The organism is Kitasatospora sp. NPDC034533, assembly GCF_055575155.1.
Genome location: NZ_JBVITE010000005.1, coordinates 1 through 56,174, shown reverse-complemented (window position 1 = coordinate 56,174; position 56,174 = coordinate 1). Strand labels below are relative to the sequence as shown.

Here is a 56,174-nt window from a genome sequence, read left to right as displayed (position 1 = left end):
GACGGGCGAGGCGAAGGCGGGCAGCACGCCCGCCACTCCGTTTCGAATCTACCCGCGAGCACGGACAACGCCTGACCGTCCTACCCGGCACGAACCGACGCCACGCGCACCGATATGGCAATTGACGTGAACGTTGGATGACCACTCGGAAATCCCGGACGACTTCCCGGCGCGGAATTCCCGCGGCCCGCGGAATCAGCTCTCCTCGTCGTCGTCCCCGCTGGTCAGAACGGGTGAACCATGATGCGACCAGAGCTTCCACCCGGCCGGAGTGCGACGGAACAGATTCGTCGACACGACCTTTCCGCCGACCAGCGGACCGAGTTCCCCCTCCTCCTCCGCCTCGCCGCCGGACAGGATGTTCTCGGTGCACGTGACAAGGGCCACATCACCGTGGACCTCGGCCTCGACATCCGTCAGGAAGAACTGGATGTACTCCGTGTTCATCATGATCAGCATGTAGGAACGGGTCACCTGCGCCCGGCCGCGCAGCACCGGCCAGCCCGGGTGCACGCACACCACGCCGCCCTTGTCGTCGGCGTACTCGGCGCCCAGCCAGGCCTCCTCGACCGCCTCGACGTCCCCCCGCTCCAGCGCCTCGTAGAACGCCCGGTTCGCCGCGAGCACCGCCTCCAGATCCGCCCCGCGGGCCTTTCCGGCCGTACCGCCGCTCAACCTGCCGTCACCCGTCACAGACCCTCCCTCAGCCCAGCCGCGCCGCGTGCTGCCAGGCCGCGACCACCCGGACGGCATCCGCCGTGCCGGACACGTCGTGCACCCGCACCGCCCAGGCTCCGGCCCGGGCCGACAGCACCGACACCGCGGCCGTCGCGTCGTCGCGTTCCCGGGCCGGGCGCAGTTCCCCGGTTGCCGGGTCGGCGAGCAGCGTACCCAGGAACCGCTTGCGCGAAGCCGCCACGAGCACGGGGCGGCCGAGCGCGGTGAGCGCGTCCAGCCGGCCGAGCAGCGCCCAGTTGTGCTCGGAGGTCTTGGCGAAGCCGAGCCCCGGGTCGAGGATCAGCTGGTCCTCCTTGACCCCGGCGGCCAGCAGCGCGTCCACCCGGTCGGTCAGCTCGGCGACCACGTCCCGCACCACGTCGCCGTAGACGGCCATCCGGTCCATGTCGACGGACTGCCCGCGCCAGTGCATCACCACGAAGGGCGCACCGGTCTCGGCGACCACCCGGGCCATCGCCGGGTCGGCGAGCCCGCCGGAGACGTCGTTGACGATCGCCGCGCCGGCCTCGACGGCCCGCTCGGCGACCGAGGCGCGCATGGTGTCCACCGAGACCAGCACCCCGGCGTCGGCGAGCTCGCGCACCACCGGGATCACCCGGCGCAGCTCCTCCTCCTCGGGCACCCGCTGCGAGCCCGGGCGGGTGGACTCGCCGCCGACGTCCACCAGGTCCGCGCCGCGGGCCCGCAGCGCGAGGCCGTGCGCGATCGCCTTCGCGGGGTCGTGCCACATCCCGCCGTCCGAGAAGGAGTCGGGCGTGACGTTGACCACGCCCATCACGGCGCAGCGGTCCAGCCGCGGCAGACCGGCCGGCAGGGAGAAGGACGGCGAATCGTTCATGTCTCCCATTATCGAACGGGGCCCCGGCCGACGGTCGTCGGCAGGGGCCCCGGGCGGTGTGGACGGGTCTCAGGCGGTGTGGACGGGCCTCAGGCGGCCTCGGTGACCTCGCGGGTCGAGGGAACGGGCATCAGCCCCTCGCGCTGGCGCTTGCGGCCGAAGCGCGGCATGCCGAGGGTGATGAAGGCCTCCGCCTGCATCGCCGCGAAGCCGATCCGCGGCAGGTCCCGGGTGTTCGGGAAGACCAGGAAGCGCGGCTCCCACTCCGGCTGGAACTTGGCGTTGAACTTGTACAGCGACTCGATCTGGAACCAGCGCGACAGGAACACCAGCAGTCCGCGCCAGGCGCGCAGCACCGGGCCGGCGCCGATCCGCTCGCCGCGGGCCAGCGCCGAGCGGAACATCGCGAAGTTGAGCGACACCCGCCGCACGCCCATCGCCGGCACCGCCTGGAGCGCGGCGACGATCAGCAGCTCGTTCAGGCCCGGGTCGGCGGCGCGGTCACGGCGCATCAGCTCCAGCGAGATGCCGTCCGGGCCCCAGGGCACGAAGTGCAGCACGGCCTTCAGGTCGTCGCCGCCCTCCTCGCCCTCCTCCGGGGCCTTGTGGGCGGTGACCACCACGCAGTCGTCGTCCAGCGGGTCGCCGAACCGGCCGAGGGCCATCGAGAAGCCGCGCTCGGTGTCGGTGCCGCGCCAGCGGGCGGCGGCGTCGGCGATCCGGTACTTCTCCTCCGTGCTGACCTCGGAGACCCGGCGCACCTTGCACGAGTAGCCGTTGCGCTCGATCCGCTTGACCATCTGGCGCACGTTGCGCATGGCCCGGCCGGACAGCGAGAAGGCGGCGGTGTCGACGATCGCCTCGTCGCCCAGCTCCAGCGCGTCCAGGCCCGCCTCCCGGGTCCAGACCTCGCCGCCGAGCTCGCTGCACCCCATCACGGCCGGCACCCAGGCGTGCTCACGGGCCTCGGCCATGAACACCTTGATCGCGCCCGGCCAGGCCTCGACGTCGCCGACCGGGTCGCCGGAGGCCAGCATCACGCCGGAGACCACCCGGTAGGAGATCGCGGCCTTGCCGGTGGGCGAGAACAGCACGCTCTTGTCGCGGCGCAGCGCGAAGTAGCCGAGCGAGTCGCGGTCCCCGTGCCGCGCCAGCAGCGCCCGCACCTTCTCCTCGTCCTCCGCGGTCAGCTCGGGCTTCGGCTTGCCCGGGCGCAGCGCCAGGTAGGCGGTGGTGAAGGCGGTCAGCAGGCCGAGCCCGCCGAGCAGGTAGGCGACGAGGTCGGACATCCGCTCGTTGCTGTACCGGATCGGGCCCTCGAAGCCGAACAGCCCGTACCCGACGTGCTGGAGGCGCTCGGTCAGGCCCGGGTGGCCGATCTCGTACTTGGTCCTGGTGCTCACGATCAGCAGGCCGAGCAGCACGCTGAGGGCGCCCATGACGACCAGGTTGGCCAGCGCCCGCCAGCGGGTGCGCGGGTCGGCCTTGGCGTAGAACTCGCGCTGGTGGACGAGCATCACGACGAGGACCACCAGCGAGACGACCGCCGGGCCGATCTGGTGCCAGCGCACCAGGTGCAGTCCGGCGCTGACCGGCAGCAGCACGCAGACCGCCCGCCAGGCCCGCCGCTTGCGCCGGCGCAGCGCGTGCGCCAGCGGCACCAGCAGGATGCCGACCATCAACGTGCCGACCGCCGCCAGGCTGGTGGTGCCGCCCGGCAGCTGCCCGGCGACGGTGTGCATCTTGGTGTGCCGGAGCTTGGGGAACACCGCGCCGGCGATGTCCACGAGCCCGATCAGCAGACAGACGTAGCCCACCGCTCCCGGGAGCCAGGCCCTCGGTACGGAGGCCGCCTGGTTGCGCAGCGTCTGCAGGCCGCGACGACGGCGCGGCGGCTGCTCGGGGCTCGGCTCAACGGACACGGGAACGCTCATGGAAGCTCAGCGTAAGGGCTGCGGTGCGGTGTCCCGTCACTCCGGGGGAGGACGCGTGATGGACCTTCATGCCTATTCCTTCATCAGGCAATGCGCATACCAAGGACCCGGAAACGGTCGGTAAACCGGGGCCGTGGCGGCGCTGCGGGTTGAGCCGGCGGTGGGAGCCGGGGGTCCGCCGCAGCGTGGCGCGGCCGGGCCCTCCGGGAGGCGTTACGTACGGTGGACGCCGCATTCTAGGGCGCCGGTTGCCTGTCACTCCCCCCGCCCTTCGCCGGCCCCCGGGCGTCCGGACAGCCTAGCCGCGGTGGCCGTGGCTGACGGACCGCCAGACGATGAAGCTCGCACCGACAGTGTCCCACCGGAAGGTCGACGGTATGGAACTGACCAGCGAAGCGCTGGTGGACTCGCTGCTCGCCCTCGGGGCCGCGGCACTCCTCACGACCCTGTGGGTCTGGCCCCGGCTGGCGTCGCAGCGCCCGCTGCCGGTGCTCGGCCGGATCGGACTGCTGACGGCGGTTCAAGTCACCGTCCTGGCCGTGCTCGCCCTGTCGGTGAACAACTCCTTCGGGTTCTACACCTCCTGGCACGACCTGCTCAGCCCGGGCGGCGCCAAGCTCTCGCTGACGAGCAACGAGAACCACAAGGGCAGCGCCCCGGTCGACGACGCGCTCGTCCAGCCCACCACCGAGGGCGGCCTGGAGACCATCACCAACCTGCCGAAGGGCCCGCCCGAGGAGGTCGGCAAGGTCGAGTCGGTCCGGGTCAGCGGCAAGGAGACGGGCTTCTCCGACCAGATGTTCGTCTACCTGCCGCCCGCGTACTTCGACGAGAAGTTCGCCCTGGTGCGCTTCCCCGTCCTGCTGGCCCTCGCCGGCTACCCGGGCACCACGCTGAACCTGCTCCACGAGCTCCCCCTCGCCCAGACCGCGATCGAGCTCCAGCGCACCGGCAAGATGCCGCCGACCGTCCTGGTGATGGCCCGCCCGGCGGTCGTGCCGTCCCGGGACACCGAGTGCGTGGACGTCCCCGGCGGCCCGCGCACCGAGACCTGGTTCGTCAAGGACGTGCCCGAGGCCATCCGCGGCAACTACCGGGTCGGCCGCACGGCCGGCTCCTGGGCCACCCTGGGCTACTCCACCGGCGGCAGCTGCGCGCTGCGCCTGGCGATGCGCTTCCCGGGAGTCTTCGGCAGCGCGGCGAGCCTGCACGGCGACTTCTCGGTGCGCCAGGACAACTACACCGGCGGCGACCTCTTCAACGGCGACAAGGCGCTGACCCAGCAGCACGACCTCGGCTGGCGGCTGCAGAACCTGCCGGTCCCGACGCTCAACCTGCTGGCGGTCTCCACCCGCACCGAGAGCGACTACCCCCAGACCGTCCAGTTCGTCGAGCAGGCCACCCAGGTCGCGGCGACCAATCCCCAGTTCAAGGTCGACTCGCTCTACCTGGACGACGGCGGGCACAACTTCGACAGCTGGACCAGGGAGCTGCCGGCCTCGCTCGAATGGCTGGGCTCCCACCTCGGCTAGCGCGGGTGGGTGATTACCCGCCGGTCGGTCCGGACGACGGGCGACTCGGGGGAACGTATCGCGACCGCCCGTCGACCCCCGACGGGCGCCGCCCCGGATCCGTGCAAGGAGGCACCGTGCTGAGCACCCGCTCGCTCTTCGACGAGATCTACCGGAACGACCAGGCGTACCAGCTCTTCTGCAGCATCGCGGCCGACGGCGAGGACCAGGGCGGCTGGGAGAACGAGCGGATCACCGCGCTCGTCCGGGATCCGGTCCTCGCCCCGAAGGTCGCCCGGCACGGTGCCGACGAGCGCAAGCACGGCCGGATCTTCGCCCAGCTGCTGAACAAGCGCGGCCTGCCCAAGGTGCCGGTGCCGGACGAGGCCGACTACTGCATGCTGCTGGAGCGCCAGGGCATCGGCCTCTCGCACGAGCGGCTGAAGGGCGAGGCCCCGCTGACCGACCGCGAGATCATCACCTACCTCGCGCACAGCCGGGTCACCGAACAGCGCGCCGCCGAGCAGATGCGCCAGCTGGTCCGGGTGTACGGGGACAACCCGGAACTCGGCCGGGCGATGCGGATGATCTCCGCCGACGAGGACGACCACCTCGCCTACTGCCACGAGGAGCTGCTGCGGCTGCACGCCGAGGGGCACGGCCCGTACATCCGGCACACCCTGGAGACCAGCGCCCGCGGCGAGATCCGCACCCACCGGGACGTCGGCCTCGCGGTCGCCTCCCGGATGGCCCGGATCCTGGGCTGGCCGCGCTGGCAGCTCGCCCTGGTCACCCTCGGGGTGCACGCGCTCTACCTGTACGACCGCGCCTACGGCTGGCGCCGGATGGTCGCCCTGCGGATGCCCGCGCGCCGCAACGCGCTGGGCACCCCGGCCCGGCCGCACGCGGAGCGCGAGGTGCTCTGAGCCGCGCCGCCGGGACGCGACCGGGCTACCGGCCGATGATGAGGCTCATCGCCTCGGCCCGGGTGGCCGGGTCGCGCAGCTGGCCGCGCACGCAGGAGGTGATGGTCTTGGCGCCCGGCTTGCGGATGCCGCGCATCGACATGCACATGTGCTCGCACTCGACCACGACGATCGCCCCGCGCGGCTCCAGGATCCGCATCAGCGCGTCGGCCACCTGGCTGGTCAGCCGCTCCTGCACCTGCGGCCGGCGGGCGTAGACGTCGACCAGCCGGGCGAGCTTGGACAGCCCGGTGATCTTGCCGCTGGTGGACGGGATGTACCCGACGTGCGCGACCCCGCGGAACGGCACCAGGTGGTGCTCGCAGACCGACGTCAGCTCGATGTCCTTGACCAGCACCATCTCGTCGTGACCGAGGTCGAAGGTGGTGGTCAGGACGTCCTCGGGCTCCTGCCACAGGCCCGCGAATATCTCCTTGTAGGCACGCGCGACCCGGGCCGGCGTCTCCAGCAGCCCCTCGCGGTCCGGGTCCTCCCCGACGGCCAGCAGCAGCTCGCGGATGGCGTTCTCGGCCCGCTTCTGGTCGAAGGTACCGACGGCGGGCGGACCGTCGAGCGTCACCGGGTCGATCATGCGGGCCTCGCTTAGATGTGGGAAGACTCTGGCTGAACAGCACGGATGCCGCGCCTCCAGGGTACAAACCCTGGTGACGCGGCATCCATTCCCTACGGAGGCGGGAGTCAGCCCTCGGCCGGCGGCTCGGTGGCGGGCCGCTGCGGGAGCTTCACGATGTCCACCGGAGCGCCGTCCACGGCGGCGGCGCCGTTGGTGAGCGCCAGCTCCTTCGGCGACTGCACCGGGGGACGGGTGGACGGCGTGCGGCGGGCGGAGCCCGTCCAGGCCGGCCGGGTCGGGCGCTTGACGATCGTCGAGAAGATCTCGGCGATCTGCTCCTTGTTCAGGGTCTCCTTCTCCAGGAGCTCCAGGACCAGGTTGTCGAGCACGTCGCGGTTCTCGACCAGGATCTCCCAGGCCTCGTTGTGCGCGGTGTCGATGAGCTTCTTGACCTCTTCGTCCACCAGCCCGGCGACCTCTTCCGAGTAGTCGCGCTGGTGGCCCATCTCACGGCCCAGGAACGGCTCCGAGTTGTCGCTGCCGAACTTGATCGCACCGAGGCGCTCGGTCATGCCGTACTGGGTGACCATGGCCCGGGCCGTCGCGGTGGCCTTCTCGATGTCGTTCGAGGCACCGGTGGTCGGGTCGTGGAAGACCAGCTCCTCCGCCGCGCGCCCGCCCATCATGTAGGCGAGCTGGTCGAGCATCTCGTTGCGGGTGGTGGAGTACTTGTCCTCGTCCGGCAGCACCATGGTGTAGCCGAGGGCCCGGCCGCGGGACAGGATGGTGATCTTGTGCACCGGGTCGCTGTACTGGCAGGCCGCCGCGACCAGGGCGTGGCCGCCCTCGTGGTACGCGGTGATCTTCTTCTCCTTGTCGGACATGATCCGCGTGCGCTTCTGCGGACCCGCCACGACGCGGTCGATCGCCTCGTCCAGGATGTTGTTGTCGATCAGCTTCTTGTCCGAGCGGGCGGTCAGCAGCGCCGCCTCGTTCAGGACGTTGGAGAGATCGGCACCGGTGAAGCCGGGGGTGCGCTTGGCGACGGCCGACAGGTCGACGTCGGGCGCGATCGGCTTGCCCTTCTGGTGCACCTTGAGGATGTCCAGCCGGCCCTGGAGGTCGGGGCGCTCCACCGCGATCTGGCGGTCGAAGCGGCCCGGGCGCAGCAGCGCCGGGTCCAGGATGTCGGGGCGGTTGGTCGCGGCGATCAGGATCACGCCGCCCTTGACGTCGAAGCCGTCCATCTCGACCAGCAGCTGGTTGAGGGTCTGCTCGCGCTCGTCGTGGCCGCCGCCGAGGCCCGCGCCGCGGTGCCGGCCGACGGCGTCGATCTCGTCGACGAAGACGATCGCCGGGGCGTTCGCCTTGGCCTGCTCGAAGAGGTCGCGGACGCGGCTGGCACCGACACCGACGAACATCTCGACGAAGTCGGAGCCGGAGATCGAGTAGAACGGCACCCCGGCCTCGCCCGCGACGGCGCGCGCCAGCAGGGTCTTGCCGGTACCGGGCGGGCCGTAGAGCAGCACGCCCTTGGGGATCTTGGCGCCGACGGCCTGGAACTTGGCCGGCTCCTGGAGGAACTCCTTGATCTCGTGGAGCTCCTCGACGGCCTCGTCCGCGCCGGCCACGTCGGCGAAGGTGGTCTTCGGGGTGTCCTTGGTCAGCAGCTTGGCCTTGGACTTGCCGAACTGCATGACCCGGGAGCCGCCGCCCTGCATCTGGTTCATCAGGAACAGGAAGACCAGGACGATGATCACGATCGGCAGCATCGACAGCAGCAGGCTGACGAAGGTGCTCTGCTTCTCCGGGCTGACGGTGTAGCCCTCGGCGAGCGTGCTCTGGTCCTTGTCGTTGACCTGGGCCTGGAGCTTGTCGGCGATGGCGACGCCCTGGTCGCCGATGTACGAGGCCTGGAACTTGGTGCCCGACGGGGTCTTGCCCGTGCCGGCACTGGGCAGCGTGGCGCCGTCCTTCAGCTGGATCTTGATGGTGTTCGAGTCACCGGTGGTGATCTGCGCCGACTTGACGTTGTGCGCGTCGATCGCCGCGACCACCTGACCGGTGTCCACCGTCTTGTAGCCGTTCGAGTCCGAAACGACCTGCATCAGTACGATGACGGCGAGGACGGCCAGCACGATCCACATGATCGGCGCACGGAAGTATCGCTTGACGTCCATCCATGCGGGGCGTTGCCGCCCCGTCCCTCCTGCCACTCAACGGCGCCGTGGGGCTCTGGGCCGCGGCGCATCCGGTCGGTGCTCATATGAAGAGCGGTCTATTGGACCGTACCGCAGTCGGACCCACCCATGGCGGGAGCACGGCGACACGGCTTTGGTTCTCTGTCCCCCGGAGCAACGGGCGGGAACGGCCTACTGTTCCCGCCCGTAGCCCGAACGGGCCTCAGCCGCCGTAGACGTGCGGCGCGAGGGTGCCGATGAAGGGCAGGTTGCGCAGCTTCTCCGCGTAGTCCAGGCCGTAGCCGACCACGAACTCGTTGGGGATGTCGAAGCCGACGTACTTCACGTCGATCTCGACCTTGGCCGCGTCCGGCTTGCGGAGCAGGGCACAGACCTCCAGCGACGCCGGGCCGCGCGAGCCCAGGTTGCCCAGCAGCCAGGACAGCGTCAGGCCGGAGTCGATGATGTCCTCGACGATCAGGACGTCACGGCCGGCGATGTCGGTGTCCAGGTCCTTCAGGATCCGCACGACGCCGGAGGACTTGGTGCCCATCCCGTACGAGGAGACGGCCATCCAGTCCATGGTGACCTGCGAGTGCAGGGCCCGGGCGAGGTCGGCCATGACCATCACGGCCCCCTTGAGGACGCCGACGATCAGCAGGTCCTTGCCTGCGTAGTCCCGGTCGATGCGCTCGGCCAGCTCAAGGAGCTTGGCGTCGATCTCGTCCTTGCTGATGAGCACCTTCGCGAGGTCAGCGCCCATGTCGTTCTGGTCCACCGGGGATACGTCCTCAAACGTTCGGGGTCTGTGTGGCCGGCGGCCGGCTGCCCCGGGGCATGCCTCGCCCGTCAGTCACCCTGCCGCCGAAAGACCAGCGTGCCACACCTGCGGGTGGCCTCGACGCCCCCGGGTAGGTGCAGCGGCCCCTGGCCGCGCCATCCGGTGACCAACAGGTCGATCGTCTCCAGGTGCCTGGCGAAGAGGTCCCCGGCCGGACACCCGGCCCGCAGCGCGGCCCGGCGCAGCACCCGGCGGCGCACCGCGGGCGGCAGTTCGGCCAGTTTCGCGGCGTCCAGGGCGCCGTCGCCCGTCCGGAGGTCGCGTTCGGCCAGGGAGGCCCACTGGTCGAGGGCGTCGGCGTCGTCCCGGAAGAGGCGGGCGGTGCGGGCCAGCGCCTCGACCACGCCGCCGCCCAGGTGCTTCTCCAGGACCGGCAGCACCTCGTGGCGGACCCGGGAGCGGGTGTAGGCGGGATCACAGTTGTGCGGGTCGTCCCAGACCGGGATCGACTGGGCGGTGCAGGCCTGCCGGGTGGCCGCCCGGTCCAGCTCCAGCAGCGGGCGGCGGTAGCGGCCCTTCTGGGCCGGCATCCCGGCCAGCGAGCGGGCGCCGGAGCCCCGGGCCAGGCCCAGCAGCACCGTCTCGGCCTGGTCGTCCCGGGTGTGGCCGAGCAGCACCGCGACCGCGCCGTGGCGCTCGGCGGCCTCGTCCAGGGCGGCGTAGCGGGCGTCCCGGGCGGCGGCCTCCGGGCCGCCGGTGCGGCCGACCTCCACGGGGACGGCCTCCACCGGGTCGAGGCCGAGCGAGCGCAGCCGGTCGGCCACCTGGGCGGCGCGCTCGGCGGAACCGGCCTGGAGGCCGTGGTCGACGGTGACGGCGCCGACCCGCAGGCCGACCTTGGGCGCCTCGAAGGCGGCGGCGATGGCCAGCGCCATCGAGTCCGCGCCGCCGCTGACGGCGACCAGGACCAGCGGCGAACCGGGCGCGGCCGGCGTGCGGGGCAGCCCGGAGGGGTGGCGCGCGGCGTTGCCGATCAGGGTGGTGCCGACCGCGGCACCCACCAGCGGCGCCCCGGCCGGGCGCTCCCGGGGCAGGCACTCCCGCTGCCGGCGCACGGGAGCGGTGAACGTGGAACCGGCCTCGGCGGCGAGGTCGGTGAGGGTACGGCGAACGGCCAGGCGTATCGCTGCGACGGCGGGGTGAGGGCCCACGGCGGACGACTCCTCGGCGGAGGGGGGACAGGACGTGCGGCGGACGCGGCGGGGACCGCGCACCCGCATGAGCACCCTGTTACCGGGCGCTCACAGATGGTGGCAGATAGTGGCCACCCGCTAGGCCACCCGCGCCCCCGGTACGAGCACCGTCCCACGTTCGGGTGAATGAAGAAACGCTTCTTCACTCGTCGTCCGGCTGATTGGACCACTCGTACGAGCGGGTGCGCCGGGCCCGCGCCGCCCACCGCCGGGCCTCGGGGCGCGCCCGCGCCACGGGCGCGCGGTCAGCGGGCCACCCGGGCCACCCAGGCGGCCGGGTCGTGGATCTCCTCCTTGGTCGGCAGGGTGTTCGGGGAGGTCCACACCCGGTTGAACCCCTCCATGCCGACCTGGTCCACCACGCCGCGCACGAAGACCGCGCCGTCCTGGTACTGGCGCAGCTTCGCGTCCATGCCGAGCAGCCGGCGCAGCAGCAGGTCCAGCCGGTTGGCGCCGCGGTCCCGGCGCTGCTGGAACTTCTCCCGGATCTCGGAGACCGTCGGCACCACGGCCGGCCCCACGCCGTCCATCACCACGTCCGCGTGGCCCTCCAGCAGCGACATCACGGCCGTCAGCCGGCCGAGGATCTCGCGCTGCGCGGGCGACTGGACGATCTCCAGCAGGTTCCCGGAGGAGCCGCTCTCCCGGCCGCCGCCCGGCAGACCGCCGAAGGCGCCCGCCGCGTCCCGCAGCCGCTCCAGCAGGGCGCCCGGGTCCACGTCCGTCTCGGCGAGGAAGGACTGCACCTCGGACTGGATGTGGTCGCGCAGCCACGGCACCGCGGTGAACTGCGTCCGGTGCGTCTCCTCGTGCAGGCAGACCCAGAGCCGGAAGTCGGACGGGTCGACGTCCAGCTCCCGCTCCACGTGCACGATGTTGGGCGCCACCAGCAGCAGCCGGCCCGGCCCGGGGCCGTCCGGCCCCAGCCGGGGCTTGTCGAACAGCGCGGCCGGGCTGTCCGGCGCCTCCAGCGGGGCCTCGGCGGGCGCGAAGGTCTCGTACTGGCCCAGCACCTTGGTGGCCAGGAACGCCAGCAGCGCCCCGACCTCGATGCCGGTGGCCTTCTCCCCCACCGCGCCGAACATCCCGGCCGTGGCGCTGTTGGCCCGCCGCGCCTGGAGCTTCTCCACCAGCGGCTGGACGACCGTCCGGAAGCCCGCCACGTTGGCCCGCACCCACCCCGGGCGGTCCACCACCAGCACCGGCGTCGCCGTGGCCCGGGACAGGCTCGACGAACGCATGCCGGTGAACTCCCGCACGTGCTCTTCCGCCGCCAGGGCGTGCCGGCGCAGCTCGGCGACCACCGCCGCCGCCTCCTCCCGGCTCACTTCCGGCCCCGGCCGCACCAGTCTGGTCGCGGTTGCGACCGCGAGGTTCCAGTCGACCATGTCAGCACCGCCACTCGCGCTCGTCATGCCCTCACCGTACGTGCTCCCCACCACCAACGGCAGCCACCCGCCGCGAACACCTCCCCGGCCGCCGGCGGCGGGGCCCTGCGGGGCGGCCCTGCGGGGCCGCGCCGGAGGGCGCCCGAGCGGATCGGCGGTGAGCCGGGCGGGTCGGCGGCAGCTGCGGACCGACGAGCGGGCACGGGCCGGGGCAGCCCCGCGCGGTCGCACGAAGCACCGGGCCACTGGACTACGGCAGGCCGGGTGGCTGCGCGAGATGCGGGACACCGGCGACGGCCGGGCCGCGGGGCGTCGGCCGACGGCCGGGCAGGGTGCGGGCGCGCCGGACGCCGGGCACCGACGAACCACACGACGACGGACCGGGCTCGAACAGGCCGACGGCGGGCCCACCCGGTCGCGCGGGCGCGGGGCGCCGGGCGGCGGCCGGGTGGGTCAGCGGCAGCCGCAGGTGGCCAGGCGGGCGGCGAGGCGGTCCATGGCGGCGCGGGCGGTGTCGGCGGGCGCGGTGGTGCGGGTCATGACGGCGAAGGCGAGGAGACGGCCGTCGGCGTCGACGACGGTGCCCGCGAGGGTGTTGACGCCGCTGAGGGTGCCGGTCTTGGCGCGTATCAGGCCGGCCGCGTCGGCCGAGCCGGAAGCGGAGCCGTAGCGCCTGTCGAGGGTGCCGGTGAAGCCGGCGACCGGGAGGCCGGTGAGCACCGGGCGCAGGGCGGGCTGCTGCTCGGCGTCGGCCAGGGCGAGGAGCCGGACCAGGACGGCGGGCGGTATCGCGTTGCCCGGGTGCAGGCCGCTGCCGTCGTTGAGGACCACGTCGCCCGTCGGCACGCCGAGCCGGGTGAGCTCCTGGGTGACGGCGGCCGCCGCCCCCTCGAAGCTCGCCGGCTGGTGGGCGGCGAGGGCGACCTGACGGGCGATCGCCTCGGCGAGCTGGTTGTCGGAGGTGGTCAGCAGGCGTTCCACCAGGCGGGCGACCGTCGGCGAGTCGACGCTGCCGAGGACGACCGTGCCGGGGGCGGTCGGGGCGGGGGCGGGCGAGGCGGCGGGCTTGGGCCTGCCCGTCACGGTGATGCCGCGGTCCCGGAGCAACGCGGCGAAGGCGTCGGCGGCGGCCGCCGCCGGATCGGCGACCCGGTCCGGCGCGTCCTCCCGGCTCTTCGGGTCCACCTTGCCCTCGTCCACCATCAGCGGCTGCACCAGGGCGATGTTCTGGCCGTCGTGGTTCCGGTGCTGCGGGCTGCCGGTGTACATCGACAGGTCGTAGTCCAGCTGCACCGCGGTGGTGCCGAGGTTGCCGAGGGCGGCGGCGGTCCGCTGGGCGAGGACGTCCAGGGAGGCCGGGGCGGTGTCGGCGTCGGCCGGCCGGCCGCCGATCCGCACCTGGTCGGCGGGCAGCGCGGTGAGCGTCGGGTCACCGCCGCCGACCAGGGTGATCGTGCCCGGGTCCGCGCCCCGGACCACCCGGGTGGTCAGCCGGGTGTCACCCGGTATCAGGGACAGCGCCGCGACCGAGGTGGCCAGCTTGGTCGTGGAGGCGGGGGTCGCCGGGGTGTTCTCGCCCGAGCCGTACAGGAGTCGGCCGGTGGCCGCGTCCCCGACGGCGAAGGTGACCTCGCCGAGGCTCTTGTCGGCCAGGGCGGCGGCGAGCGCCTGCTGGAGGCCCTGCGCGGTGGGGAGGACCGCGTCCGGGCCGCTCTCGACGGCCGCCAGGACGGCGCCCGGCGCGAGGGCCGGGCGTGCGACCGGCGAGCCGCTGCCACCGGCCGCCGAGGCGGAGGGGGACGCGGACGCGGAGGCCGCGGCGGGCGCTCCCCGGCGGGAGGGCGCGGCGCCCGGGCCGTCGTTCGACCGGGGCCTGGCGTCGCCCTTCCCGTGGTCGCCCTCGCGCCCGTGGTGCTCCCCGCCCTCGCCGTGCCCCGCGGTGTGCCCGCCCGTGGAGGGGGACGGCTGCGCGTGGGCTCCGCCCGTGGTCAGGACCGTGCTGACGACCAGTAGGGCCGCCCCGAACAGCCCCGCGGCCGTCTCCGTCGCCGTCCCCGCGCGGCGACGCGCCACCCCGCCCCCTGCTCCCACCGACCGGCCCCTTTCCCGAGCACTCACTCCCGTAGGAGACACTTGGATTCTGTCAGTCCCTACCTTGGAGGAACCGTTGGAGTTCGACGTCCTTATCGAAATCCCTAAGGGCTCTCGCAACAAGTACGAGGTCGACCACGAGACCGGCCGTCTGCGGCTCGACCGGATGCTCTTCACCTCGACCCGGTACCCGGCCGACTACGGCTACGTCGAGGGCACGCTCGGCGAGGACGGCGACCCGCTGGACGCCCTGGTCATCCTGGACGAGCCGACCTTCCCGGGCTGCCTGATCAAGTGCCGCGCCATCGGCATGTTCCAGATGACCGACGAGGCCGGCGGCGACGACAAGCTGCTCTGCGTCCCGGCGACGGACCCGCGCTGGGAGCACCTGCGCGACATCCACCACGTGTCGGAGTTCGACCGCCTGGAGATCCAGCACTTCTTCGAGGTCTACAAGGACCTGGAGCCGGGCAAGTCCGTCGAGGGCGCCAACTGGGTCGGCCGCGCCGAGGCCGAGGCCGAGGTCACCGCTTCGATCAAGCGTCTGGCGGAGCAGGGCGGCCACTGAGCCGTCGTTCCGATCTCGTTCGATCCAGGGCAGTTCGAGGTAGGTCGGGACAGCCCGGGCCGGGGTTCGCGGATTTCCGTCCGCGGGCCCCGGCCCCTGTCGTTTCCGGGGGCGGCGCGCCGGGCCGGCCGCCGGTAGCCGCCGAGTCGGGGCGGCGCGCCGGGCCGGGTCAGTCCTCCAGCCGGAAGCCCACCTTGATGCACACCTGGTAGTGCTTGATCCGGCCGTCCTCCAAGTGGCCCCGGACCTGCGAGACCTCGAACCAGTCGAGGTTGCGCAGCGTCCGGGAGGCCCGCTCCACCCCGTTGCGGATCGCGGCGTCGACGCTCTCGGTCGAGGACCCGACGATCTCGGTCACCCGGTACACGTGGTCGGTCATGGCGGACTCCCTGCGCTGTGCGACGGCCCCCGGTCCACCGTGCACCGGCCCGGGGCCGTCCGCACCCCGGCGGACGGCCCCCGGTGGACGGACCCGGGCTCCGGGCGGGCCCTCGGGCACGCCCTAGAAAACCGCCCGCACCTCGCCGACCGGGGCGCCGCCGCCGAGCAGCGGGGCCGCGCCGATCCGCGCGAGGGTCTCGTCCGCCCCGGTCACCCCCAGCCGGCGCAGCGCGGCCGCCAGCACCGGGCCGCGGGCCCGCTCGGCGCCGTCCTCGATCTTGAAGGCCAGCGCCCGCCCGTCCGGCAGCGCCACCACCTGGACGGCCTCGGCGCCCATCTTGGACAGCGCCCCCGGCACCGCCCGCATCAGCCAGGTGTCGGCCCGGCGGGTGCCGGCCACGTACTCGGGGTGGGCGCGCATCGCGTCGGCCACCCGGCGCCGCTCGGTGCCCTCGGCGGCCAGCACCAGGCCCCGGTAGCCGCGGGCCAGGCCGGTCAGCGTGACGGCCAGCAGCGGCGCGCCGCAGCCGTCCGTCCCGGCGTGCCCGGCCGCCTCGCCGGTGCCCTCCTCCAGCGCCTCGTGGGCCAGCCGCTGGATCGGGTGGGCCGGGTCGAGGTAGCTCGCGGTGTCCCAGCCGTTGGCCACGCAGGCGGCCAGCCAGCCGGCGTGCTTGCCGGAGCAGTCCATCAGGATCGGCGCGCGGCCGTCGCCGGAGGCGAGCCGCAGCTCCGCCTCGGTCTCGTCCAGCGGCAGTTCGGCCGGGGTGCGCAGGGCCGACTCGTCGAGCCCGGCGGAGCCGAGGATGGTCCGCACACCGTCCAGGTGAAACGATTCTGCGGAGTGGCTGGAGGCCGCCAGCGCCAGCAGCTCGCCCTCGATCGCCAGCCCCGCCCGCAGCGTGGCCACCGCCTGGAACGGCTTGGCCGTCGACCGGGGGAAGACCGGCGCGTCCGGGTCGCCGAGCGCGAACTCGACCGAACCGTCGGCCGCGAGCAGCACCAGGGAGCCGCGGTGGCGGCCCTCGACGAAACCGGAGCGCACGACCTCGGCGAGAACGGGCGCGGTGACGGGCAGGGACATGACTGATGAGCCTTCCGGGGGCGAGGGTGGGGCCGGGAGGAAGCCGGGCCCACCGCCCGCGGTGGCTCACCCGGTCAGAGCGGCCCCCCTGCGAGCAGGTCGTCGACCCGTGCTTCCCCATCACGGTACCTGCGGGTGATCTCGGCACTGCAACCGTCGGCCGTGCGCAGCAGCCGGCGGCGCCGCCCGGACACCTCGCGCTCGTGCGCCCGCAGCCGCTCCAGGGCGGCCAGCAGCTCCTCGGCCGGGTGCGCCGCCAGGTCGGCGAGCTGGACGTCGCCCATCAGCGCGTCCGCCTCCAGCCGGGACTCCTCGGTGCGCGGCGGGCCGAGGGTGACGTGCCGGACCGAGCGCCGCACGCTGGAGGGCGCGTCGGTCAGGATGGCCGGCAGCCGGTCCAGCAGGTCGCCGCCCGGAGCCAGGCCGGACGGGCTGGACGGGTCGGCCGGGTCGGCCGGGCCGGACGCGCTCGCCGGACCGGCCGTACGAGCCGGGCCCACGCCGGGCCGCCGGTCGAGTTCGGCGCGCAGGATGTCCATCCGCCCGTGCAGCAGCCGCCGCAGGTAGGACAGGTCGGCCTCCTGCTCCAGGGTCTCCCGGCGCAGCACCCGCAGCTGGTCCAGGCCCAGCCGCTCCAGGTCGGGCTCGTCCTCCGCGCCCGGCGCCCGGCCGTACGGGCCCTCCAGGGCCCGCGCCACCGGCCCCGACCGGTCCCGCGCCGCGCTGCTCGCGTCCATCACCCAACCACCTGACGTCATCCGATCCCGCCCGCTCGCGGCACCCCGTCGCTGCCGCCGGTCCGTCCCGTCCCCCGACGGGCGCCGCCTCCACCGGCCGTCCGGGGGCCCCGGAGGTTCCGGCCCGGCCACGACCGGCCACCGGGCGCCGCCGCCGGAACGCCCGGCCCACCGCCCCGACCGCCCGGCCGGACCCGGTCCGGCGCGGCGGACCTCGTGACGCCCCGGACCCTTCGTACGGTCCACCAGCGTGCCACCCCTTCCGGCGCACGCGCACCGCTCGTGCACCCGAACGGCCCCCTGGCGAACGGGGGTGGCTGATATGACCGGGCCTTTCCGCAGGAAGAGTGGCGCCCGCTTCCGCGCAGGCGCGCGCACCACGGCGTGCACCACCTCTGCACGCGCCCCTGGTGTGCGCCGTGGAGGGCCGCGTGCGGGGCCGCGGAGGCCCTCGCGGCCGCCGGGAAGGGCGTGGGACGGCCACCGCACGACGCCGGGGCCCTCCCGGGGGCCGTGCGGCGCTCCGGCACAATGGCGGCATGCGAGCAGTGGTGCAGCGAGTGACCGAGGCCCGGGTGACCGTGGCCGGTGAGACCGTCGGTGCGATCGAGGGGCCCGGGCTCTGCGTCCTGGTCGGCGTCACCCACGACGACACCTCCGCCAAGGCCGCACAGCTGGCCCGCAAGCTCTGGACCCTGCGGCTGCTGCCCGCGAACGACGAGGGCGTCGAGCAGTCCTGCTCGGACCTCGGCGCCCCGCTGCTGGTGATCAGCCAGTTCACCCTCTACGGGGACGCCCGCAAGGGCCGCCGCCCCACCTGGAACGCCGCCGCCCCCGGCCCGGTCGCCGAGCCGCTGGTGGACGAGGTGGTGGCGCAGCTGCGGGCGCTGGGCGCCAAGGTGGAGACGGGCCGGTTCGGCGCCGACATGCGGGTGGCGCTGGTGAACGACGGCCCGTTCACCGTCCTCGTCGAGGTCTGAGGCCCGAGGCCGGCGGCCCGAGACTCCGGCCCGGGCCCGCCAGCCGGGACCACGGGCCCGGGACCGCGGGCCGCTACTGCGGGACGATCACGTCCTGGGTGCCCGGCACCGTCCCGGCCAGCAGCACGGCGTCCACCGGGACGTTCCGCTTGACGATCGCCAGCGCGATCGGCCCCAGCTCGTGGTGCCGCGCCGAGGAGGTGACGAAGCCCAGCGCCCGCCCGTCCGGGTCGGCCGCCAGCCGCACCTCGGTGCCGTGCGGGGGCAGCGTCTCCTCGGTGCCGTCCAGGTGCAGGAAGACCAGCCGGCGCGGCGGGCGGCCCAGGTTGTGCACCCGGGCGACGGTCTCCTGGCCGCGGTAGCAGCCCTTCTGGAGGTGGACGGCGGTGCGCAGCCAGTCCACCTCGTGCGGGATGGTCCGGTGGTCGGTCTCGAAGCCCAGCCGGGGCCGGTGGCCCTCGATCCGCAGCGCCTCGTACGCCCACACCCCGGCCGCCGGGCCGTACCCGGCGGTGAGCCGCTCCAGCTCGCCGCGCGGTACGAACAGGTCGCGCCCGTACGGGAGTTCACGGACGGCGGCGACGCCCTCGACGGAGCTGGTGGAGCCGGCCGGCAGGTGGACCACGGCGTACTCGGCGGTCGCGTCGGCGACCTCCACCCGGTAGAAGAACTTCATGCTCTCCAGGTAGGCGACCAGCGCCTCCTGGGTGCCCGGCTCGACGTGCGCCCAGGTGGTGGTGCCGTCGTCCACCAGGTAGAGGGCGTGCTCGACGTGCCCGTTCGGGGAGAGGACCAGCGCCTCGGCGGCCTGCTGCGGCGGCAGCTCGCTGACGTGCTGGGTGAGCAGCAGGTGCAGCCAGGAGAGCCGGTCCGGGCCGGTGACGGTGACCACGCCGCGGTGCGAGAGGTCGACGAAGCCGGTGCCCCGGGACAGGTTGCGTTGCTCACGGAAGATGTCGCCGTAGTGGGCGGCGACGCCCTCGTCGGGCCCCTCGGCGGGGACGGCTCCGGGCAGGGAAAGCAGCGGGCTCTTCACACCGGTCATACCGGCCAGCTTACGGCCGCTCCCCGGCGAGCTTGGCGGTGCAGTCGGCGCAGCGGCCGAAGATGGCGAAGTGCTTGAGGTCGGTGTCGAAGCCGTGCCGCTCGCGCAGGCGGTCGATCAGCGGTTGGGCTATCTCGGTGCCGGTCTCGGTGACCTTCTCGCAGTCCCGGCAGACCAGGTGCAGGTGGTGGTGGCGCCCGGCCAGGTGGTAGGTCGGGGCGCCGTGGCCGAGGTGGGCGTGCGAGACCAGGCCGAGCTCCTCCAGCAGCTCCAGGGTCCGGTAGACGGTGGAGATGTTGACGCCGCTGGCCGTCCGGCGGACGTGGCAGAGGATGTCGTCGGGGGTGGCGTGGTCGAGTTCGTCGACGGCCTCCAGCACGAGCTGCCGCTGCGGGGTGAGGCGGTAGCCGCGCTCGCGCAGGTCGCTCTTCCAGTCGCCGGAGAGCTGCCAGTCGGTGGTGCCGGTGTCCGCCACGATGCTGTCCCTGCCAAGGTCGGGGGTCCTGGTGCAAGTGTAGGGACCGGCCTGTGGCCGGTCCCTACCTCGTGCACGGAAAGTCCGGTCGCCTGACCGTCTCCTGCGTCTACTTGAAGAAGGCGATGCCGTCGTCCGGCAGGTCGTTGACGTCCTTGACCAGCTGGGCCGGGCTGAGCACCTTCTTCAGCTGCGCGGACATGTACGGGCGCAGCGGCACGTTCGGGGCGGCCTTCTCGCCGACCCAGAGCAGCTCGCCGTTGACGAAGCCGTACAGCCGCTTGCCGCCCGAGTACTCCGGCGAGCCCTCGATCCGGGCCACCGCGTCGGTGGAGACGTCGACCTGCGGCTTGCCGTCGGCCAGCTCGCCGTACCAGATCTCGACCGTGCCGTCGTCGCGGACGGAGGAGATCTCGATGCCGCGGGCGCCGCTGGTGCCGTCGTGGTTGCTGGTGATGCGCCAGAACGCGTGCTCGTTCTCCAGCGGGCGGACCTTCTCGCCCTCGTTGTTCAGCACCCAGGTGCGGGAGCGGAACTCCAGGAAGGGGCGGCCGTCGTGCCGGATCACGATCTCCTGGCCGAAGTTGCACTTCTCCGCGCCGGGGAAGTCGAAGACGCCCGCGCCCTCCCAGGTGCCGAGGAGGAAGGCGAGCGGGACGACGTCCTTGTGGAGGTCAGAGGGGATCTCGATCATGTTCCTGGTCGCTGTCGTCGGTGTGGGGCTGCCTCAACCGTACGGCAGGCTCAGCGCTGGCCCTGGTACAGCTTCATCACCGAGAAGATGGCGAACCAGGTGATCAGCACGGCCATGAGGGCCAGCAGACCGTCGAAGAAGATTTCCAGACCGGACACGGGGGGCTCCCAGGCGGCGACAGTGTGGTGGGTTTTGCTCCGCTCACTCTATCCGGCGGCCTCCGGGCGCTCGCGGTGAGCCCCACCACGTCGCCGTCCGCGCCGTCCTCCCGCGGGCTGCCCAAGCTTTGCCCAAGGGTTCCGGGGATGCCGGACGGGCGCGGCGGCGGGCGCTCTATGGTGGCGCCATGTCGAAGAAACTGGTCATCAAGGTCACCGCAGGGGCGGACGCGCCGGAGCGGTGCTCGCAGGCGTTCACGGTGGCGGCGGTGGCCGTCGCCAGCGGGATCGAGGTCTCGCTCTGGCTGACCGGGGAGTCCTCCTGGTTCGCCCTGCCGGGCCGCGCGGCGGAGTTCGAGCTGCCGCACGCGGCGCCGCTGCCGGACCTGCTGGAGTCGATCCTGGCGGCCGGCTCGGTGACGCTGTGCACCCAGTGCGCGGTCCGGCGCGGGATCGAGCAGAAGGACACCGTCGAGGGCGTCCGGATCGCGGGCGCCCAGGTCTTCGTCAGCGAGATCATGGCGGACGGCGTCCAGGCGCTCGTGTACTGACGCCTACGGGTGCTCCTCGTGGTCGGGGCGGTCCCGGTCGTGGCCGGGCTCGTCCCACCTGGGGTCGTCCCAGCGCGGGTCGTCCCACCAGTCGTCGTCCGGGTCCCGTTTGTTGGCGAACACCGCGGCGGCGGGCGGGATCACCATCGCGACCACGCACATGCCGATCGCCGCGCCGACCGAGAAGAACCGCACCACGCCCCAGGCCAGGACGAACAGGCCCAGGCACACGCCCATCATGGCGAAGTAGTAGCGACGCCGCCGTCTTGCCTGCACCCCTCCACGGTACGGCCGAGGGCCCCCGCTCGGCAGGGGCCCTCGGCCGGAACCGGTTCGCTCCGGCTCCCGGTGGTTCTCGCCCGGTCCGTCCCGGTCGATCCCGGTCGGACCGGGTCGGACCGGGTCGGTCCCGGTCAGACCGCGATCGCGACCTCGACGGCGGTGCCCTGGGAGGCCACCACCTGACGGTCCACGGTCTGGCCCGGCACCAGCGCGCGCAGGGTCCACTTGCCCGGGCGGGCGAAGAACCGGAACTGGCCGGTCGCCGAGGTGGGCACCTCGGCCGTGAACTCGTTGTTCTCGTCCAGCAGCCGGACGTAGCCGTTGACCGGCTCACCGTCGCGGGTCACCGAACCCTGGATGATCGTCTCGTTCGCCACGTCAACTCCTGCCAGGTCCGGGCCGCCGGCCTTCGCACCGCACATGTCTGTCTTCCCTTCTGACTTACGGGTCGAGCCGGGGGCTCAGTTGCTGCCGAGCTCGATCGGCACGCCGACCAGGCTGCCGTACTCGGTCCACGAGCCGTCGTAGTTCTTGACGTTCTCCTGGCCGAGCAGCTCGTGCAGCACGAACCAGGTGAGCGCGGAGCGCTCGCCGATGCGGCAGTAGGCGATGGTGTCCTTCGCCAGGTCGATGCCCTCGGCCTCGTACAGCGCCCTGAGCTCGTCGTCGCTCTTGAAGGTGCCGTCGTCGTTCGCGTTCTTGGCCCACGGGATGTTGCGGGCGCTCGGCACGTGGCCGGGGCGCTGCGACTGCTCCTGCGGGAGGTGGGCCGGGGCGAGCAGCTTGCCGGAGAACTCGTCGGGCGAGCGGACGTCGACCAGGTTCAGGTTGTCGATGGCGGCGATCACGTCGTCGCGGAAGGCGCGGATCGAGGAGTCGGCGGGCTGCGCCTTGTACTCGGTGGCGGGGCGGGTCGGCACCTCGACGACCAGGTCGCGGGAGTCCAGCTCCCACTTCTTGCGGCCGCCGTCCAGCAGGCGGACGTCGCCGTGGCCGTACAGCTTGAAGTACCAGTAGGCGTACGAGGCGAACCAGTTGTTGTTGCCGCCGTACAGGACGACGGTGTCGTCGTTGGCGATGCCCTTGGCGCTGAGCAGCGCCTCGAAGCCGGCCTGGTCGATGAAGTCGCGGCGGACCGGGTCCTGGAGGTCCTGCTTCCAGTCGATCCGGACGGCGTTGCGGATGTGGTTCTTCTCGTACGCGGAGGTGTCCTCGTCGACCTCGACGATGACGACCTTCGGGTCGTCCAGGTGGGCCTGGACCCAGTCGGCGTCGACCAGGACGTCGCTGCGGCTCATGGTGGTGTTCTCCATCCGAGGGCGGTTGTGCGGAAGGTGCTGCTCAGGGAGGTGCTGAAGGGGCGCCCGGGCGGGTGCGGTCCGAAAGTCCGTCCGAATGATGGGACGAGGAGGACGGACCGACGGCCGGGCCGGGAACTGCGGAGTACATCGGCGACGGCCCGCTCACAGAGCCGGACGCGGTCGCCGGGAAGATCGGCGGCGGGCGTCAACTGCCCTGCCGGGATGCCGAGTCAGCGCATTCGACACAGACAGGCGGCCACGCGGCACAGGTCTACCGCCCGCCGCTTCGTGAGGTCCGTCTGTCGCTTCATGCCGACGATGCTAGGGACACCGTGGGCCCGCTGTCATCAGCGTATCGAATACTGGGATCGAAACGACCGGATCGTGGGATTAGCGCTCGCCCCGACCCGCCGGGGCCCGGCCGGGGGCCCTCCGGAGGCGCCCCCGGGGCGGAAACGACACCGCTCCGCGGCCCGCGCTGGACAGCGCGTCTCGCGGAGCGGAACGATTCGGCAGCCCGGTCGGCGGGGTGCCGGCCGGACGCGGATCAGCCCAGCAGCTTGACGTCCTTGCCGTCGAAGGTCAGCTGGAGGCCCTCCGGCAGCGGTGTCACGCCGCCGCTCCCGCCCTCCTGGTCGGCCAGCTTCAGCCCGGCCGGCAGCGAGTCCAGGGTGAAGCTCATCGGCTCCAGCTGCTGGCCGCTGAACCCGGCCACCATCCCCGCCAGCGAGCTCAGCTGGAAGCCGTCCACCGTGACGGTGTTCCCCTTGTTGCGCACGTTGCCCTCGCCGATCGCGAGCGGCCCCAGGGAGGCCTTGACCTTGCCCGGCCCGGCGTAGGCCAGGGTCAGCCGGGAGTTGCCGCCCACCGGCAGCTTGGTCCCGTGCAGCAGCTGCGAGGCGGGCGGCAGCAGCTGCGCGAGGTCCGGGTAGGAGATCACCCCGCTGCCGGTGCCGCCGGCCACCGTGGCGCTGCTCATGCTGTCGCTGACCTTGACCCCGGAGAGCTTGGCCTTGAACGAGTGCAGCGCCACCTGGTGGCTGCCGTCGCCGACGGTCAGGCCGTCGGAGGAGATCCGGACGTCGTCCAGCTTCATCGACAGCACCTGGGTGAGGAACGGGAAGCCCTCGATCGAGACGTCCGGGCGCTGGCTCATCCGGCCGCTCTTCACGATCCGGTCGGCGGCCTCGTCCTCGGCCACCCCGACGGCGATCCGGTCGGCGCCCACCAGCAGGCCGCAGAGCACCGCCAGGCCGATCGTGGCCTTCAGCCATCCGCGCATCGCTGTCTCCCGTCGTCGCCGGTCGCCGGTCGTTCCTGATCGTCCGCAGTGGGTCGTTCGCCGTCGTGCGGCGGACGCCGGACGCGCCCGCTCCCGCACGACCGTACGACGTCCCGCCCCGGGACATGGTTCCGGGGCGGGACCAGGGCCCCGACGGGCCCGGAGGACGGGAGCGGGATCAGGCGAGCAGGTCGGTGGCCAGCCAGATCAGCGGCGCGGCCACGGCCAGCGGCAGCGCCACGCCCGCCGTCATGTGCACGAAGCGGGACGGGAAGTCGTACGCGGCGACCCGGCGGCCGACCAGCGCACCCAGCCCGGCCAGCGCGCCGAGCGTCACCGGCGCCCCGACCAGCAGGCCCAGCGCCACCGCCGCGGCCAGGCCCAGCACCGGGCCCAGCTGCTTCGGGCCGGGCAGCGGCGCCGCGGCCAGCAGGGTGGCCAGCGCCACCGCGCCCACCCCGGCCGGCACCCAGTCGGCCAGCAGCAGCGTGGTGCACAGCGCCGTCACCACGGTGGCCGAGCCGAGCACGGTCAGCGCGTAGAACCGCTCCTTCGGGTCGGACGGGCGGAACGTCTGCAGCACCAGGACGAGCAGGAAGAACCCGCCCAGGGTGCCCACCACGGCCGCCACGCCGCCGTCGGAGTCCGCCAGCAGCACCGCCGCGTCGGCGGTGAACCCGGCCAGCGCGGCGAGCAGGATGCCCTGCCGGGCCGGCCACATGCCGTTCAGCCGGAACCAGCCGGCCGCCGTCAGCAGCTGGAGCAGCGCGACCACCAGGGCCAGCGCGACCTGCCCGAGGGCGGCGCCACCGGCCAGCAGCGCGGCCACGCCGGCGGTGATCAGGGCGGGCTGGAGGCCCGGTTCGATGATCGGCGAGCCGGTCCGGCCGCGCGGACCCACGGGCGGCGCCGGAACGGCCTGCGGCGGGACGGCCGCGTACGGGGGTGCGGCGGGGGCGCCCAGCGGGCCGGGGGCGACCGGGCGCTTCAGGGTCATGGTCGGCGGGTCGAAGGCCTCGGCCGGCTGCCGCACGGGGGCGGGCTGCGGCGCCGGGGCCGCGTGCCGGGCCCGGGACGGCGGCTGCGGCTGCGGCGGCTGCCGGAGCTGCATCGTCGGGTCCGGCTGGGGCTGCACCGGCTGCTGGTGCCGGTGCTGCATCGTCGGGTCCGGCTGGGGCTGCACCGGCTGCTGGTGCCGGTGCAGCGGCTGCCGGGGCGGCGGCGCGGTCGGCATCGCACCGGACACCACCACCGGCGGCAGCAGGGCGGTGGCCTCGGCGTCGTCCAGCGGCGGCACGGGCGGCAGCAGCGCCGTCGCCTCGGCGTCGCCGCCCACCGTCGGAACCGGCGGCAGCACGGTGGTCGCGGCCGGATCGTCGAAGGCGGGCACCGGCGGCAGCACCGCGGTCGCCGCCGCGTCGTCCACCGGGTAGCCGTACGGCGGCTGGTGGCCCGGCTGCTGCGGCGGGAAGTGCGGTTGCTGCGGCGGGTACGGCTGCTGGTACTGCTGGTACTGCGGGTACCGGTGCTGCTGCGGTGCCTGGGCCTGCTGCGGCCACTCGCCGTGGCCGCCGTCGTCCCGCCGGTTCGGGTTGTTCACGTCCGTCACGCCGCTCAGCCTCCCGCGAACGGCGGGAGGACCTCGACCGTCCCGCCCTCGGTCAGGGCGACGGACGCGTGGTCGCGGCCGCCCACCTGGGCCCCGTCGACCAGGTACGAGCAGTGCCCGAGCAACCGGACGAACTTCGGCCGGTCGGCGTGCCGCGCCCTGGCCGCGGCCAGCGCCTGCGCCAGGGTCGCCGCCTCGTACGGCTCCTCGGCCAGCCCGGCCTCGGACTTCGCCGCCGCCCAGTAGCGGATCGTCCCGCGCACCCGGGCGCCGCTCGCGGGCTCGGTGGTCGCGCTCATCGGGCCACCCCTTCTCGTCGTCTCGCCCGGCCCCGGTGCCCCGGTCCGGCTCGCCACCGCGGCGGCCCTGCGACCACCCGAACGATGGACCCGGAACAGTACCGACGATGCGCGTCCCATGATGGCGTGTCCGCCACCGCGAGGGGCAATCGCCCTGGCCGGACGGGCACGGAGCGTCCACCGGCCTCCCACCGGACCGCCACCGGCGGGCCCCGGGGCGGTGCACGAAGCTGTGTCCAGCCTCACCGGACACGTGCCCGAATTGTACGAACCGCCGGATTCCCGCACTCCCGGCACCACGGCCCGGTCGGCTATCCTCGACCACCATGAGGGATCCGGGCAGAGTCGCCCCCGGGTCCTTTTGTGCTTCCAGGACGCCAGTACGGACGTTCTTGCGATTCGTCGGCCCACCCCCGGCGCGCAGCAGGAACCACCCCGCCTGACGCGGCACCTCGACGCGCCCCGGCCCGCCGGGGCGTCGCCACCCGGCACCGGGCCGCCACCCGGCACCGGAAAAGACCGGAGGGTTCACGGTGATGGACAGGGCAGGAACGGTACGCCAGGGGTCACCAGCCCCCCGGCGGGCCCGCCGTCGCCCCGTGCACGCCGTCCGCTCCCCCGGTCCGCCGCGGGCAACCGTCCCCCTCGCATCCCCCTCAGCACTTGCGCCATCCGGCTGTGGCGGCAGCCGTCAAGCGACCGCGACGACCCGGAAAGGGGACCACCGGGTATGAGTTCTCTCCTCCTCCTCACCAATGCGCTGCAACCCTCCGCCGAGGTGCTGCCCGCACTCGGCCTGCTGCTGCACCAAGTCCGGGTGGCCCCCGCCGAGGGCGCGGCCCTGGTGGACACGCCCAGTGCGGACGTCATCCTGGTCGACGGCCGGCGCGACCTGCCGCAGGTCCGCAGCCTCTGCCAGCTGCTGCGCTCCACCGGCATCGGCTGCCCGCTGATCCTGGTGGTCACCGAGGGCGGCCTGGCCGCCGTCACCGCCGAGTGGGGCATCGACGACGTCCTGCTGGACACCGCCGGCCCGGCCGAGGTCGAGGCCCGGCTGCGGCTCGCCCTGGGGCGTCTCCAGGTCTCGGCCGACGACAGCCCGATGGAGATCCGCAGCGGCGACCTCTCGGTCGACGAGGCCACCTACTCCGCCAAGCTCCGGGGCCGGGCGCTCGACCTCACCTTCAAGGAGTTCGAGCTGCTCAAGTACCTCGCCCAGCACCCCGGCCGGGTCTTCACCCGGGCGCAGCTGCTCCAGGAGGTCTGGGGCTACGACTACTTCGGCGGCACCCGGACGGTGGACGTGCACGTCCGGCGGCTGCGCGCCAAGCTCGGCGTGGAGCACGAGCAGCTGATCGGCACCGTGCGCAACGTCGGCTACCGCTTCGTCGTCCCGGAGAAGCCCGAGAAGGGCGAGCGACCGGAGCTCTCCCCGCGCCCCTCGGCCCCGCTGGAGGCGTGACGCCGAAAGCCGGGCGGAGCGCCTCCCGCCCGGCTTGTCCGGTTCGTCCCGCGCCGCCCGTCGGCCGGTCGCGCCGGGGCCCCAGGGCCCGCTGCCGCCCCTGGGACCACACGCGTAGACTCCCCCCGTGGCCAAAGTGACGCGCGACGATGTAGCCCGGCTGGCTGGAACCTCGACCGCGGTCGTCAGCTACGTCATCAACAACGGGCCGCGCCCGGTCGCGCCCGCGACCCGGGAGAAGGTCCTCGCGGCGATCGAGCAGCTCGGCTACCGGCCGAACAGCGTCGCCCAGGCGATGGCCTCCCGGCGCACCAACCTGATCGGCATGGTCGTCCCGGACGCCCGCCAGCCCTTCTTCGCCGAGATGGCGCACGCCGTGGAACGGGCCGCCTCCGAGCGCGGCAAGCTCGTGCTGATCGGCAACTCCGACTACGCGGACGACCGCGAGGTGCACTACGTCCGCGCCTTCCTCGGGATGCGGGTCTCCGGCCTGATCCTGGTCAGCCAGGGCCCCTCGCAGCGCGCCGCCGAGGAGTTCGCCGCGATGGAGGGCGCCAAGGTGGTGCTGCTGCACCGCCGGCCCGAGGCGATCGACGACGTCGCGGTGGTCACCGACGACGTGGCCGGCGCCGAGGCGGTCGTGCGCCACCTGCTGGAGGTGCACGGGCACCCGTACGTCGCCTGCTTCGGCGGCCCGGTCGAGTCCCCCGCCCCCGGCGACCCGGTCATCGACCACGTCGAGGGCTGGCAGCGCGCCATGGACGCGCACGGCATCCCCACCGAACCGCACCTGATCGACGCGCCCTTCCACCGCTACGGCGCCTACGACGTCGCGCTCGGCCTGCTGCGCTCGCCGGACCGGCCGCAGGCGATCTTCTGCTCCACCGACGACCAGGCGATCGGCGTGCTGCGGGCCGCCCGCGAGGTCGGTCTGCGGGTCCCGGAGGACCTCGCGGTGGCCGGCTTCGACGACGTGCCCGAGGCCGCCCTCGCCGACCCGCCGCTGACCACCGTCGCCTCCGACCGCGACGCGATGGCCCGGGCCGCGGTGGACCTGGTGCTGGACGACTCGCTGATGGTGCCGGGCTCCGACACCGAACGGGTCCGCACCTTCCCGTCCCGGCTGGTCATCCGCCGCTCCTGCGGCTGTGGCGGCGGCGCCCCCGCCCGATCCGTACCGGAGTAGCCGCTTCCGCTCGGCAGGCGGCCTGACCAGGCTTTATGAGAACCCAACGGGCTTCTCTCCCCCTTCTGAGCCGGTTCTCATGCACTCCTCATGCGCCGGGCGGAGCTTGTTCGACATGAGCGGACAGCAGCAGCACCCCAGCGAGCGGTACGACACGAACGAGCCCCACGAGTGGTACGGCTCGTACGGGACCCCCGGCGCCCACGACGCCCACGGCTCGTACGACCCCCACGCCCCGTACGGCACCGGCGAACAGGACGGCCCCTACCGGTCCCACGCCCCCCGGGTGATCGAGGGCACCGTGCTCGGCAGCGGCCCGGCCGCCGGCGGCGGCGCCCCGGCCGGGTACGGCTACCGCGAGGACCACTCCGGCGGCCGCTTCGACGGACCGCCGCAGATCCCGCCGACCCCGCCCGAGCCGCCCACGATCCCCGGCCCGGGCGCCCCCGAGGGCCCCGGCAACCACGGCAGCCGGGCCCGGCGCGGACTGCTGCGCGGCCGGCTCGCCCTGGTCACCGCCGTCGCCGCGGTCGCCGCCGTGCTCGGCGGGGTCACCGGCGGGCTGGTCGCGGCCGACCGGCAGGGCACCGACACCCACGTCGGCGCCATCGCCAGCCCGGTCTCCGCCCGCACCGACGGCGGCGCCGACGTGCCCGCCATCGCCGCCGCGGTCTCGCCCAGCACCGTCCAGATCACCGTCAAGTCCGGCAACGGCACCGCCACCGGCACCGGCGTCGTCCTGAACACCGACGGTCGGATCCTGACCAACTACCACGTGATCGACACCGCGGCCGCCGGCGGCCGGATCACCGTCACCTTCAAGGACGGCTCCACCGCCCCGGCCACCGTCACCGGCACCGACAAGTCCCTCGACGTCGCCGTGATCACCGCGACCGGCGCGAAGAACCTCACCCCCGCCGTCCTCGGCGACTCCGCCGCCGTGGAGATCGGCGACCCGGTCGTCGCCATCGGCAACCCCGACGGCCTCACCGGCACCGTCACCTCCGGCATCATCAGCGCCGAGAACCGCGACGTCACCGTCCAGCTCGACGAGGGCAGCACCAGCGGCAACGGCGGCTTCGGCCTCCCCTTCCTGCCCGGCCTGCGCGGCACCGCCCCGCAGCCCGGCAACGGCAGCAGCACCACCTACAAGGCCTTCCAGACCGACGCCGCGCTCAACCCCGGCAACTCCGGCGGCCCGCTGATTAACGCCAACGGCCAGGTCATCGCCATCAACTCGGCGATGTACGCGCCCAGCGCCTCCGGTTCCTCCGGCGGCGGCGAGGCCGGCAGCGTCGGCCTGGGCTTCGCCATCCCGATCAACGACATCAAGCAGGTCCTGCCGAAGCTCGAAGCCGGCCAGAGCCTGTGAGCCACACCCCCTGAGACGGACAATTGCTCCGAGCAGGCCCTCCAGCCGACGAGACCCCGACGAGAAAGGGCACCCGCCCATGACCCCGTCCGCCGACGACCGCACCACCGCCGAGGCCGGCCACCCCTCCGCCCGGCTGCTCGTGGTCGACGACGAACCCGCCCTCCGGGACGCCCTGGAGAGCAGCCTCGCCTTCGAGGGGTACGAGGTCGCCACCGCCACCGACGGCTACGAAGCCCTGGAGTCCGTCGAACGCGACCGGCCCGACCTCGTCCTGCTGGACATCATGATGCCCCGGATGGACGGCCTCACCGCCGTCCGCCGGATGCGCTCGCGCGGCGACACCGTCCCGGTGCTGATGCTCACCGCCCGCGACGCGGTCGGCGACCGGGTCACCGGACTCGACGTCGGCGCCGACGACTACCTCGCCAAGCCCTTCGAACTCGACGAACTGCTCGCCCGCGTCCGCGCCCTGCTGCGCCGCAACGCCCTCGCCGCCGAGGCCGCCGCCCGCGCCGCCGCCGAGGACGAGAGCGAGGTGCTCGCCTTCGCCGACCTGCGGATGAACACCGCCACCCGCGAGGTCACCCGGGCCGGCAAGCCGATCGAACTCACCCGCACCGAGTTCATGCTGCTGGAGATGTTCCTCGCCCACCCCCGCCAGGTCCTCACCCGCGAGCAGATCCTCAAGGCGGTCTGGGGCTTCGACTTCGAGCCGTCCTCCAACTCCCTGGACGTGTACGTGATGTACCTGCGCCGCAAGACCGAGCAGGGCGGCATGCCCCGCCTCATCCAGACCGTACGCGGCGTCGGCTACGCCCTGCGCCCGGCCGCGGGCTCCGGCGCGTGAACAACGTTCCGCCCCCACCGCTGGCGCCACCGCTGACGCCGCCCCGCAGGCCGGGCCGCCGGCAGCGCCTGGTCCACTGGTACCGCTCGCGCTCGCTGCGCAGCCGGCTCACCTTCCTGAGCGCGGCGGCGGTGGCGGTGGCCATCGCGCTGTCGGCGCTGGCGTGCTGGTTCATCGTCGAGAAGCAGCTGTACGACCAGGTCCGCTCCGACCTCGCCGGCGCGCCCTTGGGCATCCCGGCAAAAACCCTCGCCTGCTACGACACCCCGGAACACGCCCTGGAACGCCAACCCGGCGGCAACCTGTCGGAGAGCGCCGTGGCCGCCCCGCGGGACACCCAGCTCCTCGCACTCGGCAGAGGGGTCTGCCTGCCTCCCGGCGCCACCAAGGCGATCGTGATCGAGCCAAAGGACTCGGCCGCCTTCAACCTCAAAGTCGGCCAGTCCGTCATCCGGGAGGGCCGTTACACGAACGGCGACCCCGCACTGGTCCGCCTGACCATGGACCCCCGGTACACGGCGCCGGTCGTCGTCATGGTGGCCACCCCCACCCAGCCCATCGAGGACTCCCTCCAGAACCTCTCCATCCTCCTCGTCTCCGTGTCCGTCGGCGGCATCCTGCTCGCCGCCGTGGCCGGCCGCCTGGTCGCCCGCTCCGCCCTCAAGCCCGTCGACCGACTCACCGACGCCGTCGAGCACATCGCCCGGACCGAGGAGGTCGGCACCACCATCCCGGTCCACGGGGACGACGAGATCGCCCGGCTCTCCACCTCGTTCAACTCGATGAGCACCGCCCTCGCCAACTCCCGCGAGCGGCAGACCCGGCTGATCGCCGACGCCGGGCACGAGCTGCGCACCCCCCTGACCTCCCTGCGCACCAACGTCGACCTGCTGATCCGCAGCAACGACACCGGCCGCCCGCTGCCCGCCGCGACCAAGACCAAGCTGCTCGGCAACATGAAGGCGCAGATGCAGGAACTCACCGTGCTGATCGGCGACCTGCTCCAGCTCTCCCGCCCGGACACCCCGAAGAGCGGCCCGGCACTGACCGTCGTCGCCCTGCACGAGATCGCCGGGCGGGCCGTCGAACGGGCCGAGTTGCGCGGCCCGGGGCTGGTCTTCGAGACCGCGACCGAGCCCTGGTACGTGCACGGCGACGCGGCCGGGCTGGAACGGGCGGTCATCAACCTGCTGGACAACGCGGTCAAGTACAGCCCGCCCGGCGGCACCATCGAAGTCCGGCTCCACCAGGGCGTGCTGACCGTCCGCGACCACGGCCCCGGCATCCCGCCGGACGAGCTCCAGTACGTCTTCGACCGGTTCTGGCGCTCCCCGTCCTCCCGTCAACTGCCGGGCTCCGGGCTCGGGTTGTCGATCGTCGCGCAGAGCGTCCGGGAGGCGGGCGGCGAGGTCACGCTCGGACCGGCCGCCGACGGCGGTCCGGGCGCCCTGGCCACCGTCCGGCTGCCCGGCGGCCCCGCCCCGGAGTGACGGCAGCCCGGAGTGACGCGAGCCCGGAACGGCGGAGGGGCGGGTGGGGCGCCCCGACAGCGCCCCACCCGCCCCTGCTACCGCCGGCTCGACCTCAGTCGAGGTCGGCCCCCGGGCCGATGACCTTGATGCGGTCCTGCGCCGGGGCCTGGAGCGGCGAGGCCGCCGAGCTGTGGGCGCTCAGGTAGTCCACGAACACGTCCAGGTCCGAAGCGCCGACCAGCTTGTCGGTACCGGCCGCGAAGGCCGGGAAGCCGTCGCCGCCGCCGGCCAGGAACTCGTTGGCCGCGACCCGGTACTTGGCGGCCGGGTCGACCGGCGCGCCGTTCAGCCGGATCGAGTCCAGGACCACCCGGTCCGCACCGGTCCTGCGCATGTCCAGGGTGTAGTGCAGGTTCGCCGAGACCTGGAGGATCTTCGGCGCCGCCGCGTTGGAGCCGCTCACCTGCTGCTGGAGCAGCTGGATCAGCTGGGCGCCGGTCAGCGTCTTGACCTGCATCATGTTGGTGAACGGTTGGACGGTGAACGCCTCGCCGTAGGTCACCACGCCGTCCCCTTCGGCGCCGGAGGCCTTGTAGACCAGGTCGGAGCGGATGCCGCCGGGGTTCATGAAGGCGACCTGCGCGCCGCCCTTGTCGGCCGGGGCCAGCCCGGCGAGCTGGGCGTCGGCGATCACGTCACCGAGCGGCTTCTCCGGGTCCCCGTTGCCACGGCCGTTGATGTCCGAGGCGATGTAGCCGACCGGCCGGTTGGCGATCGGGGCGGCCAGCTTGGAGTAGTGGTCCACCAGCGCCGTCATGTCGGGCGCCTTGGCGACCGTGCGGCGCACCACGTGGTTCTCGGCCTTGACCGAGGGACGCACGATCTCGCCGGTGGTCTTGTCCAGCTTCATGTCGATCTGGGTGAAGAGCCGGCCGAAGGAGGCGGCGCTGGTCACCGAGCGCGGGACGCCGTTGGGGTCCGGGATGCTGCACGCGTACGCGTTGTGGGTGTGGCCGGTGACGATGGCGCCGACCGCCGGGTCGATCTTCCGCGCGATGTCGACGATCGGGCCGGAGATGCCCTGGCCGGCCGCGCCGCAGTCGTAGTTGTACACGCTGCCGGCCGGGTAGCCGCCCTCGTGGATCAGCGCGACGATCGAGTTGACGCCCTTGGCCTTGAGCTCGGCGGCGTACTTGTTGATCGTGGTGACCTCGTTGGCGAACTTCAGGCCCTTGACGCCCTCGGCGGTCACGATGTTCGGCGTGCCCTCCAGGGTGACGCCGATGAAACCGATCTTCACGCCCTGGGACTTGGTCACCCAGTACGGGGCCAGCAGCGGCTTGCCGGTCTTCTCGTCGGTGACGTTGGCCGACAGGTAGTTGAAGTTGGCGCCCTTGAACTTGCGGCCGGGCTCGTAGCAGCCGTCGGTCGGGTGGCAGCCGCCGTTCTGCATCCGCAGCAGCTCCTGCGCGCCCTCGTCGAACTCGTGGTTGCCGACGGAGGTGACGTCCAGGCCGAGCTTGTCCATCGCCTCGATGGTCGGCTCGTCGTGGAACAGCGCCGAGGTGAGGGGGCTGGCGCCGATGATGTCGCCGGCCGCGACGGTGATCGAGTCGTCGGCCGGGACGCGCGCCTTGCGCAGCTCGGTGGCCAGGTACTCGATGCCGCCGGCCGGGGTGGAGACCTCCTTGCCGGTGGCCGGGTCTATCTCCTTGATCGTGCCGGACGAACCGGCCGGCGGCTCCAGGTTGCCGTGGAAGTCGTTGATCGCCAGCAGCTGGAGGTTGACGGTCTTGTGGCGCTTGGCGTCGACGTCGGCGGCCTGGGCGGCCGTCGGCACGACCACCGTGCCGAACAGACCTGCGGCGGCGACGACGGCGAGCGCCGTCCGTCGGGATCTGACGGTGAGCATGAAGGGTTCCCCTGCACCTCGGAGGAGCACCGGCTGCGGACAGCATCGGCGTTCGGGCATGTGTTGCGACTGCGAAGCCTAAGGTCAACGCGCGTAGCCCGTCAGGACGTCGGACGTAACAAGAGGATTACCTACTGACGAACCGTCGCCGTCCGCCGGGTGCGCGAACCGTGCGGACGCCACCCTCGGCCCCCGGGCCGGCCTCCCCTCAGGCCCCGGAGCCGGCCACCGTCAGACCCCCGGCTCGGCCGCCAACTGCCGCTCGGCACGCGCCCGTTCGGCCACCGCGTCCTCGGTCATCGCGCGGTCGGTGTAGACCAGCGGGCGCTCCGCCTCGGTGATGATGTGCTTCACCACCTGCACGTTGCCGTTGACGTCCCAGACCGCGATGCCCGGCGAGAGCGTGGGGATGATCTCCACCGCCCAGCGCGGCAGGCCCAGCACCCGGCCGGTGGCCCGCGCCTCCTCGGCCTTCTGCATGTAGATCGTCCGGGTGGAGGCCATCTTCAGGATCGCCGACGCCTCCTTGGCCGCCGCGCCGTCCACCACGTCGGACAGGTGGTGGACCACCGCGACGAAGGACAGGCCGAGTCGGCGCCCGAACTTCAGCAGCCGCTGGAACAGCTGGGCCACGAACGGGCTGTTGATGATGTGCCAGGCCTCCTCGACCAGGAAGATGCGCTTCTTCCGGTCCGGCCGGATCCAGGTGTGCTCCAGCCACACCCCGACGATCGCCATCAGGATCGGCATCGCGATCGAGTTGCGGTCGATGTGCGAGAGGTCGAAGACGATCAACGGCGCGTCCAGGTCGATGCCCTCGGTGGTCGACCCGTCGAACATGCCGCGCAGGTCGCCGTCGACCAGCCGGTCCAGCACCAGCGCCACGTCCAGTCCCCAGGACTGCACCTCGTCCACCGCCACGCCCAGCGACTCCACCGAGGACAGGTCGGGGTTGCGCAGGGTGTCGATGATGTCGTCCAGCACCGGCTGGCGGCCCTTCACCGAGGCCACCACGTGGGCGTGGGCGGCCTTCAGCGCGAAGCCGGCCCGCTCCTCCAGCCCGCGCCCCATCGCCACCTCGACGATGGTGCGCAGCAGCGACAGCTGGCCGGTCTGGGTGATCGCCGGGTCCAGCGGGTTGAGCTTCACCCCGCCGTCCCGGGCCGACATCGGGTCGAGGCGGATCGACTTTATGCCCAGCGCGTCGGCGATCAGGTTCCACTCGCCGACGCCGTCCTCGCCCTGTGCGTCCAGCACCACGACCTGCCGGTCGCGGAACCTCAACTGCCGCAGCACGTACGTCTTCTCCAGCGCCGACTTGCCGTTGCCGGACTCACCGAGCACCAGCCAGTGCGGAGCCGGCAGCTGCTGCCCGTACAGCTGGAACGGGTCGTACACGTACCCCTTCCCGCTGTACACCTCGCGCCCGATGATCACACCGGAGTCGCCCAGCCCCGGAGCGGCGGTGGGCAGGTAGACGGCCTGCGCCTGGCCGGTGGAGGTGCGCACCGGCAGGCGGGTGGTCTCCACCTTGCCGAACATCAGGCTGGTGAACGCCTCGGTGAGGTTGCCGAGCGCCATGGGCGGCCTCCTGACGGGTCAGCGGTGGACGGACGTACGGACGTGCCGCTCGCTCAGCGGCGGATGCCGGTGGCGAACGGGAGGGTGTTGACGAAGGCCCGGTGGTGCTCCCGGTCGCACCACTCCAGCTTGAGGTAGCTCTTGCCGGCCGAGGCCCGGATGGTCCGCTTGTCGCGGGCCAGCGCGTCGGGGTTGCGCGAGGAGACCGTGATGTAGCCGACCAGGTTCACCCCGGCCGCGCCGGAGGCCAGGTCGTCGCCGCGCTGGTCCACCCGGCCGGTGTGGGCCAGGTCGCGCGGGTCGACCGTGCGGTTCATCTTGGCCGCCCGGCTGGCCTCGGCCTCGTCGTTGGTCTTCTCGGTCAGCATCCGCTCGATCGCGACGTCGGTGGGTTCCAGGTCCATCGTGACCGCGACCGTCCGGATCACGTCCGGGGTGTGCACCAGCAGCGGCGCCAGGAAGTTGACGCCCACCGGGGTGAGCGGCCACTCCTTGATCCAGGCGGTGGCGTGGCACCACGGCTCCCGGGTCGCCGACTCCCGGGTCTTCGCCGCCAGGTACTGCGGGTTGGTCGCGTCCAGCTCGGCCGGCCAGGCGTTGCGCCGGGACATCGCCTGGATGTGGTCGATCGGGTGGTCCGGGTCGTACATCGAGTGCAGCAGCGAGGAGAGCCGGGCCTGGCCCAGCGGCTGGCGCACCCGGATGTCCGCCTCGGCCAGCCGGGCGCAGATGTCGGTCAGCTCGCGCGCCATCACGGCCGCCAGCCCCTCGTCGTCGCGCGCGCGCCGCCCCCCGGCCCGCTGCCCGTCGACGCTGCGGCCCATCGCGTGCGCCTCGGAGGCCAGGTCGCGGGTGTAGTGCATGCAGGCCACCAGGTACGCCCGGTGCTGCTCCGAGGAGGTCGACACCATCGACTGGAGCTGGTCGTAGGAGTCCTGCAGCCAGCGCGGCGAGTTCGGGTCACCGCGGCGCTCGACATCCTTGGCGTGCGCGTCCGGGTCGGCCGGCAGGGTCCTGGCCAGGATCTGCAACCGGGTCACGAAGCCGTCGCCGTTGGCGACGTGCTTCAGCAGCGTCCCGAACCGGTCGACCAGCGCCTCCTGGTCCTCGGAGTCGCGCAGCCCGACGCCCGGGCCCTCGATCTCGATCGCAGCCGTCACCGTCCGCCGCTCCAGGTGCATCAGCACCCCGACCTCGTCCGGCCCGAACGGCGCCGTCAGCCAGCGCAGCCGCCCCACCCCGGGCGGCGGGCCGATCTCCACCTCCCGGCCGTCCAGCCGGGTGCCGGCGTCCATCACGTCCGAACGCCACACCGCCCGCCCGCTGCGGACCGTCCGGCGGTAGGTGCGGTTGATCTCCACCCACTTGTAGAACGTCCGCTTGCGGTACGGCACGTACACCGCCGCGATGGCGAGCGCCGGCAGACCGACCAGCCCGCCGATCCGCAGCGGCAGGATCGGCATCATCAGGCCCCAGAGCATGCCGAGGAAGGCCCCGAAGATGATCAGCATGATCTCGCCGGACTCGCGGTTCCGGCCGATCGGTGCGTTGGGGCGGGCCTTGCCGATCAGGTAGGTGCGGCGCTGGTGCACGTACGGCTGGGCGTACTGGGCACCGTACTGGCCGAGCGGTTCACTGCTCACTTACCCGTCACCCTCCCTTCGCTGGATTGCTGTCGCGGATCGGAACCGGGCCCGACGGCGGCCCGGCCTGCGGCGGCGGGGCCGGCGTCCGGCCCGCGTGCGCGGCGATGCCCGGCGCGATCGAACCACCGCCGGCTCCACCGCCGCCACCCCCGCCGGCCGCCTGCGGACCGCGGTCGCCGTGGGTGGTGATGCCCTGCTTCATCAGGTTCGCGGTCCCGTTGATCATCGCCGATCCGGCCTGCACGGCGCTGGCCCGGGCCCCGCGCATGTTCAGCATCTCGTCGCCGAAGCCCGGCACGAAGCGGTAGACCGCGGCGCTCGCGAAGATCGACAGGAACAGGATCGCCAGCCCGGACAGCACCCGGGCGAAGTCGTCGTCGGCCCCGGCCCCGGTCGCCACCGCGCCCGCCAGCCCCAGGATGACCACGATGATCGGCTTCGCCAGGTCCACCGCCAGCATCACCCCCGCCCAGCGCCGCACGTGCTTCCACAGCTGCCGGTCCACCAGCCCCGCGTACACCGCCGTCCCCAGCAGCGCACCGACGTACAGCATCGCCGCCCGGATCAGCAGCTCGATCCAGAGCACCGCCGCCGCCAGCACCGCCACCAGCGACACGAGCACCAGGATCAGCGGACCGCCGCCGACGTCGCCCTTCTCCAGGGTGTCGGCGAACCCTCCCAGGTACGACCCGGTGTCCGTCTTCGTCCCGACCGCTATCGCCTTGGTCAGCCCGTCCGTCACGCTCACCACGGTGTACAGGATCAGCGGCGTGAACGCGGACGCCACCACCGTCAGCCACAGGAAGCCGATCGCCTCCGAGAACGCCGTCGTCAGCGGCGCCCCCCGCACCGCCCGCTTCGCCACCGCCAGCAGCCACAGCACCAGCGTGATCACCGTCGACACGGCGAACACCACGGCGTACTGCTGCAGGAACGACGCATTGGTGAAGTCCACCTGCGTCGTCCCGTCGATGGCCCCCGACAGGTTCCGCACCACCCACGCGGCGGCCTGCGCACAACTCTTCGCCAACGACCCGAGCGGATCGGTCACGGCCCCCACGGTGCCGCTGCCGGGGATGACAACTGCTCCCCCAGGAGCACAACCCGCCTCATTGCCGGGGATCGGAAGATCGACCTTCTGGCAGGTGGGCGTAGCTGTCGGCGAGGGTTCGGCGAACACCTTCTGGGCCGCCGACAGCGCCGCCACCTGCAAGGTGGCCAGCACACCGACAAGAACGCCCGCACGCCGACGTGTGCCGGCACGGCGTGAAGTCTGGTCAACGCGCAAAGTGGTACCCCCCGAATTGCTGGACGGCGCCGGTGATCTCGTCGGCGGTGGCTGCCTGTTGGTCTCCGGGCATCGGCGCGGGGCCCTGCCTGCTGGTGAAGTCGGTGAGCTTCCAGTCGCTGCCCGTCCAGTGCAGCGAGAGCGTGAGGGTGAACCAGCTGGTGGTCACCGGCTGGACGGAGCGCTCGCCGGCGAGGCCGGTGAGGCCGGTGCACCACACCTCGACCTTGGCGTCGCCGTCGTTGTAGCCCGCCGTCTTGGTACCGACCGGGACGGTACGGCTCACGAAGGTGAGGCCCTTCGGCGCGCGGCCCTGGGCGTCGAGGCCGTAGCGCGCGACGGTGTCGCCGCCGAAGCCCTGGTCCAGCCGGCTCTGGAGCCCCGCCAGGGCGCCCGGGTCGGCGATGGTGGCGATGATGCCGTGGCGGCTGTCGGTGCGGAACATGTCCGCGGAGCCGATCGCCACCGCGTAGTTGGTGGCCGCGGACTGGGCGCCCTGGTCGGTGTGCGGGAAGCCGGTCGGGATGCCGTTGACGGTGGTGCCGACGGGCTGGTCGCCGCTGGGGGCCGGGCCGGCGCCGGAGGCCGCGCTCGGCACGGCCCGGTCGGCGGAGCCGCCCCCGCCGCCGGCGGAACCGGTGCCGGGCGTGACGCGGTTGGCGATGGCGATGGCGACCACGAGCAGGGTGACGACCACCAGGACGGTCAGCAGCGCGCGCAGCGGACGGGACTGACGGTAGCTCGGCTGGGGGAAGGGCTGTTCGCCGACCGGCAGCCGCGTACGGGTGTGCGGCTGGTCGTCGGACAACGGCACGGCGGCCCTCCTGGTGCGGGGAGCCGGGGGGCGGCTCCGGGGCCCTCCGCCCGGGGATGGCGCGGACGGAGGGTGGGAACGGGGGTGGACTCCTGGCAGGCCGGCCGACCGGAGGGGTCAGGACGGGGCCCGGGCCTCAGACAGATCGGATGAGCTGTCGGATCGTCAGACCGCCATGCCGTAGACAATGGTGAACAGAGTGCCGAGCGATCCGATGATGAACACGCCGGTCAGCCCGGCGACGATCAGCCCCTTCCCCTGTTCGGCGCCGAAACTGTCGCGCATCGCGGTCGCGCCGATCCGCTGCTTGGCGGCACCCCAGACCGCGATGCCCAGGCAGACCAGGATGGCGACGGCCATGATGACCTCGACCATCACCCGGGCCTCCGACCCGAGGGTGGCGAACGGGCCCCAGTCCGGGGCGATCCCGCCGATGATGGTGTCGATGTTCGGCTTCTTGGGGGGGTCCTCGGCCAGGTGGCCGACCGCATAGGTGTGCACGCTGCTCAGCTTCATTTCCATCTCACCGCCCGATCAGGCAAATTCAAGGGCCCGGACCCGGCCCGCGCGAAGGGTCGGTACCCATTCTTGGCCAGATCTGATGTCGACTTGGCTACTTCTCGCAGATTGGTCGTGAGACGCCCGGCACGTACGCGAGGATGTACACCGTACGAAGGATAGCGCTCACTGTTCGTATCTCTGATGATTGCGGTGAGCAACGCCTTCCGGGACACTTCGACTGACGATTCGTCGGGATGGTGCTGATGGTACTCCGGAAGGCCGGGACGGCCGCCGCCGCTGCGGGAGTTGTCGCGTTCGGGTTCATCGGGCTGGTGACGATGGGGACTTATGCGGCAAGTGGGACGCCGCAGCAGTCGGCGAATCGTTCCGCCCTCTCCCTCTCCCCCGGGACGGTCCCCGCGGCCTACCAGGAGGCGATCCAGAAGTGGGGGTCGCTGTGCACGGCGATCTCCCCGCCGATGCTCGCGGCGCAGCTGTACCAGGAGAGCGGGTTCGACCCCAAGGCCCGCTCCGGCGTCGGCGCCGAGGGGATGGCGCAGTTCATGCCGGGCACCTGGGCGGTGTACGGGACGGACGCGAACGGGGACGGCCGCAAGGACGTCTGGGACCCGTACGACGCGATCGCCTCGGCGGCGGTCTACGACTGCGCGCTCGCCAAGGACGTCGCGAACGTCCCGGGCGACCCGCAGGCCAACGTGCTGGCCGCCTACAACGCCGGGCCGTACGCGGTGACCAGGAACGGGGGCATCCCGCCGTACCGGGAGACCCAGGGCTACGTGCGGAACATCCAGGCGATGGCCCGCAGCTTCGCCGCGCCGGCGTCGCCGACCGCACCGCTGGAGGTGTCCGCGCAGTCGGCGGCCGCGATCTACTTCGCGCAGACCAAGCTCGGCACCCCGTACCTGTGGGGCGGCGAGGGGCTGCCCTCGCAGAACGGGCGGTTCGACTGCTCCGGCCTGACCCAGGCCGCGTTCGCCAGCGTGGGCATCACCCTGCCCCGGGTGGCCAACGACCAGTGGTACGCCGGACCGCACCCGTCGCGCGACCAGCTGCGGCCGGGCGACCTGGTGTTCTGGGCCACCGACCTGAGCGACCCTCGGAGCATCCACCACGTCGGGATCTACGTCGGCGGCGGGTACATGATCAACGCTCCGCACACCGGGGCGGTGATCCGCTACGACAAGATCGACACCAGGGAGTACATCGGCGCGACCCGGGTCACCTCGGACGGCGCCCAGGCGCTGCCGACCCGCAACGACAGCGGTGCGGTCAACGCCCCGAGCCGCCCGGCCTCGACGGCGCCCGCCGCCCCCGCCGCCGCCCAGGGCGGCACCCAGGCCGTCGCGGCCGCCCCGCCCGCGCCGACCGGGCCGGGCCCCGCCGCCCCCGCCCGGTAGGCCCGGGCGACCGGGACCTGTGTGCGCGCTGTGGACGCTGAGTCAAGTTTCGATAACCGCGCGTTTCCGTGGAACGCTGTGCCCCGGAAATGACGTTTCCTCCGGTGGCCCCTCGTCAGCGTCCCGCACCGGGCGGGCCCCGGCCACGACGATCAGGTGCAGCGGACCAGAAGGAGGTGCGGCGTGTCGACGCCGCTTGCCGACACGACCAACCCCGACCTCGAGCTGCTCTACGCCGTCAACGGCCTCGCCAAGCGCTCCCCGCAGTGGCTGGACCACCTGGTCTCCTGGGTCGGTGAGTACGGCATCCTGATCGGCCTGGCGATGCTCGGCCTGGTGGCCTGGCTCCAGGCCAGACGCCGCCCGGACGCACCGGTGGCGATGGCGGGGCTGCTCTGGGTGCCGCTCTCGGTGGCCGTCGCCGAGCTGGCCAACCTGCCGATCGCCGCGATCGTGAACCGTCCGCGCCCCTTCGTCGACCACTCCGGGCTGCTGGTGCTGGTGGACGGCAAGGCCGGCACCCACTCCTTCGTCAGCGACCACTCGACCATGACCATGGGCGTCGCGGTGGCGCTGTTCCTGGTGAACCGCAGGCTCGGCTGGATCGCCGGCGGGCTGGCCCTCCTCCAGGGCTTCTGCCGGATGTTCATGGGCGTCCACTACCCGACCGACGTGATCGGCGGCTTCGCGCTCGCCGTCGCCGTGGTGCTGCTGCTGGCGCCGATCGCGATGGCGGTGCTGGTGCCGTTCTGCCACGCGCTGAGCCGGACGGCCGTGGCGCCGCTGATCCAGGCCTCCGGGCGCGGCGGCGCGGCCCGCGGCGGGGCCGGTCCGGGGACCGGGGCCGGTCCCCGTGGGCGGCGGCGCGGGCGCGGGGCGGTGCGGGCCGGGGAGCAGCCGCCGGAGTCCGACCTCGCGGCCTGACGCCGGGGGCGGCGGCCCCGCGGGCCGGGTGGGTCAGTCGGGCTCGGTGCCGCTCTCGGCGAGGTGGTCGGCCCCCTCGCGGCGGGCCAGGTCCCGCGAACGGCGGGCCGGGGAGTACCAGCCGCAGCTGCAGGTCGCGAAGGCGAAGGAGCCGCGTTCGCTGATCACGAGGTGGTGTTCGGGCATCCGGACGGTGCCGGGCGCGGCCGGCAGCTCACTGTGCACGTGGTTCACCGTAACGCGCCCGGCACCCCCGGCGCGACGCGTCCGGAACACCGGCACCCGTAACCCTTCGCGCCCCAACTCGTTTGCCAGGAAAGAGCTCTGCCACCCGGTGGGGTGCGGCGGGGCAGTCGGGCCCGAGGGGGTTGTCGCGAGGATGAAGATGACCGACCAGCAGCGCGCCGGACGGTCGGGACGCCGTCCCGGTCCGCACCTGCGCTCGGCGGCCGGGGCCGCCCTGCTCGCCGCCGTGCTGGCGGCGGGGTCCGCCGGCTGCTCGGGCGGCTCCGGCGACGGCTCCTCCGACCAGCGGTCGAGCGCCCCCGACCAGCTCGCCGCGGACCCGCTGACGGCGGTGCGCAACGCCGCCGACATCACCGGCCGCACCGGCTCCGCGCACACCGCGACCGAGCTGGTCACCGAGTCCGCCGAGAAGAAGGCCTCGTTCAGCGGCACCGGCGGCTACGACTACGTGAAGCGGATCGGCCGGCTGGAGGTCCAGGTGCCTCCGGGCGCGGCGACCACCGGGAAGATCGTCGAGGTGGTCCTGCCGGGCACCGTCTACCTCCAGAACAGCGGCGCCAAGGTCCCCGAGGGCAAGTGGGTCAAGCTGGACGTGCGCCAGCTGCCGGACGGCAACCTGGTCAGCAGCGGCGCCACCGACCCGGCCTCGGCGGCGGGGGCGCTGCGCGGGGCGCAGAAGGCGGAGGCGGTCGGCACCGAGACCGTCGACGGGGTCGTGCTGCACCACTACCGGGGCACCCTGGACCTGGCGAAGGCGGCCGACGCGACCGGTGGGAGGGGCGGGGACGGCCTGCGCACGGGCGCGCAGACCTTCACCGTCAAGGAGGTCCCGTTCGACGCCTGGCTGGACGACCAGGGGCGGCTGCACAAGGTGGTCGAGGTGTTCACCTTCGCCGGGGTGGCCGGGTCCAAGGAGCCCAAGGACCAGGTGAAGGTGACGTCGACGACCTCCCTGGGGGACTTCGGCAAGCCGGTGGAGGCAGCCGAGCCCTCCGCCTCGGACATCTACCAGATGAAGCCCACGGAGAGCCCCAAGTAGGGCGGGCGGGCCCGCCCCGGGCCTGCCGGGGCAGCGCTCCGGCGTCGGGGCGAGACGGGGCGCCGCCGGGGCGGGTGGCCGTCCGGGGAGCGACGGCCACCCGTTTCGGCGGCGCCGAGATGGCCCGTCCGTGCCATGTGGACGGGCCCCGAAGTGCCTAGGCTGGACTCCGGGTGGCTGCCGCCCGGGCTGGCGAGGCACTGAAGGGGTGGTGCAGGTGGTGTCGTCCACGGGCGGCCGCAGCGGCGGCCACGACGACGCGGCCCTCGACGAGATCGATCTGGCCGGCGAGCTGATGATCGCCGCGACGGCCAGCTCCGGCGAGCGGCTGCCGACCGAGCGGATCGACGAGGTGCTGCTGGAGCGGACCGACCCCGGCCGGGCCGACGGCGCACGGGCCGGCCGGGACGCCGACCACTAGGGCGTGTGCCGACGGGCCGTCGGCTCAGCTGCGCAGCAGGCGGCTGATCGCGGCGGTGGCCTCCGCCACCTTGGCGTCCAGCTCGGCGCCGCCCTCCTCGGCCGCCGCGGCGACGCAGTGCCGCAGGTGCTCCTCCAGCAGGGAGAGCGCGAAGGACTGGAGCGCCTTGGTGCTGGCCGAGACCTGGGTGAGCACGTCGATGCAGTAGACGTCCTCGTCGACCATGCGCTGGAGGCCGCGGACCTGGCCCTCGATCCGGCGCAGCCGCTTGAGGTGGGCGTCCTTCTGCGCGCTGTACCCGTGCGGGCCGTGGCCGCCGCCGTGGCCGGCCGCGGGTACGACGGCGTGGCCGGCGTGCGGGTCGCTCCCCTGCGCGTGCTCCGGCTCGGTGCGCGCTTGCGTCGTGGTCATCGGCCCCGCCTTCGTCTCAGTGCCTGGTGGCTGCGTCGGCCACCAGTGTCCAACACCGGGGCCTTCCGTGGTGTTCCGACGGCCCACCCGGCACGTGCCGCCGGGCCCGGGCGGGGGGGGTGCCCGGCGGTTAACCCGTCTGAGCGTCGCCCCGGGCTTCCCCGCGCACGACGGGGGCAATCCGGGCGAGGTTCCGTCAGACTGGGGGCCCGTGTCCACGCGTCGCGGTGCGGCCGGGATCAGCCGGTGCGGCAGCTGAACGGAAGGGGAGGTTCCGACTCCGTCCGCGACACCCCGTTTGCGTGATTGCGCTCGGTTGCACCTAGCATCGTTCAGTCCCTACCCCGCACATCGGAGATTTCCGTGCGTTTTAGCCTGACCCCGAAGGAGACAAGCTTCTACGACATGTTCGCCGCCGCGGCGGAGAACCTCGTCGTCGGATCGAAGCTCCTTTTGGAGCTGCTGGGATCAGACGTGTCGGCCCGCGCGGAGATCGTCGAGCGCATGCGCGCCGCCGAGCACGCCGGGGACGACACCACCCACGCCGTCTTCCATCAGCTGAACTCGTCCTTCATCACGCCCTTCGACCGCGAGGACATCTACAGCCTCGCCTCGTCGCTGGACGACATCATGGACTTCATGGAGGAGGCCGTCGACCTGGTCGTCCTCTACGACATCCAGACCCTGCCGAAGGGCATCGAGCAGCAGATCGAGGTGCTGGCGCGCGCCGCGGAACTCACCGCCGAGGCGATGCCGAACCTGCGCAGCATGTCCAACCTCACCGAGTACTGGATCGAGGTCAACCGGCTGGAGAACCAGGCCGACCAGATCCACCGCAAGCTGCTCGCCCACCTGTTCTCCGGTCAGTACGACGCCATCGAGGTGCTCAAGCTCAAGCAGGTCGTGGACGTCCTTGAGGAGGCGGCCGACGCCTTCGAGCACGTCGCCAACACGGTGGAGACCATCGCCGTCAAGGAGTCCTGACCCTCGTGGACATGGCAGCACTCATCGCCGTCGTCGGCGTTGCGTTCTTCTTCACGTACACCAACGGCTTCCACGACTCGGCGAACGCGATCGCCACCTCGGTCTCCACCCGGGCGCTCACCCCCCGGGCGGCGCTCGCGATGGCCGCGGTGATGAACCTGGCCGGCGCGTTCCTCGGCAGCGGCGTGGCGCACACCGTCTCCAAGGGGATCATCGAGACCCCCACCGGCAACCAGGGGATGGCGATCCTGTTCGCCGCCCTGGTCGGGGCGATCGCCTGGAACCTCGTCACCTGGTACTTCGGGCTCCCCTCCTCCTCCTCGCACGCGCTGTTCGGCGGCATGGTCGGCGCGGCGCTGGCCGGCGGGGTGAACGTGATCTGGAGCGGGGTGATCGACAAGATCGTCGTCCCGATGATCGTCTCGCCGGTGGTCGGCCTGGTGGGCGGCTTCCTGGTGATGCTGGCGATCCTGTGGATCTTCCGCCGGGCCAACCCGCACCGGGCCAAGCGCAACTTCCGGGTCGCCCAGACGGCCTCGGCCGCCGCGATGGCGCTGGCGCACGGCCTCCAGGACGCCCAGAAGACCATGGGCATCGTGGTGATGGCCCTGACCATCTCCGGCCACCAGTCCGGCAGCGGGATCCCGGTCTGGGTGAAGATCTCCTGCGCGACCATGCTCTCGCTGGGCACCTACGCGGGCGGCTGGCGGATCATGCGGACGCTCGGCCGGAAGATCATCGAGCTGGACCCGCCGCAGGGCTTCGCCGCCGAGGCCACCTCCGCGGCGGTCATGTACATCACCTCGTTCGTCTTCAAGGCGCCGATCTCCACCACCCACGTGATCACCGCGGCGATCATGGGCGCGGGGGCCACCAAGCGGATCCGCGCGGTGCGCTGGGGCGTCGCGAAGAACATCGTGCTCGGCTGGTTCATCACGATGCCGGCGGCCGCCATCGTCGCAGCGCTGATGTACTGGTTCGTCCACCTGTTCTGGGGCTGACGGCCCCGCGGGAACCGCGAACGGGCAGGGCCCGCCCCCACATCTCGGGGGCGGGCCCTTCTCCATGTCCCGCGGCGGCACCGCCATGCAGCACCACGGGACAGCTCGCGGTCCGTCACGCGTCCCGGCGACGCCCGTGACGGGGGTCCGGCCTAGCCGAAGCGGCCGGAGATGTAGTCCTCGGTGGCCTGGACGGACGGGTTGGAGAAGATCCGCTGGGTGTCGTCCAGCTCGATCAGCTTGCCCGGCTGGCCGACGCCGGCCAGGTTGAAGAAGGCCGTGCGGTCGCTGACGCGGGCCGCCTGCTGCATGTTGTGGGTGACGATGACGATGGTGAACTGCTCCTTCAGCTCCCCGATCAGGTCCTCGATGGCGAGGGTGGAGATCGGGTCGAGCGCCGAGCAGGGCTCGTCCATCAGCAGGACCTGGGGCTCGACCGCGATGGCGCGGGCGATGCACAGGCGCTGCTGCTGACCGCCGGAGAGGCCGGCCCCCGGCTTGTTCAGCCGGTTGTGGACCTCCTTCCAGAGGTTGGCGCCCTTCAGCGAGCGCTCCACCACCTCGTCCAGCACGGACTTCTTCTTCACGCCGGAGAGCCGCAGACCGGCGACCACGTTGTCGTAGATCGACATGGTCGGGAACGGGTTCGGGCGCTGGAAGACCATGCCGATCGAGCGGCGCACGGCGACCGGGTCGACGTTGGAGGCGTACAGGTTCTCGTCGTCCAGGAGGACCTTGCCCTCGACGCGGGCGCCGGGGATCACCTCGTGCATCCGGTTGAGGGTCCGCAGGAAGGTGGACTTGCCGCAGCCGGAGGGGCCGATGAAGGCCGTCACCGAGCGGGGCTCGATGCTCATCGAGATGTCCTCGATGGCCTTGGTGGTGCCGTAGTAGGCCGACAGTCCGCTGACGTCGATGCGCTTGGCCATGATCGTTGCTTCTCTCGTCTGTCTCGTACGTCAGTCGGTCGCTCAGTGTCCGCCCTTGGGCGAGCGCCAGCGTGCGATCCCCCGGGCGATGAGGTTGAGCCCCATCACGAAGGCGATCAGCACCAGCGCCGCACCCCAGGCACGGGCGTAGCCGTAGTCGTTGTTGACCTGCGAGTACTGGAGCCAGATGTACATCGGCAGGGACTGCTGAGGTCCGTCGAACGGGTTGCTGTTGATGGCGTCGGCGCCGAAGACCAGCATCAGCACCGGGGCAGTCTCGCCCGTGATGCGGGCGACCGCGAGCATCACACCGGTGGTGATGCCGCCGATCGCGGTGGGGAGGACGATCCGCAGGATGGTCTTCCACTTCGGCACGCCGAGCGCGTAGGAGGCCTCGCGCAGCTCGTTCGGGACGAGCTTCAGCATCTCCTCGGTGGAGCGGACCACGACCGGGATCATCAGGATCGCCAGCGCGAGGCTGCCCGAGAAGCCGGAGTAGCCGAAGCCCAGCGCGAGGTTCCAGAGCGAGAGGATGAACAGACCGGCGACGATCGACGGGATGCCCGTCATGACGTCGACGAAGAAGGTGACCGCCTTGGCCAGCGGGCCGCGGCCGTACTCGACCAGGTAGACGGCGGTCAGCAGACCGATCGGGGCCGCCATCGCGGTGGCCAGGCCGACCTGCTGGAGGGTGCCGATCAGCGCGTGGTAGATGCCACCGCCGGGACCGGACTGGATCACGCCCTTCATCGAGTGGCTCAGGAAGTTCCCGTTGACCACGCCGATGCCCTGCTGGATCGTGTAGGCCATCAGGGAGACCAGCGGCACGACGGCCAGGATGAAGGCGACCCAGACCACCGAGGTGGCGAGCCGGTCCTTGGCCTGCCGGCGGCCCTCGATCCGGGCCGAGAGGGCGTAGCTGATCAGGACGAAGAGCAGCGCCGAGATCAGGCCCCACTGGAGGTGGCTGGCCAGCCCGCCGACCGCGCCGATCCCGCAGCCGAGGGCGATCGAGCCGAGGGCGACGGCGCCCGGAGCCCACTTGGGCAGTCGGTTGGCGGTCAGCGAACGGCCGACGGGCCGGGCGTCCTCGATGACGACGGTGGCGGTCATGCGTTGGCCCCCGAGTACTCCTTGCGGCGGGCGATGATCAGTCGCGCGGCACCGTTCACCAGCAGGGTGATGACGAACAGGACGAGGCCGGAGGCCATCAGCGCGTCGCGGCCGTTCTCACCGGCCTCGGCGAACTTCAGCGCGATGTTCTGCGCGAAGGTGCCGCCGCCGGCGTCGAGGATGTGCAGCGACAGGACGTTGCTGGCGGACAGCACCACCGCGACCGCGATGGTCTCGCCGAGCGCGCGGCCGAGGCCGAGCATCGAGGCCGAGATGATGCCGGGGCGGCCGAACGGCAGCACCGCGGTGCGGATCATCTCCCAGCGGGTGGCGCCGAGCGCGAGCGCCGCCTCCTCGTGCATCCGCGGCACCTGGCGGAACACCTCGCGGGAGACCGCGGTGATGATCGGCAGGACCATGATCGCCAGCAGGACGCCGACGGTGAACAGGTTGCGCGGGGTGCCGGTCTTGGTCTGGTCGAAGATGTACGTCCAGCCCAGGTACTCGTTGAGCCAGCTGGTCAGGCCGTCCATGTGCGGCACCAGGAAGAGCGCGCCCCAGAGGCCGTAGACGATGCTGGGGACGGCGGCGAGCAGGTCGACCAGGTAGGCGAACGGCTGGGCGATCCGGCGCGGCGCGTAGTGCGAGATGAACAGCGCGATCCCGATGGCCACCGGGACGGCGATCACCATCGCGATGATGGCGCTGACGATGGTGCCGACGGCCAGGACGGCGATGCCGAAGACCGGCTTCGGGGCGTCCGGCGTCCACTCGAAGGTGGTGAGGAAGTTGCCTTCGTTGTTGCTCAGGGCCAGGACCGAGCGCCAGGTCAGGAACGCCGCGATGGCGCCCATGATGACCAGCAGCAGGATGCCCGAGCCCCGGGCGAAGTTCATGAAGATCTTGTCGCCGACCCGGCTGTCACGCGGTCGGCGTTCCCTGCCTCGCGGGGCGGCAGGGGAGGATGAAGTCATTGGTCTACTCCGGTCTGGTGGCGCCGCCCCGGAAGGGGGACGGCACCATGGCGGCGGTGCCCCGGACGTGGTGCTGGGTGTGGTGCGTTCCGGTGGGGCGGCCCCGGCCCCCCTCGCTCACGGGGCCGCCCCACCGGGGGTCCTGGTGGATCAGGCCAGGGCGGCGATGGCGCCGTTGACCTTCTCGGTCAGGCTCTTCGGCAGCGGCACGTAGCCCTTCTCGCCGATGGCCTGCTGGCCCGCGTCGCTGGCGGTGTAGGTCAGGAAGGACTTCAGGGTGTCGAGGGTCTCGGCCTTGTTGCCCTTGTCGCAGACGATCTCGTAGGTGACCAGGACCAGCGGGTAGGAGCCCTCGTCCTTGGTCGCGTAGTCGAGCTTCAGCGCCAGGTCGCTGCCGGTGCCGGCGATCTGCGCCTTGGCGAAGGTGTTGGCGGCGTTGGCGGCGGTGGCCTCGACGGGCTTGGCGGCACCGGTGTTGATCGCGGCGCTCTTCAGGTTGTTGGTCTGGGCGTAGGCCAGCTCGGCGTAGCTGATCGAGTTCTTGACCTGCTTCACCTGGGCCGCGACACCGGCGCTGCCGTTGGCCGACTGGCCGTTCTTGCCCGCCCAGGCCTTGGAGGCCGGGTAGGACCAGGCGCCACCGCTGGTGGCGGCGAAGTACTTGGTCAGGTTCTCGGTGGTGCCGGAGTCGTCCGAGCGGTGGAAGGTCTGGATCTCCGCGTCCGGCAGCTTGGCGCCCGGGTTCAGGGCGACGATCGCCGGGTCGTTCCACTTGGTGATCTGCGAGTCGAAGATCTTGGCGGCGGTCGGGCCGTCCAGGACCAGGTTGTCGACGCCGTCGATGTTGTAGACCAGCGAGATCAGGCCGCCGACCATCGGCAGGTCGATGCCCTGGCCGCCGGTGCAGACCGCCTTGGAGGCGTCGACCTCGGCCGGCTTCAGGGCCGAGTCGGAGCCGGCGAACTGGATCTTGCCCTGGTTGAACTGCTGGATGCCGGCGCCGGAGCCGCCGCCCTGGTAGTTGATCGTGGTGCCGGAGCACGCGGCGTTGAAGCCGGTCTTCCAGACGTCCATCGCCGCGCCCTGCGCGGTCGAACCGGCGGCGATCAGCGAACCGGCCTTGCCACAGTTGATCGCGGAGGCGGGCGCGGCGGAGCCGCTGGAGCCGCCGGACGCGGTCGTGTTGTTGTTGTTGTCCGACCCGCAGGCGGCCAGCGACAGCGAGCTGACGAGCGCCATGGCACCGATCGCGAGGGCCTTGGAGCGGCCGTTCCGCTGGAGCTTCACAGGGGATTCCCTTTCTGTGGCATTGCCCTGCGCGGGCCGTACGTGTACGGCCAGGCGCGGGTTTTGCTGTGGTCCGGGGCCCGTTCGGCCCTCCGGTGGTCCCGAAGTTAGGCCGGGTAAGTGACACGACACCCGGCCACGAGTAAACGGAGAGTGAACCTCGAACGGATGACAGGAAACTACGTCAGGTAGTAACGGTTGCGTCACGCCGAGGGCGCGGGGAGATCACTCCCACCGTTCGCCCACGACGCCCCACCGCCCGCCCGCACCGGTTTCGCTCCCAGGACCGCCAGCAGGGCGTCCACCAGCAACCGGTCGTGGTCGTACGAGAGCCGCGCCCTGGCCTTCCCGGCCGGCAGCCACTCCAGCCGGTCCACCTCCCGGTTGGGCCGGAAGGACCCGCCCGACGGCACCGCCGCCCAGTAGCGGACCTCCTTCGGCCGGCCCTGCACCTGGTAGTGCTGGGCGGGCAGCTCCGGGCCCAGCAGACAGCGGAACCCGGTCTCCTCCCGGACCTCGCGCAGCGCCGCCTCGACCACGCCCTCGCCGGGTTCGAGCTTGCCCTTGGGCAGGCTCCAGTCGTCGTACTTGGGCCGGTGGATCACCGCGATCCGCGGCCGCCCCAGCCGGCCACTCTTCTTCGGCCGGCCCGGCAGCCACAGCACCGCGCCCGCCGCCAGGACCACCGGGGAGTGCCCCGCCGCGGCCCGGCCGGTGCGGGGGCGCTCGCCCACCTCAGACCGACCCGGGTGCGGCGGAGTGCGCCCAGGAGTCGGCCGGGAGGAACTCCAGCCGGCCGTCCGGGCCGAACGGCAGGTCGGGCCACCGGCGGCCGACGGCGTACCGCGCCGACTCCACCTCCAGCCGCTGGTCGGCGTGCACCACCCCCAGCACGTACGCGGTCGCCGGGGTGATCCGCGGGGTGCGGGCCGCGGTGGCGGCGGTGGTCGCGGCGTCCGCGGCCTCCTGCTGCCGGGCCAGCACCGCGTCCAGGTCGTCCAGCTCGGAGGACGGACGGCCGCACACCTCCAGCGCGTACCGGGCCCGCTTCACCAGGATCCGCAGCCGGGCCCAGGGGGCGTCGTCGGCCGCCAGCGCGGCGTCCGCGTCCGTCGCGCCGCGGGACGCCGGCACCGCGCCCAGCCGGCGCAGCCCGTCCCCGCCGTACGGGGTCGCGGCCCGCTGCAACGGCAGCTGCTGGGCGCCCGCGGCCAGCGCGGCGAACGCGGCGGCGGCCTGCGGCAGCAGCACCGCGGGGGCCCGGCCGCCCGCCGACTCCAGCAGCGGTGCCTCGCCGACCAGCAGGGTCATCCGGTCCGCCAGCGCGTGCAGCCGGGCGGAGCGGAGCTCCTGGAGCACCGTGGAGTGCGCCCTCGTCCGGGCCAGCGTCAGCTGCCGGTCCAGCAGCGCCCGTGCCTTGGGCGCGCCCGCGTGGCCGGCCAGCATGCCCGTCCCGTCCGGGTCCGTGCCGCTCAGCGAGTCCAGCGCGCCCAGCAGCCGGGCCGAGCGGCGGACGTAACCGGGCTCCAGCGCCAGCAGGTTGAGCAGCCAGCGCAGTTCGGTGCGCGACTCCTGTGCCCAGGTCTGCTCGAAGACCGAGCCGAAGGTGTGCAGCAGCCCGCCGATCCGCCGGACGGCCCGCAGCAGGTCCGCGGTGCCCGCCGACGGGACGAGCGAGGCCGTTCCCGGTCTGGCGCCGACCTCGCCCACCGCCAGCGGCAGGGCGCGCAGGAAGGCGCCGGCCTGGGCGGTGAGGTGGCGGGCAAGGATGTCCCCGGCGGTGGCTGTGGAAGCCGCCTGGGCCGTCATCGGCGCTTCGGTCATGGCGTGGTAGATCCCCGTTCCCCCGGGGCGGTCCCCCGGGGCTGGTGGCCGACCGCCGGAACGGGTGTCCCCTGTCCGTTCCGGCGGCTTCGCATCAGTGGACGTGTCAGCGCGCGGCGGCTGCCCGACGGCGCTGGCGCGAGTCGATCAGCAGATCCTGGACGTGTCGCAGTGCCCGGCCCTCGGCGTCCTGCGAGTGCCGGGCCCAGGTGCCGTCCGCCCCCAGGTGCCAGGACTCGGTCTCGTCCGACACCCCGAGGTCGATCAGCCCGGACAGCTCCGCCCGGTGCGCCGGATCGGTGATCCGCAGCAGCGCCTCGATCCGGCGGTCCAGGTTGCGGTGCATCATGTCGGCGCTGCCGATCCAGACCTCCGGATCGCCGTTGTTGCCGAACACGAAGATGCGGGAGTGCTCCAGGAAGCGGCCCAGGACGCTGCGGACCCGGATGTTCTCGCTCAGCCCCGGCACGCCCGGGCGGATCGCGCAGATGCCGCGCACCCAGACGTCCACCGGCACCCCGGCCTGGGAGGCACGGTACAGCGCGTCGATCACGGCCTCGTCGACGATCGAGTTGACCTTGAGCTTCACGTAGGCCGGGCGGCCCGCCTTGTGGTGGGCGATCTCGTTGTGGATCCGCGAGACCAGCCCGTCCCGCAGGCCGCGCGGGGCGGTCAGCAGGCGGCGGTAGGACTCGCGGCGCGAGTAGCCGGAGAGCCGGTTGAACAGGTCCGAGAGGTCCGCGCCGACCTGCGGGTCGGAGGTGAGCAGACCGAGGTCCTCGTACAGCCGGGCCGTCTTCGGGTGGTAGTTGCCGGTGCCGACGTGTGAGTAACGGCGCAGGGTGTCACCCTCCTGCCGGACCACCAGCGAGAGCTTGCAGTGCGTCTTCAGCCCGACCAGGCCGTACACCACGTGACAGCCGGCCTCCTCCAGCTTGCGGGCCCACTTGATGTTGGCCTGCTCGTCGAAGCGCGCCTTGATCTCGACCAGCACCAGCACCTGCTTGCCGGACTCGGCCGCGTCGATCAGCGCGTCCACGATCGGCGAGTCACCGGAGGTGCGGTACAGGGTCTGCTTGATCGCCAGCACGTCCGGGTCGGCGGCGGCCTGCTCCAGGAAGGCCTGCACCGAGGTGGAGAAGCTGTCGTACGGGTGGTGCAGCAGGACGTCCCGCTCGCGCATCGCGGCGAAGATGTCCGGCTGGGAGGCCGACTCGACGTCGGTCAGCCCGCGGGCCGTACCGGCCACGAACTTCGGGTACCTGAGCTCCGGGCGGTCCAGCTCGGCGATCCCGAACAGCCCGGTCAGGTCCAGCGGGCCGGGCAGCGGGAAGACCTCCGCCTCGGTGATGTTCAGCTCCCGTACCAGCAGGTCCAGGACGTAGGGGTCGATCGACTCCTCGACCTCCAGCCGGACCGGCGGGCCGAAGCGCCGCCGCATCAGCTCCTTCTCCAGGGCCTTGAGGATGTTCTCGGTGTCGTCCTCCTCCACCTCCAGGTCCTCGTTGCGGGTGACGCGGAAGGCGTGGTGGGCCAGCACCTCCATCCCCGGGAAGAGCTCCTCCAGGTGCGCGCCCATGACATCCTCCAGCGGGACGTACCGCTGGGGCGAGGCCTCCAGGAAGCGGGCCAGCGACTGCGGCACCTTGACACGGGCGAAGTGCTTGTGGCCGGAGACCGGGTTGCGCACCACGACGGCCAGGTTCAGCGAGAGCCCCGATATGTACGGGAAGGGGTGCGCAGGGTCGACGGCCAGCGGCGTCAGGACCGGGAAGATCTTCTGCCGGAACAGCGTGTGCAGCCGGGCCTGCTCCTTCTCGGCCAGCTCCGACCAGCGGACCACCTCGATGCCCTCGGCGGCGAGGTCCGGCAGCACCTCCTGCTGGAAGGCGGCGGCGTGGCGGGCCATCAGCTCGCGCGAGCGGGTCCAGATCAGGTCCAGCACCTCGCGCGGCTGGAGGCCGGACGCGCTGCGCTGGGCGACGCCGGTGGCGATCCGGCGCTTGAGGCCGGCCACCCGCACCATGAAGAACTCGTCCAGGTTGCTCGCGAAGATCGCCAGGAACTTCGCCCGCTCCAGCAGCGGGATGTCCTGGTCCTCGGCCAGCTCCAGGACCCGCTCGTTGAACGCGAGCCAACTGCGCTCCCGGTCCAGGAAGCGGCCCTGCGGCAGTGCTTCGAACTCGTCCTCGTCCGTGGCCGGCAGCTCCGGCGGCACGCCCAGCGCACCGGACATCCGGGCGGTCGGCGACAGCGGTGCAGAGACGGGGCGGGGGATGCTCATGGGCTCCAGCTCCTCCAGCAGCAGGACGGCGTCCGGAAGCGAATGGCTCTGCGGGCCGTCGCCCTCGCCCCGGGCCGGGCCCGGGAACAGCGCCCATCCTCCGGGCGCGGTCCGTACAGGACCGGCCGGTGCTTGGCGGTCGACTCTGCACGAGCGAGACACTACGGACTTCATCCTGTGATCTTCGCGGCAGCAATTGAATCCACGGTAAACACCGCATGGCCAGGAGGAAAGCTGAGTCGGTCGGAGCAAGGGGCGGGGCCGTCCCGCCCCTCTCCCACGACCGCTCGGGGGCCGTCCGGGCCGTCTTCGCAAGGGCCCCGAGGCCCGGGGGCTCCCGGGACGCTCGTGCTCCGGGAGGACCCGGGGACCCTCGACAGCGGCTAGACCGGCCGGTTCGCCCGGTACGGGGCTCGGTACATGAGGTCCACCTCGTGCACGGTGAACCCCAGTCGTTCGTACACCCGCACGGCGGCCGGATTGTCGGCGTCGACGTAGAGGAGGACGGTCTCCAGTCCTCGCTCGCCGGGGCCGGTGCCGGTCAGGTGGCGCAGACCCGCCGCGGTCAGCGCGCGGCCGAGGCCGCTGCCCTGCTCGGCCGGGTCCACTCCCACCACGTACACCTCGCCGAGCTCGGGCTCGGTGGCGGTGGCCGGGTGCACCTTGGTCCAGTGGAAGCCGACCACCTTTCCGCCGCGGGTGGCGAGGAAGAAGCCGGCCGGGTCGAACCAGGGCTCGGCGATCCGCTCGGCCAGGTCCTGCTCGGTCCAGGCGCCCTGCTCCGGGTGGTGGGCGAAGGCCAGGGCGTTCAGCCGCAGCCACTCGGCGTCGTCCTCCCCCGGGCGGAAGGTGCGGAGCTCGATGCCCTCGGGGACGGCCACCTCCTCGGTCTGCCGGCCGGTGCGGCGCATCTGCCGCAGCTCCCGGACCAGCTCGGCGCCGTACGCGTCGGCCAGGTGCCGGGCCGCCGGGTGGCCGCCGTGCACCCAGAAGTCCACCGCGTCGCGCCCCGCCCGGTGGGCCTGCTCCAGGACGGCGTCCACCAGCGGGCGGGCCAGGCCCCGGCCGCGGGCCGCCGGATCGACCACCAGCTCGGCCGCCGGGTTGGCGGCGGGGTTCTCCGGCACGTCGAGCTGGCCGTAGCCGAGGACCGCTCCGGCGTCGGTCTCGGTTCCGGTGTCGGTCTCGGTCTCGGTGAGGTGGATGACGCCCGGGCGCGGAGTCTCCGCGTTCCGCAGCCGGAGCCGGCCCTGCTCGGACACGGCAGCCCGGCCGTCCACCGTCTGGGCTTCCGCCAGAACACGCAGGGCGCCGTCACGCTGCTCGGGCCGGAGCACATCGTTCGCAATGACCGCTGTCTGATCGTCCATGCACCGACGATACGTCGATACGTTCCCGGAAATGCGAAGAACCCCTGATCCGAATCGGATCAGGGGTTCTTTCTGAAGAATTGTTCGGCGGCGTCCTACTCTCCCACAGGGTCCCCCCTGCAGTACCATCGGCGCTGAAAGGCTTAGCTTCCGGGTTCGGAATGTAACC

54 protein-coding genes and 1 rRNA gene are annotated in these 56,174 nt (G+C 72.6%); 16 read left to right on the top strand and 39 right to left on the bottom strand.

Features of this window, described 5'->3' with window-relative positions; translation table 11 throughout:
- Window positions 1-195: 195 nt before the first annotated feature.
- From ACZ55U_RS05535 to ACZ55U_RS05525, 3 genes are all read right to left on the bottom strand, one after another.
- Window positions 196-675, bottom strand: coding sequence for a nuclear transport factor 2 family protein (locus ACZ55U_RS05535; RefSeq protein ID WP_465522712.1), 480 nt, complete (start codon window positions 673-675; stop codon window positions 196-198).
- Window positions 676-703: 28 nt separating this feature from the next.
- Window positions 704-1,585: a dihydropteroate synthase gene (folP, locus tag ACZ55U_RS05530; RefSeq protein WP_465522710.1), complete on the bottom strand. Its 882-nt coding sequence runs from the start codon at window positions 1,583-1,585 to the stop codon at window positions 704-706.
- 80 nt (window positions 1,586-1,665) lie between these two features.
- On the bottom strand, window positions 1,666-3,510 hold the full coding sequence (locus ACZ55U_RS05525; RefSeq protein WP_465522708.1) for a phosphatidylglycerol lysyltransferase domain-containing protein: 1,845 nt from the start codon (window positions 3,508-3,510) through the stop codon (window positions 1,666-1,668).
- Window positions 3,511-3,887: 377 nt separating this feature from the next.
- Between ACZ55U_RS05525 and ACZ55U_RS05520 the strand changes: the two genes are divergently transcribed.
- Window positions 3,888-5,042 carry an alpha/beta hydrolase gene (locus ACZ55U_RS05520; protein WP_465522706.1) on the top strand — a complete coding sequence of 385 codons (1,155 nt, stop codon included), beginning with the start codon at window positions 3,888-3,890 and terminating at the stop codon, window positions 5,040-5,042.
- 116 nt (window positions 5,043-5,158) lie between these two features.
- Window positions 5,159-5,947, top strand: a complete 789-nt coding sequence (locus ACZ55U_RS05515) for a ferritin-like domain-containing protein (RefSeq protein WP_465522704.1) — start codon at window positions 5,159-5,161, stop codon at window positions 5,945-5,947.
- Window positions 5,948-5,972: 25 nt separating this feature from the next.
- Here the strand turns inward: ACZ55U_RS05515 and folE are convergent, their stop codons facing one another.
- From folE to dacB, 6 genes are all read right to left on the bottom strand, one after another.
- On the bottom strand, window positions 5,973-6,578 hold the full coding sequence (gene folE, locus ACZ55U_RS05510) for a GTP cyclohydrolase I FolE (protein ID WP_030309924.1): 606 nt from the start codon (window positions 6,576-6,578) through the stop codon (window positions 5,973-5,975).
- A 107-nt stretch (window positions 6,579-6,685) separates the two neighbouring features.
- Complete coding sequence (gene ftsH, locus ACZ55U_RS05505) at window positions 6,686-8,740, bottom strand: ATP-dependent zinc metalloprotease FtsH (protein ID WP_465522702.1); 2,055 nt, start codon at window positions 8,738-8,740, stop codon at window positions 6,686-6,688.
- Window positions 8,741-8,963: 223 nt separating this feature from the next.
- Window positions 8,964-9,518, bottom strand: coding sequence for a hypoxanthine phosphoribosyltransferase (gene hpt, locus ACZ55U_RS05500; RefSeq protein ID WP_031064035.1), 555 nt, complete (start codon window positions 9,516-9,518; stop codon window positions 8,964-8,966).
- Window positions 9,519-9,589: 71 nt separating this feature from the next.
- Window positions 9,590-10,732, bottom strand: coding sequence for a tRNA lysidine(34) synthetase TilS (gene tilS, locus ACZ55U_RS05495; RefSeq protein ID WP_465522700.1), 1,143 nt, complete (start codon window positions 10,730-10,732; stop codon window positions 9,590-9,592).
- A gap of 287 nt (window positions 10,733-11,019) precedes the next feature.
- On the bottom strand, window positions 11,020-12,189 hold the full coding sequence (locus ACZ55U_RS05490) for a zinc-dependent metalloprotease (protein WP_465522698.1): 1,170 nt from the start codon (window positions 12,187-12,189) through the stop codon (window positions 11,020-11,022).
- A 426-nt stretch (window positions 12,190-12,615) separates the two neighbouring features.
- A complete protein-coding gene (gene dacB, locus ACZ55U_RS05485; RefSeq protein ID WP_465522696.1) occupies window positions 12,616-14,235 on the bottom strand; it encodes a D-alanyl-D-alanine carboxypeptidase/D-alanyl-D-alanine endopeptidase in 1,620 nt (539 codons plus the stop codon).
- A 94-nt stretch (window positions 14,236-14,329) separates the two neighbouring features.
- Here dacB and ACZ55U_RS05480 point away from each other — a divergent pair, with 94 nt between their 5' ends.
- Window positions 14,330-14,821, top strand: coding sequence for an inorganic diphosphatase (locus ACZ55U_RS05480; protein WP_030244505.1), 492 nt, complete (start codon window positions 14,330-14,332; stop codon window positions 14,819-14,821).
- Window positions 14,822-14,990: 169 nt separating this feature from the next.
- Here the strand turns inward: ACZ55U_RS05480 and ACZ55U_RS05475 are convergent, their stop codons facing one another.
- The 3 genes from ACZ55U_RS05475 to ACZ55U_RS05465 form a co-directional block, all read right to left on the bottom strand.
- Entirely contained in the window at window positions 14,991-15,200 is a 210-nt protein-coding gene (locus ACZ55U_RS05475) for a dodecin (RefSeq protein WP_030288965.1), read from the bottom strand.
- A gap of 123 nt (window positions 15,201-15,323) precedes the next feature.
- The gene (locus ACZ55U_RS05470) at window positions 15,324-16,283 is read right to left on the bottom strand and encodes an asparaginase (protein ID WP_465522694.1); all 960 of its coding nucleotides are present in this window, start codon (window positions 16,281-16,283) and stop codon (window positions 15,324-15,326) included.
- A gap of 74 nt (window positions 16,284-16,357) precedes the next feature.
- Complete coding sequence (locus tag ACZ55U_RS05465; protein ID WP_465522692.1) at window positions 16,358-17,020, bottom strand: RsiG family protein; 663 nt, start codon at window positions 17,018-17,020, stop codon at window positions 16,358-16,360.
- Window positions 17,021-17,559: 539 nt separating this feature from the next.
- Here ACZ55U_RS05465 and dtd point away from each other — a divergent pair.
- A complete protein-coding gene (gene dtd / locus ACZ55U_RS05460; RefSeq protein ID WP_465522690.1) occupies window positions 17,560-18,000 on the top strand; it encodes a D-aminoacyl-tRNA deacylase in 441 nt (146 codons plus the stop codon).
- A gap of 73 nt (window positions 18,001-18,073) precedes the next feature.
- On the opposite strand, the gene ygfZ is transcribed toward dtd, so the two are convergent.
- The 3 genes from ygfZ to ACZ55U_RS05445 form a co-directional block, all read right to left on the bottom strand.
- On the bottom strand, window positions 18,074-19,036 hold the full coding sequence (gene ygfZ, locus ACZ55U_RS05455) for a CAF17-like 4Fe-4S cluster assembly/insertion protein YgfZ (protein WP_465522990.1): 963 nt from the start codon (window positions 19,034-19,036) through the stop codon (window positions 18,074-18,076).
- Window positions 19,037-19,055: 19 nt separating this feature from the next.
- Complete coding sequence (locus ACZ55U_RS05450) at window positions 19,056-19,520, bottom strand: Fur family transcriptional regulator (RefSeq protein WP_465522688.1); 465 nt, start codon at window positions 19,518-19,520, stop codon at window positions 19,056-19,058.
- Between the two features lie 109 nt (window positions 19,521-19,629).
- Window positions 19,630-20,214, bottom strand: a complete 585-nt coding sequence (locus ACZ55U_RS05445; RefSeq protein WP_465522686.1) for a heme-binding beta-barrel domain-containing protein — start codon at window positions 20,212-20,214, stop codon at window positions 19,630-19,632.
- 346 nt (window positions 20,215-20,560) lie between these two features.
- On the opposite strand from ACZ55U_RS05445, the gene ACZ55U_RS05440 reads away from it, so the two are divergent.
- A complete protein-coding gene (locus tag ACZ55U_RS05440) occupies window positions 20,561-20,923 on the top strand; it encodes a DsrE family protein (protein ID WP_380701892.1) in 363 nt (120 codons plus the stop codon).
- Window positions 20,924-20,926: 3 nt separating this feature from the next.
- Here ACZ55U_RS05440 and ACZ55U_RS05435 read toward each other — a convergent pair whose 3' ends face one another.
- The 7 genes from ACZ55U_RS05435 to ACZ55U_RS05405 form a co-directional block, all read right to left on the bottom strand.
- Window positions 20,927-21,199 carry a DUF3099 domain-containing protein gene (locus ACZ55U_RS05435; protein WP_465522684.1) on the bottom strand — a complete coding sequence of 91 codons (273 nt, stop codon included), beginning with the start codon at window positions 21,197-21,199 and terminating at the stop codon, window positions 20,927-20,929.
- 137 nt (window positions 21,200-21,336) lie between these two features.
- Entirely contained in the window at window positions 21,337-21,627 is a 291-nt protein-coding gene (locus ACZ55U_RS05430; protein WP_030288989.1) for a DUF1416 domain-containing protein, read from the bottom strand.
- 39 nt (window positions 21,628-21,666) lie between these two features.
- Window positions 21,667-22,503 carry a sulfurtransferase gene (locus ACZ55U_RS05425; protein ID WP_465522682.1) on the bottom strand — a complete coding sequence of 279 codons (837 nt, stop codon included), beginning with the start codon at window positions 22,501-22,503 and terminating at the stop codon, window positions 21,667-21,669.
- A gap of 233 nt (window positions 22,504-22,736) precedes the next feature.
- Window positions 22,737-22,817 (bottom strand): Ms5788A family Cys-rich leader peptide, encoded by an 81-nt coding sequence (locus ACZ55U_RS05420; RefSeq protein ID WP_350517234.1) that lies wholly within the window; start codon window positions 22,815-22,817, stop codon window positions 22,737-22,739.
- A 236-nt stretch (window positions 22,818-23,053) separates the two neighbouring features.
- Entirely contained in the window at window positions 23,054-23,788 is a 735-nt protein-coding gene (locus ACZ55U_RS05415) for an LmeA family phospholipid-binding protein (protein ID WP_465522680.1), read from the bottom strand.
- Window positions 23,789-23,966: 178 nt separating this feature from the next.
- The gene (locus ACZ55U_RS05410) at window positions 23,967-25,397 is read right to left on the bottom strand and encodes a hypothetical protein (protein WP_465522678.1); all 1,431 of its coding nucleotides are present in this window, start codon (window positions 25,395-25,397) and stop codon (window positions 23,967-23,969) included.
- Between the two features lie 5 nt (window positions 25,398-25,402).
- Entirely contained in the window at window positions 25,403-25,696 is a 294-nt protein-coding gene (locus tag ACZ55U_RS05405; protein WP_465522676.1) for a MoaD/ThiS family protein, read from the bottom strand.
- Window positions 25,697-26,426: 730 nt separating this feature from the next.
- Here ACZ55U_RS05405 and ACZ55U_RS05400 point away from each other — a divergent pair.
- From ACZ55U_RS05400 to ACZ55U_RS05380, 5 genes are all read left to right on the top strand, one after another.
- Window positions 26,427-27,158 carry a response regulator transcription factor gene (locus tag ACZ55U_RS05400; RefSeq protein ID WP_465522674.1) on the top strand — a complete coding sequence of 244 codons (732 nt, stop codon included), beginning with the start codon at window positions 26,427-26,429 and terminating at the stop codon, window positions 27,156-27,158.
- Between the two features lie 127 nt (window positions 27,159-27,285).
- Window positions 27,286-28,344, top strand: a complete 1,059-nt coding sequence (locus ACZ55U_RS05395) for a LacI family DNA-binding transcriptional regulator (protein ID WP_465522672.1) — start codon at window positions 27,286-27,288, stop codon at window positions 28,342-28,344.
- 115 nt (window positions 28,345-28,459) lie between these two features.
- On the top strand, window positions 28,460-29,716 hold the full coding sequence (locus ACZ55U_RS05390) for a S1C family serine protease (protein WP_465522670.1): 1,257 nt from the start codon (window positions 28,460-28,462) through the stop codon (window positions 29,714-29,716).
- 79 nt (window positions 29,717-29,795) lie between these two features.
- Window positions 29,796-30,566, top strand: a complete 771-nt coding sequence (locus ACZ55U_RS05385) for a response regulator transcription factor (RefSeq protein ID WP_465522668.1) — start codon at window positions 29,796-29,798, stop codon at window positions 30,564-30,566.
- Window positions 30,563-32,056: a sensor histidine kinase gene (locus tag ACZ55U_RS05380; RefSeq protein WP_465522666.1), complete on the top strand. Its 1,494-nt coding sequence runs from the start codon at window positions 30,563-30,565 to the stop codon at window positions 32,054-32,056. Before ACZ55U_RS05385 ends, ACZ55U_RS05380 begins: the two co-directional genes overlap by 4 nt.
- 94 nt (window positions 32,057-32,150) lie before the next feature.
- On the opposite strand, the gene ACZ55U_RS05375 is transcribed toward ACZ55U_RS05380, so the two are convergent.
- The 6 genes from ACZ55U_RS05375 to ACZ55U_RS05350 form a co-directional block, all read right to left on the bottom strand.
- Window positions 32,151-33,950 carry a bifunctional metallophosphatase/5'-nucleotidase gene (locus ACZ55U_RS05375; protein WP_465522664.1) on the bottom strand — a complete coding sequence of 600 codons (1,800 nt, stop codon included), beginning with the start codon at window positions 33,948-33,950 and terminating at the stop codon, window positions 32,151-32,153.
- 231 nt (window positions 33,951-34,181) lie between these two features.
- Window positions 34,182-35,531 carry an ATP-binding protein gene (locus tag ACZ55U_RS05370; protein ID WP_465522662.1) on the bottom strand — a complete coding sequence of 450 codons (1,350 nt, stop codon included), beginning with the start codon at window positions 35,529-35,531 and terminating at the stop codon, window positions 34,182-34,184.
- A gap of 53 nt (window positions 35,532-35,584) precedes the next feature.
- Window positions 35,585-37,174 carry an SCO6880 family protein gene (locus ACZ55U_RS05365; RefSeq protein WP_465522660.1) on the bottom strand — a complete coding sequence of 530 codons (1,590 nt, stop codon included), beginning with the start codon at window positions 37,172-37,174 and terminating at the stop codon, window positions 35,585-35,587.
- Between the two features lie 7 nt (window positions 37,175-37,181).
- Window positions 37,182-38,465, bottom strand: a complete 1,284-nt coding sequence (locus ACZ55U_RS05360) for a hypothetical protein (RefSeq protein WP_465522658.1) — start codon at window positions 38,463-38,465, stop codon at window positions 37,182-37,184.
- On the bottom strand, window positions 38,455-39,279 hold the full coding sequence (locus tag ACZ55U_RS05355; RefSeq protein WP_465522656.1) for a hypothetical protein: 825 nt from the start codon (window positions 39,277-39,279) through the stop codon (window positions 38,455-38,457). Before ACZ55U_RS05355 ends, ACZ55U_RS05360 begins: the two co-directional genes overlap by 11 nt.
- A gap of 165 nt (window positions 39,280-39,444) precedes the next feature.
- Window positions 39,445-39,795 (bottom strand): hypothetical protein, encoded by a 351-nt coding sequence (locus ACZ55U_RS05350; protein WP_380703461.1) that lies wholly within the window; start codon window positions 39,793-39,795, stop codon window positions 39,445-39,447.
- A 248-nt stretch (window positions 39,796-40,043) separates the two neighbouring features.
- On the opposite strand from ACZ55U_RS05350, the gene ACZ55U_RS05345 reads away from it, so the two are divergent.
- Both ACZ55U_RS05345 and ACZ55U_RS05340 read left to right on the top strand, forming a co-directional pair.
- Complete coding sequence (locus tag ACZ55U_RS05345; protein ID WP_465522988.1) at window positions 40,044-41,198, top strand: C40 family peptidase; 1,155 nt, start codon at window positions 40,044-40,046, stop codon at window positions 41,196-41,198.
- Between the two features lie 183 nt (window positions 41,199-41,381).
- Entirely contained in the window at window positions 41,382-42,122 is a 741-nt protein-coding gene (locus ACZ55U_RS05340; protein WP_465522654.1) for a phosphatase PAP2 family protein, read from the top strand.
- A gap of 33 nt (window positions 42,123-42,155) precedes the next feature.
- Here ACZ55U_RS05340 and ACZ55U_RS05335 read toward each other — a convergent pair whose 3' ends face one another.
- The gene (locus tag ACZ55U_RS05335; RefSeq protein WP_465522652.1) at window positions 42,156-42,347 is read right to left on the bottom strand and encodes a hypothetical protein; all 192 of its coding nucleotides are present in this window, start codon (window positions 42,345-42,347) and stop codon (window positions 42,156-42,158) included.
- A gap of 160 nt (window positions 42,348-42,507) precedes the next feature.
- Here ACZ55U_RS05335 and ACZ55U_RS05330 point away from each other — a divergent pair, with 160 nt between their 5' ends.
- Together ACZ55U_RS05330 and ACZ55U_RS05325 are read left to right on the top strand one after the other, a co-directional pair.
- On the top strand, window positions 42,508-43,407 hold the full coding sequence (locus ACZ55U_RS05330; protein ID WP_465522650.1) for an SCO4651 family lipoprotein: 900 nt from the start codon (window positions 42,508-42,510) through the stop codon (window positions 43,405-43,407).
- 217 nt (window positions 43,408-43,624) lie between these two features.
- Window positions 43,625-43,828, top strand: a complete 204-nt coding sequence (locus tag ACZ55U_RS05325) for a hypothetical protein (protein ID WP_465522648.1) — start codon at window positions 43,625-43,627, stop codon at window positions 43,826-43,828.
- 24 nt (window positions 43,829-43,852) lie between these two features.
- Here the strand turns inward: ACZ55U_RS05325 and ACZ55U_RS05320 are convergent, their stop codons facing one another.
- Entirely contained in the window at window positions 43,853-44,239 is a 387-nt protein-coding gene (locus tag ACZ55U_RS05320) for a metal-sensitive transcriptional regulator (protein WP_465522646.1), read from the bottom strand.
- Window positions 44,240-44,602: 363 nt separating this feature from the next.
- Here ACZ55U_RS05320 and ACZ55U_RS05315 point away from each other — a divergent pair, with 363 nt between their 5' ends.
- Together ACZ55U_RS05315 and ACZ55U_RS05310 are read left to right on the top strand one after the other, a co-directional pair.
- Window positions 44,603-45,223 (top strand): DUF47 domain-containing protein, encoded by a 621-nt coding sequence (locus ACZ55U_RS05315; RefSeq protein ID WP_030059626.1) that lies wholly within the window; start codon window positions 44,603-44,605, stop codon window positions 45,221-45,223.
- Between the two features lie 5 nt (window positions 45,224-45,228).
- A complete protein-coding gene (locus ACZ55U_RS05310) occupies window positions 45,229-46,224 on the top strand; it encodes an inorganic phosphate transporter (RefSeq protein WP_465522644.1) in 996 nt (331 codons plus the stop codon).
- A 152-nt stretch (window positions 46,225-46,376) separates the two neighbouring features.
- Here the strand turns inward: ACZ55U_RS05310 and pstB are convergent, their stop codons facing one another.
- The 9 genes from pstB to rrf form a co-directional block, all read right to left on the bottom strand.
- Window positions 46,377-47,153, bottom strand: a complete 777-nt coding sequence (pstB, locus tag ACZ55U_RS05305) for a phosphate ABC transporter ATP-binding protein PstB (RefSeq protein WP_465522643.1) — start codon at window positions 47,151-47,153, stop codon at window positions 46,377-46,379.
- 42 nt (window positions 47,154-47,195) lie between these two features.
- Window positions 47,196-48,266: a phosphate ABC transporter permease PstA gene (gene pstA / locus ACZ55U_RS05300; protein WP_465522642.1), complete on the bottom strand. Its 1,071-nt coding sequence runs from the start codon at window positions 48,264-48,266 to the stop codon at window positions 47,196-47,198.
- Entirely contained in the window at window positions 48,263-49,240 is a 978-nt protein-coding gene (gene pstC, locus ACZ55U_RS05295; protein WP_465522641.1) for a phosphate ABC transporter permease subunit PstC, read from the bottom strand. Before pstC ends, pstA begins: the two co-directional genes overlap by 4 nt.
- A gap of 150 nt (window positions 49,241-49,390) precedes the next feature.
- On the bottom strand, window positions 49,391-50,527 hold the full coding sequence (gene pstS, locus ACZ55U_RS05290) for a phosphate ABC transporter substrate-binding protein PstS (protein ID WP_465522639.1): 1,137 nt from the start codon (window positions 50,525-50,527) through the stop codon (window positions 49,391-49,393).
- A gap of 203 nt (window positions 50,528-50,730) precedes the next feature.
- On the bottom strand, window positions 50,731-51,261 hold the full coding sequence (locus ACZ55U_RS05285) for an NUDIX hydrolase (RefSeq protein WP_465522637.1): 531 nt from the start codon (window positions 51,259-51,261) through the stop codon (window positions 50,731-50,733).
- A gap of 1 nt (window position 51,262) precedes the next feature.
- On the bottom strand, window positions 51,263-52,351 hold the full coding sequence (locus ACZ55U_RS05280; protein ID WP_465522635.1) for a CHAD domain-containing protein: 1,089 nt from the start codon (window positions 52,349-52,351) through the stop codon (window positions 51,263-51,265).
- A 106-nt stretch (window positions 52,352-52,457) separates the two neighbouring features.
- Window positions 52,458-54,635, bottom strand: coding sequence for an RNA degradosome polyphosphate kinase (locus tag ACZ55U_RS05275; protein WP_465522633.1), 2,178 nt, complete (start codon window positions 54,633-54,635; stop codon window positions 52,458-52,460).
- A 383-nt stretch (window positions 54,636-55,018) separates the two neighbouring features.
- The gene (mshD, locus tag ACZ55U_RS05270) at window positions 55,019-56,005 is read right to left on the bottom strand and encodes a mycothiol synthase (protein ID WP_465522631.1); all 987 of its coding nucleotides are present in this window, start codon (window positions 56,003-56,005) and stop codon (window positions 55,019-55,021) included.
- Between the two features lie 82 nt (window positions 56,006-56,087).
- Window positions 56,088-56,174, bottom strand: a 5S ribosomal RNA gene (rrf, locus tag ACZ55U_RS05265); the annotation flags it as partial.

Coding starts and splice junctions, on each gene's coding strand:
- ACZ55U_RS05425 (WP_465522682.1), bottom strand. CDS start 22,503: ATGAGCCGCAGCGACGTCCTGGTCGACGCCGACTGGGTCCAGGCCCAC.
- ACZ55U_RS05370 (WP_465522662.1), bottom strand. CDS start 35,531: ATGGCGCTCGGCAACCTCACCGAGGCGTTCACCAGCCTGATGTTCGGC.
- folP (WP_465522710.1), bottom strand. CDS start 1,585: ATGGGAGACATGAACGATTCGCCGTCCTTCTCCCTGCCGGCCGGTCTG.
- ACZ55U_RS05350 (WP_380703461.1), bottom strand. CDS start 39,795: ATGAAGCTGAGCAGCGTGCACACCTATGCGGTCGGCCACCTGGCCGAG.
- ACZ55U_RS05475 (WP_030288965.1), bottom strand. CDS start 15,200: ATGACCGACCACGTGTACCGGGTGACCGAGATCGTCGGGTCCTCGACC.
- ACZ55U_RS05400 (WP_465522674.1), top strand. CDS start 26,427: ATGAGTTCTCTCCTCCTCCTCACCAATGCGCTGCAACCCTCCGCCGAG.
- ACZ55U_RS05415 (WP_465522680.1), bottom strand. CDS start 23,788: ATGCGCGGATGGCTGAAGGCCACGATCGGCCTGGCGGTGCTCTGCGGC.
- pstA (WP_465522642.1), bottom strand. CDS start 48,266: ATGACCGCCACCGTCGTCATCGAGGACGCCCGGCCCGTCGGCCGTTCG.
- ACZ55U_RS05275 (WP_465522633.1), bottom strand. CDS start 54,635: ATGAGCATCCCCCGCCCCGTCTCTGCACCGCTGTCGCCGACCGCCCGG.
- ACZ55U_RS05490 (WP_465522698.1), bottom strand. CDS start 12,189: ATGACGAGCGCGAGTGGCGGTGCTGACATGGTCGACTGGAACCTCGCG.
- ACZ55U_RS05445 (WP_465522686.1), bottom strand. CDS start 20,214: ATGATCGAGATCCCCTCTGACCTCCACAAGGACGTCGTCCCGCTCGCC.
- mshD (WP_465522631.1), bottom strand. CDS start 56,005: ATGGACGATCAGACAGCGGTCATTGCGAACGATGTGCTCCGGCCCGAG.
- ACZ55U_RS05280 (WP_465522635.1), bottom strand. CDS start 52,351: ATGACCGAAGCGCCGATGACGGCCCAGGCGGCTTCCACAGCCACCGCC.
- ACZ55U_RS05420 (WP_350517234.1), bottom strand. CDS start 22,817: ATGAAGCGACAGACGGACCTCACGAAGCGGCGGGCGGTAGACCTGTGC.
- folE (WP_030309924.1), bottom strand. CDS start 6,578: ATGATCGACCCGGTGACGCTCGACGGTCCGCCCGCCGTCGGTACCTTC.
- pstB (WP_465522643.1), bottom strand. CDS start 47,153: ATGGCCAAGCGCATCGACGTCAGCGGACTGTCGGCCTACTACGGCACC.
- ACZ55U_RS05345 (WP_465522988.1), top strand. CDS start 40,044: ATGGTACTCCGGAAGGCCGGGACGGCCGCCGCCGCTGCGGGAGTTGTC.
- ACZ55U_RS05440 (WP_380701892.1), top strand. CDS start 20,561: ATGTCGAAGAAACTGGTCATCAAGGTCACCGCAGGGGCGGACGCGCCG.
- ACZ55U_RS05525 (WP_465522708.1), bottom strand. CDS start 3,510: ATGAGCGTTCCCGTGTCCGTTGAGCCGAGCCCCGAGCAGCCGCCGCGC.
- ACZ55U_RS05390 (WP_465522670.1), top strand. CDS start 28,460: ATGAGCGGACAGCAGCAGCACCCCAGCGAGCGGTACGACACGAACGAG.
- ftsH (WP_465522702.1), bottom strand. CDS start 8,740: ATGGACGTCAAGCGATACTTCCGTGCGCCGATCATGTGGATCGTGCTG.
- ACZ55U_RS05465 (WP_465522692.1), bottom strand. CDS start 17,020: ATGGACGCGAGCAGCGCGGCGCGGGACCGGTCGGGGCCGGTGGCGCGG.
- pstC (WP_465522641.1), bottom strand. CDS start 49,240: ATGACTTCATCCTCCCCTGCCGCCCCGCGAGGCAGGGAACGCCGACCG.
- ACZ55U_RS05470 (WP_465522694.1), bottom strand. CDS start 16,283: ATGTCCCTGCCCGTCACCGCGCCCGTTCTCGCCGAGGTCGTGCGCTCC.
- ACZ55U_RS05320 (WP_465522646.1), bottom strand. CDS start 44,239: ATGACCACGACGCAAGCGCGCACCGAGCCGGAGCACGCGCAGGGGAGC.
- dtd (WP_465522690.1), top strand. CDS start 17,560: ATGCGAGCAGTGGTGCAGCGAGTGACCGAGGCCCGGGTGACCGTGGCC.
- ACZ55U_RS05405 (WP_465522676.1), bottom strand. CDS start 25,696: ATGAGCGCGACCACCGAGCCCGCGAGCGGCGCCCGGGTGCGCGGGACG.
- ACZ55U_RS05375 (WP_465522664.1), bottom strand. CDS start 33,950: ATGCTCACCGTCAGATCCCGACGGACGGCGCTCGCCGTCGTCGCCGCC.
- ACZ55U_RS05385 (WP_465522668.1), top strand. CDS start 29,796: ATGACCCCGTCCGCCGACGACCGCACCACCGCCGAGGCCGGCCACCCC.
- ACZ55U_RS05520 (WP_465522706.1), top strand. CDS start 3,888: ATGGAACTGACCAGCGAAGCGCTGGTGGACTCGCTGCTCGCCCTCGGG.
- ACZ55U_RS05330 (WP_465522650.1), top strand. CDS start 42,508: ATGACCGACCAGCAGCGCGCCGGACGGTCGGGACGCCGTCCCGGTCCG.
- ACZ55U_RS05430 (WP_030288989.1), bottom strand. CDS start 21,627: ATGTGCGGTGCGAAGGCCGGCGGCCCGGACCTGGCAGGAGTTGACGTG.